Raw genomic sequence first — 55,759 nt, 5'->3', positions numbered from 1 at the left:
CGATCCGGTCGTCGACCAGGCGATATTCGACGCGCTGGAGCGAGGCGCGCGCCGCCGATCCGCCGTTGCTCCAGCCCCGCCGGACGAAGCCGAGCGCGACGGCGCCGGGGCCGCCGCCTTCGCCGGTGAAGGCGACCTGGCGGACGCCGCCCTCGTCCCGCACCATGCGCGGCGCCGCCTGCGCGAGATCGGACGTCATGATGGCACCCACGCGGCGGATCGCGGCAATCTCGCCCAGCCGCTCGCGCGATGCCTCCTGCGCCCGCACGCTGAAGCCCAGCAGCGCCACCCCGGCCGAGGCGAGCAGCCCGAAGATCAGCAGCGAGATCATCAGCTCGACAAGCGTGAAACCGTGTTCGGCGGAACGCCGCAGGGACGCGAAGCCGTGTTCGGTGGAGCGCCGCGGAGACGTGAAGCCGTGTTCGGCGGAACGCATCACGGGCCTGAAGCCGTGTCCCCCCCTGGGCGCCGGGCGGGTCATTGCAGCGCCCTGAACACGGTGAGCGAACCCGCCGGGCGGCCGGCATCGTCAGTGACGGCGATGTCGATCTGCTGAAGGTTGAGATCGGTGGCGCGGACGGAGCGGCGCGTCCACGTCCATTTGCGGCCGCCATTCTCCTCCCGCCCGCGCGCTTCGCCGAATGACGGCGCGACGGGATCGGTCAAAGCCTCCACCGCCAGGTTGCGGGCGACGATCTGGCCGATCGTGCGGTCCGCAAGCACCCCCGTGCTGGTGAGCGTCGCGCCCTCCAGCCGCAGCAGGGCAAGCGCCGCGATGCTGAACACCGCCAGCGCGACCATCAGCTCGATCAGCGTGAAGCCGTATTCGGCGGAACGCCGCGGGAACGTGAAGCCGTGTTCGGCGGAACGCCTAGAAGACGTGAAACCGTGTTCGGCAACGGCGTGGCGATCAGGAGCCGACATCGATCGTCCCGTCGGCGTCGATATGCACCGTCACCCGCGTGCCGTTGCGCACCAGCGCGAGATCGAGCGGCTCGGAAAGGCCGGTGGTGTCGAAGATCACGCGGGCGCGGCCGGCATCGCCGACGATGGCCTGCGCTCCTTCCCAATCGCGATCGTCGAACGGCCTTTCATCCAGCCGCCGCCAGCCGCGCCGTTCGCGCCGTTCGAAGCCATAGCCGTCGGCCGTCACCCACAGCGCCATCTCGTGCGCCTCGATCACGGCGGCATCCTGCGCGGCGCGGACACGGGCGGCGAACCGCTCCGCCTGATCGCGCAGGTCGCCACGCGGATCGGGCATGGCCAGCACCACCGCCCCGGTCAAAAGGCCGATGATCGCGATCACCACCATCAGCTCGACAAGCGTGAAGCCGTGTTCGGCAGAACGCCGCAGGGACCTGAACCCGTGTTCGGCGGAACGCCGCGGGGACGCGAAGCCGTGTTCGGCGAGGCGCTTGCGAGCGCCATGCTCAACGGCGCGGCTCACTTGAATGCTCTCCGGGCGCTGGCCTATTTCCAGTTGCCAATATCGGCATCGTCGCCCTCGCCGCCTTCGCGGCCGTCGGCGCCGTAGCTGAAGATGTCGAACGCGCCGTGCTGGCCGGGCGAGGCATATTGATAGGGATTGCCCCAAGGGTCTTCCGGCAGCTTCTTCACATAGCCGCCCCGGCGATAGCGTTCCGGCCGGGTGAGCGATGCCGGCGGCGCAACCAGCGCCTGCAGGCCATCGGCCGTGCCCGGATAGGTCAGATTATCGAGGCGATACATCTCCATCGCCTGTTCCAGCAGGGAGATATCGGCCTTCGCCTTTTCCACGCGGGCCTTGTCGCCGCTGGGCAGCACGTTGATCGCGACGATGGTGGTGAGCAGGCCGATGATGACGATCACCACCATCAGTTCCACAAGCGTGAAGCCGTGTTCGGCGGAACGCCTCGGAGAAGCGGAGCCGTGTTCCCGCCGGTCCCGGCGCCGGCGGCGCGTCTTGGCGGTCTGTTCGAGAATTTCCATGGATGTCCTCATGCGCCCGCAAGCGTATCGAGCTGAAGAATGGGAAGGAGAATGGACAGAACGATTATAGCGACGATTCCGCCCATCAGCACGATGATGGCCGGTTCCAGCAGCGAAAGCGCAGCGCTGGTAAAGGCATCGAATTCGCGTTCCAGATAGTCGGCCGCCCGTTCCAGCATGATATCGAGCTTGCCGGCGGCCTCGCCCGAGGCGGTCATGTAGACGAGCAGCGGCGGGAACACGCCCGCCCGGCGGAGCGCCACCGAAAGGCTGCCGCCGCCCCGGATCGCCTCGACGATATCGGCAGACGCGGCCCGCAGCGCGCGGTTGTGAATCGTGCCGGTCGTCAGCGCAAGCCCTTCCAGCAGGGGCAGCCGGCTCGATACCATAGTGGAAAGCGTGCGGGCCATGCGGGCGGCGTGGAGATCACGGACCAGCCGGCCGATCAGCGGGATGCGCAGGATCGAACGATCCACCGCCATGCGGATATGCGGCTCCCGGAGGCCGCGCCAGCCGAGAACGCCAAGGCCCGCGATAAGAAGGGCCAACGCCCACCACCAGTTGCGCAGGAAGTTGGAGATGCCGATGACGATGCGGGTGAGCAGCGGCAGATCCTGCCCGACGCTGTCGAACTGGGCAACGACCTGCGGCACCACGAACACCATGAGGGCGAACACCACGCCCACCGCCACCAGCGCGAGGATGGTGGGATAAGCCAGCGCCGTCATCACCTTGGCGCGCACCGCCGCCTGCCGCTCCAGGAGATCGGACAGGCGATCGAGGATGGTGGGCAGGCTGCCCGAGCTTTCGCCCGCCGCCACCATCGCGCGATAGAGCGGTGGAAAGCTCCTGGGCTCGCGCGCCATGGAATCGGAAAGGCGCCGGCCTTCCACCACCCCGGCATGGACATTCTCCAGCACGCGGCGGACATGCGGCTGCTCCGCCTGCCGGGCGATGGTGCGGAGCGCCTCCTCCAGCGGGGCGACCTGCGCCAGGGTGGCCACCTGGCGCGTGAAAAGGGTGAGTTGCTTGGCCGAGAGCCGGCGCTTCAGCGCGGGCGCGCCGGCCCGCGACAGGAGCGACGGCGCGGGCACGGTCTCCGATCCCTGCTCGATCCTGACGACATAGAGCTTGCGCGCCTCCAGCTTGGCGCGGCCCTCGTTCGGCGTATCGGCGCGCACGCTGCCCCGGCGTTCCCGCCCGCCGGTATCCAGCGCGACATAATCATAATTAGGCATCGATCGCCTCGCGCCGGGTGATGCGCACGGCTTCCTCGGCCGTGGTCCGCCCTTCCAGCACCAGCGCGCGGGCGGCCGCCGTCAATGTCGGCGCGTTGCGGAAGGCATGGGCGGAGATCGCCGTCTCGTCGCCACCCGCGTTGATGAGGCCGCGTATCGCATCGTCGATGCGCACCGCCTCATAGACGCCGATGCGCCCCTTATAGCCGGTATGGCTGCACGCATCGCAGCCCTTCGCCTCATGGATCACCGTGCCCGGCGCGATCCCCAGCAGCGCCGCGATCGAGGCCGGCGCCTCGACGGCATGACGGCAGACCGGGCAGAGCCGCCGCACCAGCCGCTGGGCGATCACGGCGCGCAGGGTGGAGGCGAGCAGGAAAGGCTCCACCTTCATGTCCCGCATGCGGGTGATCGCGCCGACCGCATCGTTGGTGTGGACGGTGGAAAGCACGAGATGGCCGGTGAGCGAGGCCTGGACGGCGATCTCTGCCGTCTCGCGATCGCGGATCTCGCCGATCATCACCACGTCCGGGTCCTGGCGCAGGATGGCGCGCAGGCCGGCGGCGAAGGTCAGGCCGACCTTGGCGTTGACCTGCGTCTGGCCGACGCCCTCGATCGCATATTCGACCGGGTCTTCCACCGTCAGGATGTTGCGGCTGCCGTCGTTCAGCAGGCGCAGGCCGGCATAGAGCGTCGTCGTCTTGCCCGATCCGGTCGGTCCGGTGACGAGGATGATGCCGTTGGGCTCGCCGATGGCATCCCGGAACGCCGCGAGGATGGCCGGCGGCATGCCCAGCACGTCCAGCTCGATCCCGGCATTCTCCTTGTCGAGGATACGTAGCACCACCCGCTCGCCCGCCCGGCTGGGCAAGGTGGAAACGCGCACGTCCAGCAGCTTGCCGCCCAGCGTAAGGCCGATGCGGCCATCCTGCGGCACGCGGCGTTCGGCGATGTCGAGGCGGGCCATCACCTTGATGCGGCTGACGACCACGGGCGCGACATGCGGCGGCATGCGCAGCGTCTCACGCAGCACGCCATCGATCCGCATGCGCACGATCAGGCCGGTTTCATATGGCTCGATATGGATGTCGGAGACGCCCTGCCGCGCGGCATCGGCGATGATGCCGTTGATGAGGCGGATGGCCGGCGCATCGTCCGCCGAATCGAGCAGGTCGTCGGCGGTCGGCAGGTCGGTGGCCAGCATCGCCAGTTCGTCGCCCAGCCCGAGCGATCCGGCGGCATCGGCGGCCGCCTGCCCGTCCATGGCATAGGCTTCGGAAAGGATGCGGTCGAACCGGTCGGCGGAGACCTTCTCCACGCCGAAAGGGCGGCCGAAGCTGCGCCGAAGCTCGATCAGCGCGCGCGGATCGCCGCCCTCGCGGAGCGCGACGGTCACTTCCTCGCCCGCCATCAGGGCCACGCCGAAACGGCGCGCGAAGGCATAGGGGATGGCGATGCCGGCGGCCGCGGGGCCAACGCCCCCCTCCGCCGGCTGATCGCCACGCGCGATCCTCATTGCTCGCCCTTCGACGGCGGCACCGGCACGGGCCGCACCACTTCGCGCGAGGAGCGGACGGACGGCGTTATGATCTCGGGCCGGGCCGGAACCGCACCCGGCGCAGGCGGCTCCGCCCCCATATAGCCGCGCACCATCTCGTCGATCGTCGGCTCGCGCTCGGGCCGCTGGGCGGCCTGCATGTCGCGGATATAGCCGTAGCGCTGCGCGGCAACGATGCGGGCATCCTCGGCGCTGCGCACGATGCGCGGGCGGATGAAGACCATCAGGTTGGTCTTGGTGCGCGAACGCGATCGGGATTTGAACAGCTCGCCGATGCCGGGAATGTCGCTCAGCAGCGGAATCCGCTCGATCGTCTTGCGCTCATTGTCGTCCAGCAGGCCGCCCAGCGCGATGATCTCGCCATCGTCGACGGTGACGGTGGTCTCGATCTCGCGCTTGTTGAGGATCAGCTCGCTATTGTCGTTGGAGACCGGCCCGGCGATCGAGCTCACCTCCTGCCGCAGGAACAGCTTGATCGCGCCGCCCGCGTTGATCTGGGGCTTCACCTCCAGCTGCACGCCGACATTCTGCCGCTGCACCGTGCGGAAGGCATTGTCGAAATTGTTGCTGAGCGCCTGGCCGGTGGTGACGGGGATTTCCTGGCCGACCAGCAGCTTCGCTTCCTGATTGTCCAGCGTCATCACCGACGGCGTCGACAGGATGTTCGATTCCGTATCCGAACGCACCGCATTGACGATCGCGCCGAAGATGGTGCCGTTGTCGGTCTTGCCGCCCAACCCGAAGAAGCCGCCGCCCGCCCCCAGGATCGAGGCGACGGCCGCCTGCGCGAGCTGATCGGCCACGCCGCCGCTGTTGGTGGTCGTGGTGGTCGTGCCGTTATCGGTGGTGGTCGTCGTGGTGTTCAGTTCCCGCGCGCCGATGGCGCCGGCAATGGTCAGCAGGTTGGGCGCGGTATTGGAATAATTGGTCGCGGCGAAGGGGATGGCGCTGCCCTCCAGCCCGCCCAGCAGGAACTGCACGCCCAGCTTGCGGGCGGCATTGTCCGAAATCTCGACGATGATCGCTTCGACCAGCACCTGCTCGCGCCGGGTATCGAGCTGGCGGATCACCTCGCCCAGCGTGCGCTGCATGTCGCTGGGCGCGGAAACCACGATCGCGTTCGCGCCTTCGAAGCGCGCGATGACCGGCTGGCCGCGTCCCACAGGCGCGGCGCTGGAAGTGGCGGGGGCCACCGCTTCCACCACTTCGGCAGGGGCGTTGTTGCCGCCGTTCCTGCCGCCGCCGGAACGGCCGCGCGACGGCGTGGTCGAGGAGGAAGCCGGCGTCACCGGCTGGCCGACAAGCTGCTGGAGAACCGGCAGGAGCTGCGCCGCATCGGCATGTTCCAGGAAGATCACGCGGATCTCGCTGCCCGTCGCCGCCCGCCGGTCCAGATCCTCGGCGATCTGCGCGAGGCGCGCCACCGTGCGCGGATCGCCGCGCAGCGCGATCGAGTTGGAGCTGTCGATCGCGACGACGGACACGCCCGGCCCGGCAGGCGCGGCGGCGGCGCCGTCCCCACCGCCACCGCCCGCGCGCGGTGCCTCGGCCAGGGCCTGCAGCGACTGGGCGATTTCCCGCGCGCCGGCATTGCGCAGCGCGATCACCTGGGTGGTGGCGGCATCGCGATCGATGCGGTCGATCAGTTCGCGGATGCGGCGGATATTGTCGGCGAAGTCGGCGACGACCACGGCGTTGCCGGTGCGATTGGCGGTAACCGATCCCTCGCGGCTGACGAGCGGGCGGATCGTTTCCATCGCCGATGCGGCATCGATCGTCTGGAGGCGGAAAACCTCGGTCACGAAGCTGTTGCTGGACGTGCCCCGCGTGCCGACCCGGCCCGGCTGGGCGGCGGCGGTATCGGCCGGCTGGACGCGGAACGCGCCCCCGGACGTCGGCACCGCGACCAGCCCGTTGGCGCGCAGCGTGGAGAGGAACACGTCGAGATATTCGGTGCGGGACAGGGGCCGGTCCGTCACCACCGATACCTTCCCCTGCACGCGGGGATCGATGATGAAGGTGCGGCCCGTGACGCGGGCGGCATCCTGGATGAAGGCGCGGATATCGGCATCGCGCAGGTTGAGCATCTGCTGGGCCGCCCCCGGCGAGGCCAGAGCGAGCGCGAGCGCCGAGACGAGAACCAGACGCTTCATTGACCAGCCTTCACCCGCAGGGAGACGATGCGCCCGCCCCGTTCAACTTCCACCGGAATATCACCTCCCTGCTGGAGGCGCGATTGCAGCCGCGTGGCACCGCCGGCATCGGAAACGGGCTGGCCATCCACCGACATCAGCACGTCGCCGGGCTGGAAACCCGCCGCGCGAAAGGCGTTGCCGCCGCCCTTGGGCTGCAGCACCACGCCATCGACCGCGCCGTTGCGCAGGCGCGGCGTGGCGGCGGTTTCGTCCATCAGCGGCAGGGGCGCGGGCGTCGGGCCCTTGGCGTCATAATTGTCGCCAGCGGCCACCACCGGGCTCGGGATGCCGGCCGCTCCCTCCGCCCCGGCCTGGGCCACGGCTTCCGCCGGGGTGGACTGGTCGAGATAGACCATCTCGTCCGTTCCTCCGCGCTGCACGGTGATATTGTCGAACCCGACCGCCTTCAGCGTGACGCCCGGCAATATCTCCTCGCCCACGGCGAAGCTCGCCTGGCTGCCGTCCGGCAGGCCGATGATCGCCGATCCGCGGCCGGACGCCTGATCGGCCCGCGTGCCGAACAATTTGATGTCCAGCGCCGTGACCGCCACCGGCCCCTGTGTATCGGCGAGGCGGAAAAAAGGATCGAATGCGCCGAGGATCGAAACGGGGGCCCCGACGGCGCGGTCCGCCGCGCGCCAGCCGCCGACCGGGCCGACCGGCGTCACCACCGCATAAAGCAGGCGCGCGCCCTGCACCGCCAGCAGGGCAAGCAGCAGGATTTCCGCGATATTATAGGCCGAGTAACGCGGCAATCGGCGCAGCAGGCGTTGGGCGCGCCGATCGAAAGACAATTGCATCAAATACCACCCCTGCGCCGCCCGCTAGCGCTGCATTATGACAGGTCCGTGACGTGCTGTTAACCACGGGCTTCACCCGTCCTAGCCGGGCATTGTTGAGGATTTGTCACCAGCCTCGTCAAGCCATGGCCGCGACGAGCCACAGCGGCCATGCGACGACTGCCATCAGGGCGCCCAACGGCACCTCCTGATCGGCCCGGATGCTGTCGCCGCGAAGCCGGCGGACGCCCAGCAGCGCGAGGCCGACCGATGCACCGCCCAGCAGCACCAGCGGCAGCGCCTGCCAGCCCAAGGTCAGGCCGATCGCCCCCAGCAATTTGGGATCGCCGCCCCCCATGCCGGTGCGGCCCCGCGTGACGCGATAGAGGATCGCGATCACCGCCAGCCCCGCGAACCCGGCCAGCCCGCCGATCAGCCGATCCGCCATCGGCGGGGCGATCCCCGCAAGGCCGGCGCCCACACCGACGACGGCCAGCGCCGCGACCAGCTCGTCCGGCAGCCAGAAATGATCGACATCCAGTGCGATGAGCGCGACCAGCAGCCAGCCGAACATGGCGCCGCACAGCCCCTCCAGCCCCGGCGCGGCCAGCAATGATACCAGGCCGATGCCCCCGCAGGCGAGTTCGATCAGCAGATGGCGGCGATCGATAGGCGCGCCGCAATAGGCGCAGCGCCCCCGCCGCAGGAGGTGGCCGAACACGGGCAGCAGATCGACGACGCCAAGCCGGTGGCCGCAGGCGTCGCAGGCCGATCGCCCCCGCATCACCGATTGGCCGCGCGGCCAGCGCAGCGCCAGGGCCGCGAGAAAGCTGCCGGCGACGAGGCCCAGAATCGCGCCCAGCGCCGGCAATATCCAGGACATGTCCCATCCCGCCCCGATCGGATCGGGCAGGATCATGGCAGGGGCGCAAAAAGCCGAATCATCGCGCCACGCCTATTACAGCGCGGCGCTGCAGCCCAACCGATTTCCGCGCTAAGGGGTCAGCGCGAAACGAAGCTCACCTGCGCCAGCGCCGCGCGGGCGACCTTGTCGGTCGTGGTGACGGTGCCGTCGCCCAGCGTGACCTCATAATGATGGCGCGAGCGCAGCGCCTGCCGCCAGCTTTCGGCGGCCAGCTCGGGCCGCCCCGTGGCCGCATAGACGCGGCCGAGGTTGATCAGCCGGGCAGGATCCTCGGCGGAAACGCCGCGCATCGCGCCAAGCTGTCGCTCGGCCACAGTCCAGTCGCCCCGGTCGATCGCCGCTAGGCCGAGCGCGCCGACTTCATAGCCCGTCTCCACACGCGGGGCCGGCTGGCTGTGGGCGGCGGCAGGAATGGCGATCAACGCCAGCGACATCAACCCAAGACCGCGCATCATCTCCTCCAAGCAAAACTGATCAATTATAGAGATGAATGTTACACGGATATGACACGGCCACAACCGGCCGCATCCGGCGATTTCGCTCTTTGCAAGCAGTCGTTTCGCAGCCGCACACCAATCGCGATGAGTTGCTGCGGGACATCTTGGATTCGCAGAAAATCTCGCCTATCGGCGCATGATGCACCGCCGCAAAGGCAGGTGAAACAATAACGTCATGCAACCGTCACTCGGGAGCCATGCAGATTTCTCCGGCGCGTCATGAGGGGAGGCCATTGGCACGCCATCCGCTAAAAAGGGGATATGAAGTGAAAAAGTTACTGCTGGGCTGCGCCGTTGCAGCTCTGGCGGCGCCCGCCGCTTACGCCCAGTCCACGGGCTCGATCGACTTCGAGAATCAGGAAATCGTCGTCACCGGCGTCGCCGGCCCCAAGGCCGTCGCCGGCGTGAACACGCCCGACACGCCCAAGGCCAAGGTCGTCCTCACCCAGGAGATCATCGCCCATCAGGTGCCCGGCCAGTCGGTGAATGACATCATCAATCTGGTTCCCGGCGTCAGCTTCCAGAACAACGATCCGTTCGGCTCGGCCGGCGGCAAGATGTCGATCCGCGGCTTCGACAACACGCGCATCTCGCAGACGTTCGACGGCCTGCCGCTGAACGACACGGGCGGCTATGCGCTCTATTCGAACCAGCAGATCGACCCCGAGCTGATCGATCAGGTGAACGTCAACCTTGGCACCACCGACGTGGACAGCCCCACCGCCGCCGCCTCGGGCAGCACGGTGAACCTGCGTTCGCGCAATCCTTCCCAGGATTTCGGCGTGAAGGTGGTCAGCTCGGTCGGCGAATATGATTTCTTCCGCGTGTTCGGCCTGGTCGACACCGGCGAATTCACCTCGTTCGGCACCCGCGCCTGGTTCTCCGCCAGCAGCGCGACCAACAATGCGATCTATGGCGGCTACGGCAAGGTCGACAAGCAGCAGTATAACTTCAAGATCTACCAGCCGGTCGGCGACAATGGCGATTTCGTGTCGCTCGCCGGCCACTGGAACCAGAACCGCAACAACTTCTTCGGTTCGGTTCCCCTGCGCACCGATGTCGCGGGCGGCCGGGTCGTCGGATCGGCTTCCAGCAACCGCTTCCCGATCACCAAGGACGAGCGCTTCTACGAAGTCGCCCGCTGCACCGTCACGCCGGCCACGCCGGGCGTGAAGGATACCGCCAACAGCTGCGGCTCGCTCTACGAATATCGGTTCAATCCGTCCGACACGGGCAATATCCGCCTGAGCTCGCGCTTCACGCTCAGCGACGGCCTCGTCCTGACCGTCGATCCCAGCTACCAATATACCAAGGCCAATGGCGGCGGCACGGTGGAAGCCATCGAGTCGGCATTCAAGATCGGCGACCAGTTCTTCCCCGGCTATTTCGGCGGCAAGCCCTATGTCGGCGCCGACCTGAACGGCGATGGCGATACGCTGGATACCGTCCGCATGCTGGCCCCCAGCCAGACCAAGACGGATCGCCTCGGCTTGATCGCCTCGCTGCGCTACGACATCGACGATCATAACACCGTCCGCCTTGCCTACAGCTACGATCGCGGCCGCCATCGCCAGACCGGCGAAGTCGGCTTCCTCGACGCCTACGGCAATGCGATCGACGTGTTCCCGGTCGACAATCCCGTGCTGGGATCGGACGGCAACCGCCTGCAGAAGCGCGATCGCCTGTCCTATGCGATCCTGCACCAGGTCTCGGGCGAATATCGCGGCGAGTTCTTCGATGAACGCCTGACCGTCAATGCCGGCCTGCGCGCGCCCTTCTTCAAGCGCAACCTGAACCAATATTGCTTCACCAGCAGCAACAGCGGCTTCGTGGATTGCATGCGCGGCAACGACGCGGCCGAAGATGCCTATGCGGCGGCCAACCCGAACTTCGCCCGCCCGCAGAAGCGCGTCTTCAATTATGACAAGCTGCTGCCGACCGCCGGCGTCGTGTTCAACGTGATGCCGAAATTCAGCGTCTTCGGTAATTATTCGAAGGGCGTTCAGGTTCCGGGCACGGACAACCTCTACCAGTCCTTCTGGTATGCGCCGGGCACCGACGCCGCCGATCCCTCGCCGGAAACGACGGACAATTTCGACCTCGGCGTCCGTTACACGTCGGGCAAGATCCAGGCCCAGCTCTCCGGCTGGTATACGAACTACAAGAACCGCCTGGCTTCGTCCTATGACTTCGAACAGAATGTCACGATCTACCGGAACCTCGGCAAGGTCGAGAAATACGGCGTCGACGGCAGCATCTCCTACCAGCCGATCCCGGAAGCCTCGTTCTACGTCTTCGGTTCCTATCTGAAGTCGAAGATCAAGGACGATGTCGTCATCGGCCGCAATGGCGCCGGCGATCCGATCTATGGCCAGACGGCCGGCAAGCGCGAATCGGGTGCGCCGACCTTCACCTTCGGCGGGCGCGCCCAGGGCACGCTCGGCCCGGTGCAGCTCGGCGTCCAGGCCAAGCGGACCGGCCCGCGTTATGTGAACGACCAGAATCTTCCGGTCTTCCAGAGCGGCGTGCAGGTCTATGGTGCCAAGGCGCCGGCTTATACGCTGGTCGATCTCGATGCCCGCCTCTCGCTGGAATGGGCTGGCCTGAACGACAAGACCTACTTCCAGCTCAACGTCACCAACCTGTTCGACAAGCTCTACGTGGGCGGCTTCGACGGGACGACGTCGAACACCACTGTCACGACGGCCCAGATCGGTGCGCCGCGCACCGTGATCGGTTCGATCATCATCGGCTTCTGATCCTTCAGGCCGATATAAATATGGCGGCCGTCCTTCGGGGCGGCCGCTTTTTTTGCGCCCGTGCCGGGTTTTTCAGTCGACCGCTTCGTCCTGCGCCACGCCCCACAGGCTGCGCGTCTCGATATAGCCGCGCCGGCCCTTCACGTCGAAGCGGCACCAGCCGCCGCCGCACTTGTCGACCTTTCCGATCACGCCGGGGGCCACCCGCCATTCCAGCCGCGAGCCGCCATCGGCCTTGGCGTGAAGCTCCCCCGTCTGGCCGACGACGATTGCGGTGCGCTGTTCGGACAATAATATGCCCTTCACCCAGCCGCGCTCGCCCTCCGGGTCTTCCACGCGGCGCCAATCCTCGTGCACCTGGATCACGCGCAGCGGCAGGCCGGGGCGGACATATTTCCACGTCGCCGGATAATTGGTGCCGGGGCCGGTGCGCATCAGCGCCTCGCGCGCGGCGATCGAAACCCAATAAGGCACCTGCCGGCGCTGGGCCTCCGCCGCGCTCGCGCCCAGCGCCGCCGCGACCATGAAGCCCGCAACCGCCGCCCGCATCCATTTCCGCATTCACCTACCCCCGTCAGCACGGACCCGATCACCCCGTTCTAGAGCCATTTCTCGCGGAGCGGAATCCTCAGGCCATGCAATGGCGGCAACATGCTGATGCTTGACGGCGGCGGCGCCCCATGCCTAGCGCATGTCATGGCCGAGCCCGTCCGCCCCGACCGCCCGAAGATCGCCGTCACCCGCCGGCTGCTGCCCGAGACGGAAGCGCGCATGGCCGAGCTCTACGACGCCAGCTTCAACGAGGGCGATCGCCCGATGGATCGCGCCGCCCTGATCGCGGCGATGGCCGATTGCGACGTGCTCGTCCCCACCGTCACCGATGCGATCGACGCCGCCCTGATCGATGCCGCCCCGCCCCGGCTGAAGCTGATCGCCAATTTCGGCAACGGCGTCGATCATATCGATCTCGCCGCCGCTCGCGCGCGCGGCATCATCGTGACGAACACCCCCGGCGTGCTGACCGAGGACAGCGCCGACATGACGATGGCGCTGATCCTTTCCGTGCCGCGCCGGCTGGCCGAGGGGGAGAAGCTGGTGCGATCCGGCCAGTGGACCGGCTGGAGCCCCACCGGCATGCTGGGCCATCGCATCGGCGGCAAGCGGCTTGGCATCATCGGCATGGGGCGGATCGGCCAGGCCATCGCCCGGCGCGCGCGCGGCTTCGGCCTGTCGATCCATTATCACAACCGCAACCGGCTGCCCTCGGTGATCGAGGAGGAGCTCGGCGCCAGCTTCCACGCCGATCTTGATGAGATGCTGGGCGCGGTGGATATCGTTTCCGTCAACTGCCCGCACACCGCCGCGACGCATCATCTGATCGACCGGCGGCGGCTGGGGCTGCTGGCGCGCCACGTCTATCTGATCAACCTCGCGCGCGGCGAGATCGTCGACGAGGCCGCCCTGATCGAGGCGCTGGAAAGCGGCCGGATCGCCGGCGCGGGCCTGGACGTGTTCGAACATGAGCCCGCCGTCGATCCTCGGCTGCTGGCGCTTTCCAACGTCGTGCTGCTGCCGCACATGGGCTCCGCCACCTTCGAAGGGCGCGCGGCGATGGGCGCCAAGGTGATCGCCAATATCCGCGCCTGGTGGGATGGGCATCGCCCGCCGGATCAGGTGCTGGAAGGCTGGGCCTGATAAGCTCCGGGAACGTTCATCCCCGCCACGGGTTGAAGAATCGAATGGCGAGGAGACGAAGAATGGCGAAATTCTCCCCTATGGCGACGGGTTTGCTGCTGGCATCCAGCCTCGCGCTCGCGACCACCGCCTGCGCCGGAGACGGCAAGCGGGTGGTGAAAGGCGCGGCGATCGGCGGTGCGGGTGGCGCGGTCGTCGGCGCGGTGGTTCCGGGCATATCGACCGGCGAAGGCGCGCTGATCGGCGCGGCCGGCGGTGCCGTGGTCGGCGCGCTAGGCAAGGACGACAAGGGCCGCGAATGGTATCGCGACAGCGACGGCCGCAAATATTACATCGATAAGAAAGGCCGCCGCCACTATAAGTGACGGATCGGGAAGGGCGCGCGCCCTTCCCCCGGGATCAGACCCGCCGATCGGCCGTCGAGAAGAAATCGAGCGACTGCACGCCAAGCCAGCCATAGACATAATTGGCGTAGAACAGGCCGAACAGCACGGCCGAGACGATCGTGGTCCAGAAACATGCCTTGGCGAAGCTGAAGCGCGGCGGCGCGCTGTCCGCCTGGCCGGCGATGCGCGGTTCGGGCGCGCCCGCCGTGCGGGGGCGAAAGGGCAGCACCAGAAAGAAGCTCATGGCCCAGAACAGCGAGTAGATCGCCAATATGGACGTGAATTTCACTGCCGCCCCTCCCTTCAGACGCGGATGATCGAAACGTCGACGATCGGCTTCTTGCCGGTCCATTGCGTTGCGCGGCGGCGCACCGCCAGGCGGATCGCCTCGCGCAGCTTGGCCTCGTCCTTCGGGCCGTCCGTCGCCGCCTCCGCCGCCGCGAGGCGCGCATCGGCCAGGAAATCCTCGCGATCCTCCTCCACCGGCACGCCCTGAATCGCGATCGCGGGCTCGCCCCGCACATTCCCCCTCGCATCCAGCACAACCGTGGCGGAAATGAAGCCATGCAGCGAAATCCGCCGCCGCTCGTTCAGCGTGGCGCCGTCGGCCGGCAGGATCACGTCGCCATCCAGCACGAGGCGGCCGGTGCGCTCATGCCCCACCAGCTCCGGCCCATCGGGCGCAAGCCGGATGACCTGGCCGTTCTGCTGGACGATGCCGCGCGGCACGCCGCAGGAGGCCGCGAACCGCGCCTGTTCCGCCATGTGCCGCATCTCGCCATGGACGGGCAGGATGATCTCCGGCCGAATCCACTTATACATCAGCTCCAGCTCGGGCCGACCCGGATGGCCCGAGACATGGACGTGCGCCTGCCGATCGGTGACCATCAATATCCCGCGCTCGGCCAGCCTGTTCTGGATGCGGCCGATCGCGATCTCGTTGCCGGGGATCTGCTTCGAGGAGAAGACGACCGTGTCGCCTTCCGAAAGCTTGATCGGGTGGCTGTCGAAGGCGATCCGCGCCAGCGCCGCGCGCGATTCCCCCTGCCCGCCGGTCGCGACGATCATCACCTCGGACGGCGGCAGCCGCATCGCGGTTTCGAAATCCACCGTATCGGGAAAATCGCCCAGATAGCCGCACGCCTTGGCGACCTTGATGATCCGATCCAGCGAGCGGCCGGCCACGCAGAGCTGGCGGCCGGTATCCCGCGCCACCTGCCCCAGCGTCTGCACCCGCGCCGCGTTGGAGGCGAAGGTGGTGACGAGCACGCGGCCCTTCGCCTCGGCGATCACCCCGTCCAGCCCCTCGCGCACGGCGGCTTCGGAGCCCGAGGCGTCCTCGTTGAAGACATTGGTGGAATCGCAGACCAGCGCCAGCACGCCCTCGTCGCCGATCGCCTCCAGCTCGGCGGCGGTGGATGGCGTGCCGAGCAGCGGCTCGTCGTCCAGCTTCCAGTCGCCGGTGTGGAAGATGCGGCCATAGGGCGTATCGATCAGCAGCGCATTGCCTTCGGGGATCGAATGGGCGAGCGGGATATAGCTGACGCCGAACGGGCCGACCCGGAAGCTGCCTTCCTGATCGATCACATGCAGCTTCACCTTGTCGCCCAGCCCCTCCTCGTCCAGCTTGCCGCGGATCAGGCCGGCGGTGAAGGGCGTGGCATAGAGCGGCACGCCCAGGTCCGCCGCCAGATAGGGGATGGCGCCGATATGATCCTCATGCCCGTGGGTGAGGACGATGCCGACGAGATCCTTGGCCCGCTGCTCGATGAACTCCAGATCCGGCAGGATCAGGTCGATGCCCGGATAAGCCGGATCGGCGAAGGTAAGGCCGAGATCGACCATCAGCCACTTGCCCTGCGTGCCGTAGAGATTGACGTTCATGCCAATCTCCCCGGAGCCGCCGAGGGCGAGGAAAAGCAATTCGTTACCGGGTGTCGTCACTTTCGGGGAAATCCAATCCATCTATCCGGTCCAGGCCGGGATTCGCTTGGCCGGTCGAGCCCTATATCAGGAAAACGTCGCCGGCGTGGAGCAGATGCACGCTGCCGTCGGCCAGACGAAGCTTCAGCGCGCCGCTTTCGTCGAGCCCTTCGAACAGGCCGTCCACCACCTGCCCATCCGGTCCGGTGGTGCGGAGCGGGGTTCCCGGCGGATGGGCGCGCGCCAGCCATTCGCGGCGGATGGCGGCCAGCCCCTCGTTGCGCCAGCGCCCCAGCCAGCGGGCGAAGGCGTCGGCCAGATCGACCAGAAAGGCATCGGGATCGGGCGCGCCCAGGCCCGCGGCGGCAAAGCTCGCCGTGGTGCGGTCGAGCCCCTCGGGGCGATGCGCGAGGTTGACGCCGAAGCCGATGACGATCGCGCCGTCGCAGGACTCGAGCAGGATACCCGAAAGCTTCGCGCCGTCGAGCAGCAGGTCGTTCGGCCATTTGAGGGCGGTGCGCCCTTCCCCGCCATAAGCGAGCGCCACCTGATGCAGCGCGAGCGCCGCGACCATCGCCAGCGTGGCGGGCGAAGGATCGCCGGGCGCCAGGCGGACGATGGTGCTCGCATAAAGATTGCCCGGCGGCGACTGCCAGGCCCGCCCGTGGCGCCCGCGCCCGCCCGTCTGGGTTTCGGCACGGAGCCAGAAACCCTCGGGCTGGCCGGCACGGGCGAGCGCGGCGACGTCGTCGTTGGTCGATCCCGTCGCCTTTATCGTGCGGATGTCGGCGATCAGAACAGCGCCCGCGCCGCCGCCATGCTCGCCGCCCCCAGCGCCGGAATGGCAAGGTAGCCGAGCGGCGAGACGAACAGCGCGGAGAGCGCGATCAGCCCGCCTTCCAGCTTGCTTTCCGCCGGCGCGAAGGCCGGGGCGGGATCATCGAAATAGATCGTCTTGACGATCTTCAGATAATAGAAGGCGCCGATCACCGAGGTGGCAATACCGATCATCGCCAGCGGCCACATGCCGACGCCGACCAGCGCATCGAACACCAGGAACTTCGGCCAGAAGCCGAAGAGCGGCGGGATGCCGGCCAGCGAGAACATGAAGATCGCGAACGCCGCCGCCAGCGCCGGCCGCGTGCGCGACAGGCCGGAAAGGCTGGCGATCGTCTCGACCGGCTGGCCGCTCTCGTCGCGCATCTGGAGGACGCAGAGGAAGCTGCCAACCGTCATCGCGACATAGACGGCGAGGTAGGTCATCACCGCGGCCACGCCGTCCTGCGTGCCGGCGGCGAGGCCGAACAGCACAAAGCCGACATTGTTGATCGAGGAATAAGCCAGCAGGCGCTTAATGTTGGTCTGGCCGATCGCGGCGACGCCGCCCAGGATCGTCGAGGCGAGCGCCGCGAAGATCACGATCTGGCGCCACGCATCGGTCGCGCCGCCCATCGCCTCGATGGTGACGCGGGTGAGCAGCGCCATCGCCGCCACCTTTGGCGCCGTCGCGAAGAAGGCGGTCACCGGGGTCGGCGCGCCTTCATACACGTCCGGCGTCCACATGTGGAACGGCACGGCCGAAATCTTGAAGGCGAGGCCCGCGAGCACGAAGACCAGCCCGAACATCTCGCCCATGCCCAGCCCGTCGCCGAATGCGGCCGCGACGCCTTCAAACGCCGTGGTGCCGGTGAAGCCGTAGAGCAGCGAGATGCCGTAGAGCAGGATGCCCGAGGCGAGCGCGCCGAGGACGAAATATTTGAGGCCCGCTTCGGCCGACCGCGTATCGCGCCGCATGAAGCTCGCCAGCACATAGGCGGCAAGGCTCTGCAGCTCGAGGCCGACATAGAGCGTCAGCAGGTCGGTCGCCGAAACCATCATGCCCATGCCCACGCCCGAAAGCAGGATCAGGATCGGATATTCGGCGCGGACATTGCCGTTCCGCTCGAAGAAGTTGGGTGCCACGATCAGCGTTATCGCGGCCGCGATATAGATCAGCAGCTTGGCGAAGGAGGAGAAGCTGTCCGCCTGATAGAGGCCGTCGAAGGCGGAGCCGCCATGGCCCGCCGGGCCGAGCAGCGCCAGGGCGGCGGCCGCGAACAGCGCGACGGCGCCCCAGCTGATCGCCTTCGTCGCCTTGTCGCCGGCAAAGGCCGCGACCATCAGCAGCACGAGCGAGCCGAGGGAAAGGATAAGCTCAGGCAGAGTGAGCGCGAGGGACTGGGTAACAGGCATCAGTGGTGCGCCCCTTCATGCGCGGCGGCAGCGGGAATAACGGGCTTGCCGGCGGTGACATGTGCGTCGCCGGTGAAACCGGTCTTTTCCATGCGGGCGACGACGACGCCGATGTCGCGGCGGATCGGCTTCAGGAAGCTTTCCGGATAGACGCCCATCCAGAGCACGGCGAGGCCGATCGGCAGCAGCAGGGCGATCTCGCGCGCCGAAAGATCGGGCATCGCGGCGACATCCGCCTTGTCGAGCTTGCCGTAGCAGACCCGCGCATAGAGATAGAGCATGTAGCAGGCGCCGAGAATGACGCCCGTCGTCGCGACGAAGGCCACCCAGCTGCTCGCCTGATAGGCGCCCACCAGGCTCAGGAACTCGCCGACGAAGCCGGACGTGCCCGGCAGGCCGACCGAAGCCATGGTGAACAGCATGAAGAACAGCGCATATTTCGGCATGTTATCGGCCAGGCCGCCGTAACGCTCGATCTCCCGCGTGTGGAGGCGATCGTAGATCACGCCCACGCAGAGGAAGAGCGCGCCCGAAACCAGGCCGTGGCTCAGCATCACCAGCATCGCGCCTTCCAGGCCCTGCCGGCTGAACGCGAACAGGCCGATGGTGACGAACGCCATGTGCGCGACCGAGGAATAAGCGATCAGCTTCTTCATGTCGGTCTGTACCAGCGCGACGAGCGAGGTGTAGACGACAGCCACCATGCTGAGGCCCATCACCAGCCAGAACATCTGGACGGAGGCTTCCGGGAACATCGGCAGCGAGAAGCGGATAAAGCCGTAACCGCCCATCTTCAGCAGCACGCCGGCCAGAATCACCGAACCCGCCGTCGGCGCCTGCACGTGCGCGTCGGGCAGCCAGGTGTGGACCGGCCACATCGGCATCTTCACCGCGAAGGAGGCGAAGAAGGCCAGGAACAGCCAGGTCTGCGCCTCGACGGGGAAGTCATAGGCCATCAGCGTCGGGATGTCGGTGGTGCCGGCTTCCTGCGCCATCCACAGCATCGCCACCAGCATCAGCACCGAGCCGAGCAGCGTGTAGAGGAAGAATTTGTAGCTGGCGTAGATCCGGTCCGCGCCGCCCCAGATACCGATGATGAGATACATCGGGATCAGGCCGGCTTCGAAGAAGATGTAGAACAGGAACAGGTCCTGCGCCGCGAAGACGCCGATCATCAGCGCCTCCATCAGCAGGAAGGCGGCCATATATTCCGGCACGCGCTTCTCGATCGCCTCCCACGACGCGCCGATGCAGATCGGCATCAGGAAGACGGAGAGCACGATCAGCATCAGCGCGATGCCGTCGATGCCCAGCGCCCAGGAGAAGCGGCCGAACAGGTCGACATGCTCCACGAACTGCCACTGCGCGCCCGCCGGATCGAAGTTGATCCAGAGGATGATGCCCAGCGCCAGCTCGACGAAGGTCGTCAGCAATGCCGTCCAGCGCGCGCCCTGCGCATTCTGGAACAGGCAGGCCAGCGCCGCCAGCACCGGCAGCGCGATCATCAGGGTAAGGATGGGAAAGCCCGTCATATTCTTATCAGCCCGCCATCGCCCAGGTCGCCGCGGCCGCGAGGCCGAGCAGCATCACCAGCGCATAGGTATAGACATAGCCGGATTGGAGCCGGCGGGTGAGCGCGCCGCCGCCGACGATGACGTGCGCGACGCCATCGGGGCCGAAGCGGTCGATCGTCCCCTGGTCACCCCGCTTCCAGAAGAAGCGGCCGAGCGCGAAGGCCGGACGGACGAAGAGGAAATCGTAAAGCTCGTCGAAATACCATTTGTGCAGAAGGAAGTCGTAGAGGACGCGGAACGTCGCCGTGAAGCGCGCCGGGATCGTCGTGTCGATCAGATAGGCCCAGATCGCGATCAGCAGGCCCGTGATCATCACCACCGTCGCCGAAAGCTTCACCCACAGCGGCACGCCGTGCATCGCATGCATCAGGTGGCTGTCGAACGCGAGGCTGCCCTTCCAGAACTCCGCGCCATGCTCGGCATCGAGGAACGGCAGGTGGAAGATGAAGCCCGCAAGCACCGCGCCCAGCGTCAGCACCACCAGCGGCAGCAGCATCGGCCACGGGCTTTCATGCGGGTGATAGCCGGCGGTGCCGTGCTTCACCTGATCGATGCCGGCGTCATGCGCATGGGCATCGTGGCCGGCATCTTCCTCGGACGGCGCGTCATGATGGTCATGGCCGTGGCCATGCGCATCGTGAACGGCGTGCTGGATATGCTCCGACCCCGCCCAGCGCGGCTTGCCGAAAAAGGTGAGGAACATCAGGCGCCACGAATAGAAGCTGGTGAGCAGCGCCGCGAACACGCCGACGAAGAAGGCCAGGCCGCCCGCGGTCGATCCGCTGGCGAAGGCCGCCTCGATGATCGCATCCTTCGAATAGAAGCCCGCGAAGCCGAACAGGCCGGCCACGCCCACGCCGGTGATCGCCAGCGTGCCGGCCATCATCGCCCAGAAAGTGAGCGGGATATGCTTCCGCAGGCCGCCATAGAAGCGCATGTCCTGTTCATGGTGCATGGCATGGATCACCGAGCCCGCGCCCAGGAACAGCAGCGCCTTGAAGAAGGCGTGCGTGAACAGGTGGAACATCGCCGCGCCATAGGCGCCCACGCCCGCCGCGAAGAACATGTAGCCGAGCTGCGAGCAGGTCGAATAAGCGATCACGCGCTTGATGTCGGTCTGCGTCGTGCCCACCGTCGCCGCGAAGAAGGCGGTGGCGGCGCCGACATAGGTGACGACGTTCAGCGCGACCTGGCTGGTCTCGAACATCGGCGACAGGCGGCACACCATGAACACGCCGGCCGTGACCATCGTCGCCGCGTGGATCAGCGCCGACACCGGGGTCGGGCCTTCCATCGCGTCCGGCAACCAGGTGTGAAGGCCGAGCTGGGCGGACTTGCCCATCGCGCCCACGAACAGCAGCAGGCAGATCAGCGTCATCGTGTCGACACGGTGGCCCAGGAAGCCGATGGTCGAACCGGCCATGCCGGGCGCCGCTTCCAGGATCGCCGGGATCGAAACCGTGCCGAACACCAGGAAGGTGGCGAAAATGCCCAGCGAGAAGCCGAAATCGCCGACGCGGTTGACCACGAACGCCTTGATCGCGGCCGCCTTGGCGCTCGGCTTGTGATACCAGAAGCCGATCAGCAGGTAGGAAGCCAGGCCCACGCCTTCCCAGCCGAAGAACATCTGCACCAGGCTGTCGGCCGTCACCAGCATCAGCATGGCGAAGGTGAAGAGCGACAGATAGGCGAAGAAGCGCGGCTGGCTGTCGTCCTCCGCCATATAGCCCCAGCTATACAGGTGGACGAGGCTGGAAACGGTGGTGACCACCACCAGCATCACCGCCGTCAGCGTATCGACGCGCAGCGACCAGTCGACCGAAAGGCCGCCGGAACGGATGAAGGTCAGCACCGGCTCGACATAGGCTTCGGCGCTGCCGCCGAGGAAGCCCAGGAAGATCGGCCAGGAAAGCGCGCAGGAAACGAACAGCGCACCGGTCGTCACCGCCTTGGCGGCGACGTTGCCGATCATGCGATTGCCGAGGCCGGCGATGATCGCCGCGAGCAGCGGCAGGAAAACGATGAGCTTGATCACCGTCCGCCCTCCCGCAGGCGGGAGGGGAGCTCTACGCGAAGATCCACCATCATCCCTTCATCCGGTTGATGTCGTCGACAGCGATCGTGCCGCGGCCGCGGAAATAGATTACGAGAATGGCAAGGCCGATCGCCGCCTCGCCGGCGGCCACCGTCAGCACGAACATGGCGAACACCTGGCCGACGAGATCACCGAGGAAGGCGGAGAAGGCCACCAGGTTGATGTTCACGCTGAGCAGGATCAGCTCGATCGCCATCAGGATGATGATCACGTTCTTCCGGTTGAGGAAGATGCCGAACACCCCCGTCACGAACAGGATCGCCGAAACGACCAGATAATGCTGGATGCCGATCACAGCTCCACTCCCTGCCCGATAGGCTGGTTGACGTTGCGCACCGCATCCTCGGGACGACGCTTGACCTGATCGGCCACGTTCTGCGGGCGGGTGCCGCCGCGGGCGCGATGGGTCAGCACGATCGCGCCGATCATCGCCACGAGCAGCACGAGGCCGGCAGCCTCGAAGATGTAGAGGTAGCGCGTGTAGATCACGGTGCCGAGCGCCTCGATGTTCGGCACTTCGGCCGGGATCGGGGCGGCGGCGCGCGCCATGTCGATCGCGCCCGCGTTCCAGGCGGCGGTGGCGAACACGATCTCGGCCAGCAGCACCAGGCCCAGCAGCACGCCCAGGGGCGCGTAGCGGGCGACACCGGCGCGCAGTTCCGCGAAATCGATGTTCAGCATCATGACCACGAACAGGAACAGCACCGCGACCGCGCCGACATAGACGATGACGAGCAGCATCGCGATGAATTCAGCGCCGACGAGAACCATCAGCCCCGCCGCGTTGAAGAAGGCGAGGATGAGCCAGAGCACCGAGTGCACCGGGTTCCGCGCGGTCACGGTGAGCACCCCGGATGCGATCACCATGATGGCGAAAAGATAGAAGGCGATCGTCTGAATCACTTTACGATACCACTTCCCCGTTCGTGCCCGTCGAAATCGAGACACGTTGCACTGCGGTCACATCCCGCGGCTTCGCCCGGAAAGAGCGGGTGCCCGGAAGGCGAGGTTGGAATGCGCTGGTCATTACCGATACGGCGCATCGGCGGCAATGTTCGCGGCGATGGCGCTTTCCCAGCGATCCCCGTTCGAAAGCAGCTTCGCCTTGTCGTAGATCAGCTCCTCGCGCGTCTCCGTGGCATATTCGAAATTCGGCCCCTCGACGATGGCGTCCACCGGGCAGGCTTCCTGGCAGAAACCGCAATAGATGCACTTCGTCATGTCGATGTCGTAGCGCGTGGTGCGGCGGCTGCCGTCGTCGCGCGGCTCGGCCTCGATCGTGATCGCCTGCGCCGGGCAGATCGCCTCGCACAGCTTGCACGCGATGCAGCGCTCCTCGCCATTGGGGTAACGGCGCAGCGCATGCTCGCCACGGAACCGGGGCGAAAGCGGGTTCTTCTCGAACGGGTAGTTGATCGTCGCCTTGGGCTTGAAGAAATACTTCAAGGTCAGCCAGTGCGCCTTCACGAACTCCCAGAGGGTGAAGGTCTTTACATAATGCGCGAGGCTCATGACAGCACGCCCGAATAGCGGGTGAGCATCAGCCACCCGGAAACGATGAACACCCACAGCAGCGACAGCGGCAGGAAGATCTTCCAGCCCAGCCGCATCAGCTGGTCGTAGCGGTAGCGCGGGACCGTGGCCTTCACCCAGGAGAAGACGAAGAAGAAGAACAGGATCTTCGCGAGCATCCAGAAGATGCCGGGGATGGCGTAGAGCGGCGCCCAGTCGATCGGGGGCAGCCAGCCGCCCCAGAACAGCACGGCGTTCAGCGCGCACATCAGCAGCACGTTGCCATATTCGCCCAGCCAGAACAGCGCGAAGGCCATGGACGAATATTCGGTCTGGTAGCCGGCGACGATCTCGCTTTCCGCCTCGGTCAGGTCGAACGGCGCGCGCGCGGTTTCGGCCATGGCGGAAATCAGGAACACCACCGCCATCGGGAACAGCAACGGGTTGAAGCCGAAGCCGTTGATGAAGCCGAAGACATGCGCCCGCTGCGCATCGATGATGCCGGATAGGTTGAACGTGCCGGCCCATAGCACCACCGAGATCAGCACGAAGCCGATCGACACTTCATAGCTCACCATCTGCGCGGCGGCACGGATGGCGGAATAGAAGGGATATTTGGAGTTCGAGGCCCAACCCGCGAGAATCACGCCATAAACGCCAAGCGAGGATGCCGCGAGGATGTAGAGCAGGCCGACATTGATGTTGGCCAGCACCATATCCGGCCCGAACGGGATCACCGCCCAGCCGATAAGCGCGATGGTGAAGGTGATGATCGGCGCCAGCAGGAAGAGCCCGCGATTGGCGGCGGACGGGATGATGGTTTCCTGCAGGAAGACCTTGAGGCCGTCGGCGAAGGACTGGAGCAGGCCGAACGGCCCGACGACGTTGGGGCCGCGGCGCAGCGCCATCGCCGCCCAGATCTTGCGGTCGGCATAGATGATCATCGCCACCGCCAGCATCAGCGGCAGCGCGATCATCAGGATCAGGATCAGCGTCGCGACGAACCAGCCGAGGCCGTAGCCGAGAACGCCCTGGAACCAAGCGGTCATTCCGCGGCCTCCGCGAAGCTATGCCCATGGATCAGCTCGGCCGAGCAGCGCTCCATCGTGGCGCTCGCCCGCGCGATCGGGTTGGTGAGGTAGAAGTCGGCGATCGGATAGCCGATCGTGCCGGACGCGGCGGCATCGAGCGCCGGCGGCGCCCAGTCATAGGCCGCAAGCCCCTGCTCGCCCAGCGCCGGCACCGCCGCCGCCATCGCCACGCGGAGCGCGTCCAGCGTATCGAACGGCAGGGTGTGGCCCAGCACGTCGGAAAGGGCGCGGAAGATCGCCCAGTCCTCGCGCGCGTCGCCCGGCGGGAACACCGCCCGGTCGCCGCGCTGCACCCGGCCTTCCAGGTTCACATAGGTGCCGCTCTTCTCGGTATAGGCGGCGGCCGGCAGGATCACGTCGGCCTGGGCCGCGCCGCGATCGCCATGGTGGCCGACATAGACCTTGAAGCTGCCGGCGAAGCGATCGTCGGAAACCTCGTCCGCGCCCAGCAGGAAGACGAGCTTCGGCGCCTTGGCCGCGACGGCCGCGATGCCGCCCGGCTGCGCATAGCCCAGCATCAGCCCGCCCATGCGCGAAGCCGCCATGTGGAGGACGTTATAGCCGTTCCAGCCTTCGCGGATCAGGCCCAGCGGGCCGACCAGCGCCAGCGTTGCGCCCTGCGCGCCGGCCTTCAGACCGCCGCCGCCCAGGATCAGCGCGGGGCGCTGCGCCTTGGCGAAGGTATCCTTCACCTCCTGCGGCAGATTGCCCAGCAGCGACAGATCGTTGCCCAGCCAGGTCACCGGATAGGTGAGGTCGACCTCGGGGCCGATCGCGAACACCTTGGCGCCCTTCTTCACCGCCTTGCGGATGCGGGTGTTGACCAGCGGCGCTTCCCAGCGGACGTTCGATCCGACGATCAACAGCGCGTCTGCCGTCTCGATGCCGGCGATGGTGGAGTTGAAATTGACCGCCGCCAGATTGGTGCAGTCATAATCCAGCCCGGTCTGCCGGCCTTCCAGCAGGTCCGATCCCATGCCGCCGACCAGCGCCCTGGCCGCGAACATCGTCTCGCAATCGACGAGATCGCCGGCGATGGCGGCCACGCTCGCGCCCGCCTTCACGTCCGCGATCATCTGGAACGCCTCGCCCCAGGTCGCCTCCATGAGGCGGCCGTCGCGGCGCACATAGGGCTTGTCCAGCCGGCGCCGGACCAGGCCGTCCACCGCGTGGCGCGTCTTGTCCGACGCCCATTCCTCGTTCACGTCGTCATTGATGCGCGGCAGCGCGCGCAGCACCTGCCGGCCCCGGCTGTCCAGGCGGACATTGGTGCCGACCGCGTCCATCACGTCGATCGAAGGGGTCTTCTTCAGCTCCCACGGCCGCGCCTCGAAGGCATAGGGCTTCGACGTCAGCGCGCCCACGGGGCAGAGGTCCACGACATTGCCCGAAAGCTCGGACGTCACCGCCCTTTCCAGATAGGAGGTGATCTGCATGTTCTCGCCGCGATAGATCGCGCCGATCTCCTCCACGCCGGCCACTTCCTCGGCGAAGCGCACGCACCGCGTGCACTGGATGCAGCGGGTCATGACCGTCTTGACGATCGGACCCATATATTTCTCGGTCACCGCCCGCTTGTTCTCGGCGAAGCGGGAATTGCCGCGGCCATAGGCGATCGACTGGTCCTGCAGGTCGCATTCGCCACCCTGGTCGCAGATCGGGCAGTCGAGCGGGTGGTTGATGAGGAGGAACTCCATCACCCCTTCCCGCGCCTTCTTCACCATCTCGCTGTCGGTGCGGATTTCCTGGTTGTCGGCGGCCGGCAGCGCGCACGAAGCCTGCGGCTTGGGCGGCCCCGGCTTCACCTCGACCAGGCACATCCGGCAGTTGCCGGCGATCGACAGCCGCTCATGATAGCAGAAACGCGGGATTTCCTTGCCGGCAGCCTCGCACGCCTGGAGCACCGTGGCGCCAGCGGGGACTTCGACCTCGATCCCATCGACGGTTAGTTTGGGCATTCGAATTACTCCGCCGCCACCGGAAGGGCGACGCCCTTTGCTTCATAGATGCGCCGCTCGATTTCCGGGCGGAAATGGCGGATCAGGCCCTGGATCGGCCAGGCCGCCGCGTCGCCGAGCGCGCAGATGGTGTGGCCTTCGACCTGCTTGGTCACTTCCTGCAGCATGTCGATCTCGTGCAGTTCGGCATTGCCTTCGCGCAGCCGTTCCATCACGCGCCACATCCAGCCGGTGCCCTCGCGGCACGGCGTGCACTGGCCGCAACTCTCATGCTTGTAGAAATAGCTGATCCGGCTGATCGCGCGGACGATGTCGGTGGACTTGTCCATCACGATCACCGCCGCCGTGCCGAGGCCGGAGCCGAGGCCGCGCAGGCCATCGAAATCCATCGGCGCGTCCATGATCTGGGCGGCCGGCACCAGCGGGACCGAGGAACCGCCGGGAATCACCGCCAGCAGATTGTCCCACCCGCCGCGAATGCCGCCGGCATGGCGCTCGATCAGCTCGCGGAAGCTGATGCCCATGCTTTCCTCGACCACGCACGGCTTGTTCACATGGCCGCTGATCTGGAAGAGCTTGGTGCCCTTGTTGTTCTCCCGCCCGAAGGAGGAGAACCAGGAGGCGCCGCGCCGGAGGATGGTGGGCGTGACCGCGATCGATTCTACATTGTTCACGGTGGTCGGGCAGCCATAGAGGCCGACGCCCGCCGGGAAGGGCGGCTTCAGGCGCGGCTGGCCCTTCTTGCCCTCGAGGCTCTCGATCTGGGCGGTTTCCTCGCCGCAGATATAGGCCCCCGCCCCGCGATGGACGAAGACGTCGAAGTCATAGCCCGAACCGCAGGCATTCTTACCCAGGAAGCCCTTGGCATAGGCTTCGGCCACGGCCGCGAACAGCGTCTCCGCCTCGCGGATGAACTCGCCGCGAATGTAGATATAGGCCGCGCGCGCGCGCATCGCATAGCCCGCGACCAGCGCGCCCTCGATCAGCTTGTGCGGATCATGGCGGATGATCTCGCGGTCCTTGCAGGAACCGGGCTCGGATTCGTCGGCGTTGATGACGAGGAAGCTCGGGCGGCCGTCCTTGCTCTCCTTGGGCATGAAGCTCCACTTCATGCCGGTCGGGAAGCCCGCGCCGCCACGGCCGCGCAGGCCGGAGGCCTTGATCTCCTCGATGATCGCATCCTGGCCGCGGGCCAGCAGCGCCTTGGTGTCGTCCCAGTCGCCGCGCTTCATCGCCGCGTCGATGTTCCACGGCTGGAAGCCGTAGACGTTGGTGAAGATGCGGTCCTTGTCCGCCAGGGGCGCGATGGCGTCGCTCATGCCCATTCCCCGCGATAATCGTGGTTTTCCGCAACCATTTCCTTCAGCGTCGAAGGCCCGCCTTCCGGGCAGCTCGTCTGCCGGTCGATCTGCGGGCCGGCCTTGGGCGTCTCGCCCCGGGCCAGCGCTTCGAGCACGGCGGTCGTCGTCTCGAAGGTCAGGTCCTCGTAATTGTCGTCGTTGATCTGCACCATCGGCGCGTTGGCGCACGCGCCCAGGCATTCCACCTCGGTCAGGGTGAACAGGCCGTCGGGCGTGGTGTGGCCCTTCTTCAGCCCCTTCTTGTAGCAGGCGGAAAGCACGTCGTCCGATCCGCGCAGCATGCACGGCGTCGTGCCGCAGACCTGCACATGATACCGGCCGACCGGCGCCAGATTATACATGGTGTAGAAGGTCGCGACCTCGAACGCCCGGATATAGGGCATGTCGATCTGCTTGGCGACGAACTCGATCACCGGCACCGGCAGCCAGCCCTGCGTGTTCGTCTCGGCGCCGACCTGGCGCTGGGCGAGATCGAGCAGCGGCATGATCGCCGAATGCTGGCGGCCCGGCGGATAGCGGCCGATAATCTCCTTCGCGCGGGCCTCGTTGACCTCGGACCACGCGAAATCGCCCCAGCGGGCGCGGGTTTCGGCTTCGTCGGGGATATGGGCTGCGTCAGCCATTACCGGATGAACTCCACGCGCGACACCTTGTCGCCCTCAAACGAATAGATGGACATGACCTCGAACTTGTCCCCGTCCGGCGCGCGCGCGACCTTCTCGTGCAGCACCACCGTCTCCCCCAGGCACCAGCCCGCGAGGATATCGGCCCGGTTCTGCGGGAATTGCGCGAACATCGCCTTTAGGCCGGAACGCACGCCTTCCCTGCCCTCGCGCAGCACGGCGCCGCGATAGCCCGCCTCGCAGGCGTCGTCGGTCATGAACGCCACATAGGTGTCGGCATCCTGCGCGTTGTAGACCTCGATCATCCGGGTCGCGATCGCGATCCGCTCGTCCGCGGAAAGGAGAGTGGCGACGTCGCTCACCGGTCGCACTCCCCGAACACGATATCCATCGAGCCCAGAATGGCGGTGATGTCGGCCAGCATGTGCCCCTTGGCCATGAAGTCCATCGCCTGCAGGTGGCTGAACGCGGTCGGCCGGATCTTGCAGCGATAGGGCTTGTTGGTGCCGTCGGCGACCAGATAGACGCCGAACTCGCCCTTGGGGCTTTCCGTTGCGACGTAAACCTCGCCCGCCGGCACGTGGAAGCCCTCGGTATAGAGCTTGAAGTGATGGATCAGCGCTTCCATCGACTGCTTCATCTCGCCGCGCTTGGGCGGCACCACCTTGCGGTCGAGCGACGCGATCGGGCCTTCCGGCATCTGCTGGAGGCACTGCTTCATGATCCGGGCGGACTGGCGGACCTCCTCCACGCGCACCATGAAGCGATCATAGCAGTCGCCCTTCGTGCCGACCGGCACGTCGAACTCCACCTTGTCATAGGCATCGTAAGGCTGGCTCTTGCGGATATCCCAGGGGATGCCCGAGCCACGGATCATCGGGCCGGAGAAACCCCATTTCAGGGCATCTTCCTTGGAAACCACGGCGATGTCGACGTTGCGCTGCTTGAAGATGCGGTTGTCCGCGACCAGGCTGATCGCGTCCTCCAGCAGCCTCGGCAGGCGGGTGTCCAGCCAGTCGCCGATGTCGGTCAGCAGCTTCAGCGGCACGTCCTGATGGACGCCGCCGGGGCGGAACCAGGCGGCGTGCATGCGGGCGCCGGATGCGCGCTCGAAGAAGCCCAGGCAATCCTCGCGTAGCTCGAACAGCCACAGGTTCGGCGTCATCGCGCCCACGTCCATCACATGGCTGCCCAGGTTCAGCATGTGGTTGCAGATGCGGGTCAGCTCCGCGAACAGCACGCGCAGATATTGCGCGCGTTCCGGCACCTCGAGGCCCAGCAGCTTCTCGATCGCCAGCACATAGCTGTGCTCCATGCCGAGCGGGGAGCAATAGTCCAGCCGGTCGAAATAGGGCAGCGCCTGCAGATAGGTCTTATATTCGATCAGCTTCTCGGTGCCGCGATGGAGCAGGCCGACATGCGGATCGGCGCGCTCGACGATCTCGCCGTCCATCTCCAGCACCAGGCGCAGCACGCCGTGCGCGGCCGGGTGCTGCGGGCCGAAGTTGATCGTATAATTCTGGATCTCCAGATCGCCCGCCGTCTGGGCGGTGTCCGGGGTCAGGGTGTCGTAATCGGTCGCCATCACTTCTTGACCTCATCGGCCTTCAGCGGCGTCGGCGCGCCTTTCGCCTCCGGCTCGGCCTTCTCGTCGCCGGGCAGCACATATTCCGCGCCTTCCCAGGGGCTCATGAAGTCGAAGCTGCGGAAATCCTGCGCCAGCTTCACCGGCTCATAGACGACGCGCTTATGCTCTTCGGAATAGCGCAGCTCGACGAAGCCCGTCAGCGGGAAATCCTTGCGCTGCGGATGCCCCTTGAAGCCATAATCGGTCAGGATGCGGCGCAGGTCGGCATTGCCGGCGAACAGCACGCCATACATGTCGTAAACCTCGCGCTCCAGCCAGCCGGCCACCGGCCAGATGGAGGTCACGCTCGGCACCGGGGTCACGTCGTCGGCCGCCACATGCACGCGCAGGCGGTGGTTCCGCGTCACGCTGAGCAGGCAATAGACCACCTCGAAGCGCGGATCGCGATCCGGCCAGTCGACGCCGGCAATTTCCATCAGCTGCTGATAGGCCAGGCCATCGCGCAGGATGGTCATCGCCTCCACCAGCGCTTCCGGGCGGATGTGGAGCGCGATCTCGCCCACCTCCTCGCGCGCGCGGACCAGCCGATCGCCCAGCAGGGCGGCCGCCTGGTCGATCACGCCCTCGTTGGAGGCATATTTCGGATAAGGCGCGCTCACCGTTCGATCGTCCCTTCGCGGCGGATCTTCCGCTGCAGCTGCATCACGCCGTAAAGCAGCGCCTCGGCGGTCGGCGGACAGCCGGGGACGTAGATGTCCACGGGCACGATCCGGTCGCAGCCGCGCACCACGGAATAGCTGTAATGATAATAGCCGCCGCCATTGGCGCACGAGCCCATCGAGATGACATATTTGGGCTCCGACATCTGGTCATAGACCTTGCGGAGCGCGGGCGCCATCTTGTTGCAGAGCGTGCCGGCGACGATCATCACGTCCGACTGGCGCGGGGAGGCGCGCGGCGCGGCGCCGAACCGCTCCATGTCGTAACGCGGCATGTTGACGTGGATCATCTCCACCGCGCAGCAGGCGAGACCGAAGGTCATCCACCAGAGCGATCCGGTGCGCGCCCACTGGAACAGCTCCTCGGTCGACGTGACGAGGAAGCCCTTGTCGTTCACCTCGGACTGGAGGTCGAGGAAGAAGCCCTGGTCCGGCGGCGTGTTCTCGGTGGGCACGCGGACGCCGGGCTGCGCCGAAAGTTCTACTCCCATTCCAGCGCTCCCTTCTTCCACGCATAGATGAAGCCGAGCGTCAGCTCGGCCAGGAAGATCATCATGGCCAGCCAGCCGGCGAAGCCGATGGCGCCCAGCGATACCGCCCACGGATAGAGAAAGGCCGCCTCGAGATCGAAGATGATGAACAGGATCGCGACGAGGTAGAAACGCACGTCGAACTGGGCCCGGCTGTCCTCGAACGCGGGGAAGCCGCACTCATATTCGGCAAGCTTTTCCGGGTTGGGCTTGTCTGCCCCGGTGAACTTGGCCGCGACGATCGGCAGCACCACGAAGGCGGCCGAAAGCACGATCGCTACGCCCAGGAAGAGCAGGATCGGCAGATATCCGGCGGCAACCGACGCCATGATTCATCTCCGCTTGAGCGACATCCGAGTCGGGCCGGCGCCCCGGCGGCTCGAACAATCGCGGAAACCAACAAAACCGGCCTTATTCGGCCTTTCGGCCCGGCTTCTAGGCATGCGGCACCCGCGAAGCAAGGTCCGAAGCCATGAGAATGATTCGCAAAAGTCCGGCGGCGCTTTCGGGGTCAGTTCGCAAGCGGCAGCGCGCGTATCGCGGTCGCGCGCGGCGGCTCCCGGCCGATGGCCGCGCCGCGCGCCGAAAAGCGTTCCCACTGGCCGTCCGCCACGAAAATCAGCCGCTTGTCCGCGATCGCACCCAGCGTCGGTTCGCCCCAATCGGGATTGGCCCGTTCCAGCACGTCCACCGCGCGCACTTCCCGCCCCTTGCGGTCGAGCCGGAGGCGGATGATCCGTCGCGGGATCGATCCGTTCTGGATGGCGATCAGGGCATCCCTGTAGGCGACCAGTCCGTCTATCCCGTCCAGCATCGCCGGAGTCGCGGCGCCGAGGCGGGTTAGCGCGCCGCTCGCCAGATCGAGCAGCGCGATCCCATAGCCATAATCGGCGATATAAAGCCGCTTGCCGTCGCGGGATAATGCCAGCCCCTGCGGATTGCGGAAGCGCCCCGCCGGCAGCAGATCGACAAGCGCCGTGCATCCGGGCCGGCAGACGTGGATCGCCCCGGTCTCGCCATTGCTCACATAGACGCTGCCGTCCGCCCCTATGGCGAGGTCGCCGGGGGACCCCGCCCCGGCAAGCGGAACCCGCCGCACCACCGCCAGCCTGTCGAGATCGACGGCGATCAGCCCCCGGAAGGCGCGCTGCGGCTCGGCCACCTGCTCGGCCAGACCCGACGTCAGCCACAATATCCGGCGCGGACCATCCACCGCCATGCCGAACAGGCCGCCGACCGGGCCGTCCAGCGGCACTGTCCGCCAGCTCCGCCCTTCCCGCACAAGCAGCCGGCCGTCGATCACCGTTCCCGCGAACAGCCGCCTCGTCGCCGCATCCCAGGCGATGCCCTCGACGATGCGATGCTCGGCCGGCACCTCCGTCTCCAGCACGCTGCGGGCGATGATATCGGCATTGTCGTCGAATTTTTCGGAAAGCGCCTCCTCCTCGCCAGGGGCGAGGAAGGGCGCGATGCGGGCGCGGCTGGCGAGGCTCAGGGTGCCGCCCATCGCGGCAAGCCTTTCCACGCCGGCGACCACCGCATCGCCGTCATCGCGCTCGATCGCCTCGCCGATCGCGGCGCGCAGCACCATCGCGCTTTCGGGGAAATGCGCGGGGTCCGCCGTCGCGGCCGGGGATGCCGGCCACGGCGCGGGAACGGGCGGCGCGGCGGCGAGGCACGCGATGCCCGACAGAAGCAGCGCAGGCCGGATCAGCCTGCGCATGCTATCAGCGTGGCGCCTTCAGCGCGCCCGCGACCAGCTTGTGCAGCTTGGAATGGAGCCCGTCGCTGGCCGCCAGGAACTCGCTCCGCTCCACGGCCCGGTCGCCGCCGCGGAAATCGGTGACGAAGCCGCCCGCCTCGCGGACCATCAGCATGCCCGCCGCGACGTCCCAGGGCTGGAGGTCGCTTTCCCAAAAAGCGTCGAAGCGGCCGGCGGCCACCCAGGCGAGGTCCAGCGACGCCGCGCCGAAGCGGCGGATGCCGGCCACTTCCGGGGCGACGGCGGCGAAGATCGCGCTCCACTGCTTGAAATCGCCATGCCCGGCGAAGGGAATGCCGGTCGCCACCAGCGATTCCAGCAGGTCGCGCCGCGCCGAAACGCGCAGGCGGCGATCCTGCAGCCAGGCCCCCCGGCCCTTTTCCGCCCAGAAGCTCTCGTCCGTCAGCGGCTGATAGACGAGGCCGTGGGTGATCTCGGGCCGCCCGCCCGGTCCGCGCGGGTCCTCCACCGCGATGGAGATCGCGAAGTGCGGGATGCCGTGGAGGAAGTTGGATGTGCCGTCGAGCGGATCGACGATCCAGCGGGGCTTGTCCGGATCGCCGGCGATCTCGCCCCGCTCCTCCATCACGAAGCCCCAGTCCGGCCGCGCCTTCTTCAGCTCCTCATAGAGCGTCTGCTCGGCGCGTTTGTCGGCCATGGACACGAAGTCCGCCGGCCCCTTGCGGCTCACCTGGAGCTGCTGGACCTCGTTGAAATCGCGGCGCAGGCGCGGGCCGGCCTTGCGGGCGGCGCGCTCCATGACGGTGATGAGGCCGGAATGGGCAACCATAAATTACTCCCCCCTTCAGGGTTCGGAAGGGGCTGGGGGTGGGAAGATACCCCCTTCCGAACAAACAGGAAGGGGGCGGCAGGATCAATCCGCGCGGCGGACATATTCCTGGCTGTAGACGTCGACGACGATGCGGGTGCCGCTGGAGATGTGCGGCGGCACCATCACGCGCACGCCATTGTCGAGCACGGCCGGCTTGTAGGAGGAAGACGCCGTCTGCCCCTTCACCACGGCATCGGCCTCGACGATGGTCGCCTCGACGGTGTCGGGCAGCTGCACGGAAATGGGCTTTTCGTCATAAAGCTCCATCACCACGTCCATGCCGTCCTGCAGGAAGGCGGCCGCATCGCCCAGCAGGTCGCGCGGCAGGGTGATCTGGTCGTAATTGTCCTTGTCCATGAAGGTCAGCGTGTCGCCGTCCGCGAACAGGAACTGGAAATCCTTGGTATCGAGGCGCACGCGCTCGACCGTCTCGGCCGAACGGAAACGGACGTTGTTCTTGCGGCCGTCGATCAGGTTCTTCATCTCGACCTGCATGTAGGCGCCGCCCTTGCCGGGCTGGGTGTGCTGGATCTTCACAGCGCGCCAGATGCCGCCTTCATATTCGATGATATTGCCGGGACGAATATCCACGCCGCTGATCTTCATGGGTCAGGTCTCATGTTCGGGATTTGAAAGAGCAGCCGCGGCCTTTAGCGTCGCGGGGCTCTTCCGGCAAGCGGCGCTTCGCCGCACCCGAAAAAGCATCGGCCGGAACCCCAGGGGCTCCGGCCGAGCATTTGCCTGATCGCAAGGCGATCAGGGACAGAGGCGAGGATCAGTAAGCGCGGGAGAGATAATCCTGCACCGCCCGGCGCTTCGGCGTCTCCGCTAGCGACTGCCCGGTATATTCGCGCAGGCCCCAGGCGCCATATTGATCGAACGATCCCGTCGCGGCGTAGAGCGTCATCAGGTCGCCGATCTGGCTGTTCCAGGCCGTCAGATATTTGCGATACATGTCATACATGCGCGGATCGCGGTTGATGGCCGCCACCAGCGTCGGGTTGCCGCGGTTCACCACATGCTGCCCGCCCTCATAGCCGATATAGCGCTTGCCGTAACGCTGGGCGACCACCTTGGCCTTCAGGGCCTTGCTGATGGCCAGGTCCACATCCTCGCTGAGGAAGGCGAAGATGTTCGCGCTGTCGGTGATCGTCGCCCGGGTGCCGGCGAAGGTCGCGCCGCCGAAATAGGGCGCCGTCGACACCGCATCGACATATTGCGCCGTATCGCGGAAGCCGAGGATCATCTCCACCGCCGCCGGATTGTTGTTCTGCGTCGCGACGATGCGAACCAGCCGGCTGGGATCGGCCTTGAACACGTCGGTCCAGATCTTGTTCATCCACGTCGCCTTTTCGGCATAGCGCATGAACATCGCATAACCCGCCGTGGGCGAAAGCCCCTCGGCCACGCCCTCGGCCTGGGCCTGGTTCGTCACCGGGAAGTTGTAGTTCCACACCTCGTTGGACATCTCGACATAGACCTTCCGGCCCGGCGCGAGATGATCGCGGACATATTCGGCGAAGCGGCGGACATATTCCTCATCCGCGTTCCAGTGCATGTGGAACCAGGGATCGATCCCCGCCTCGTTGGCCAGCGCGACCATGATCTCCACCGCGGGGCCCTGATCGGTATTCTGGACGGTGCTTTCCGCGGTCGTCCGCCTCGCCCAGCTTACCGGGGCGTTGGTGTTCACCTTCTGCCAGTCGAGGAAGCGGATGACGCTGAAACCCTTCAGCGATTCCAGCATCTTGGAGGAGAACATCGCGGTCGGCGACGCATCCTTCTCGCGGCAATCCACCTTGCGCAGCGGATCGGTGGTGTCGATCTTGCTGATCGTCACCCAGGCGGACTTGGGGGTCACGCCGTTGGCGGCCGCCCAGTCGAATTCGAAGCTGTCGGTCGATTTGGCGAGGTTCGTCACCGCCGATCCGCCCGGCGCCAGCGTGCCCTTGCCCTTCCAGGTGCAGCGGATGCGCGTCGCCGTCGGCCCATAGGCGCCCTCCGGCGGGGTCAGCGCCTTGTTCGCCAGCTCGCTCGTCAACAGCGCCTTCATGTCGCCATTGGCGTCCATCCGCGAAGGATCCATCTCGACCCAGCCGGAAACGCCGGGGCGCTGGCTCTTCCACGGGCTGTTGAGCGCGAGGTTCATCAGCGTCCGCTCACCGCCCCAGGTGCTGAGGCCGGCCAGATTGATGCCCACCGCCGCGCGGGGCGGCAGCGTCACCGGCGGCTTAACCGGGGGGGGCGCGGTTGGAAGTTTGGTGACCGGCGACACCACGGGCTTAGTTGCTTTTTCAAGAACAACCGGCGCGGGAAGAGATATGAGAGAACTTGCCGCATATGCCGCCCCAACAAAGGCTAGCAATGAAGCAGAAACAATTACCGTGCGTCGTGAAATATTCAGACGCGAGGTTGCGACACCATTCATTTTCTATAAAACCTTCATCCAAGCAGCGCCCCACTCGCCAGGAGCTGCTGGACTACCGGCCACGTCATAAAGACTGGTTAAAGGCGAGCCCGATCGCCTCAATTCATCGGATTTTAACGACGAATCCCGACGAATCGAGGCCGCTAGACGGCGAATTGGAAAATCCGGCAAGAAATGGCGCCCGCAAAGATAAGCGCCTCCATTACCTTTCTTGCGGCCGGGAAATCGTCTCGATTGAAGGACCTGCCGCGATTCGCCCGCGATTGCGAATCGGCGCCAGGATTCGCGTGGATTCGCGCCCTCCCCCGTTTCCGCTTGGAGGGCGCGCGATTTTCTCTAAAAGCAGATGGACTTAGCGCATTTCGGAGCTTTTCTCCCATGATCCGTCCGGCCCGGCCTCGCATCCTCGCCTTCGTCACCTGCTTCTTGGCCGCAACTGCCTCCGTATCGGCGGTGGCAGCCGAAACATCTTCGATTTCGCAAGCATCGGCACCGCAATCTTCCGCCGATGCCCGGCTCAAGGCGATCTATGATGCGGAATGGGCGTGGCGGATGGACCAGTTCGCCATGGTCAGGGACGAGGACGGATGGGATGCGAATGCGGACCGCCTCCCCCGCGTCGATCCGGCGAGCCAGGCCGCCCGCCTCGCTTACTGGACGGACGTGCTCAAGCGGCTGGATGCCATCGCGCCCGATGCGCTCTCGGCCGAGGAACGGATCAACTATGCCGTCTTCCGCACCAGCGTCGAGGCGCTGGCCGCCGACATCCGCTTCAAGGGCTATGAAATGCCCTTCAACAGCGATTCCAGCTTCTGGGCGCATCTTGCCCCCAGCCGGGGTTTCCGCACGGCGGACGATTATCGCCGCTACATTGCCCGCATGCGGGATGTGCCGCGTTATTTCGACGAGAATATCGCCAATATGCGCGCCGGGCTGAAGCGCGGGTTCAGCGTTCCCCGCGCCACGCTCACCGGCCGGGATGCCTCGATCGAGCCCTTCGCCAGCGCCGATGCGGCCGGCAACCCCTTCATGGTCCCCTTCGCCCAGATGCCGGACAATATCCCCGCCGCCACGCGCGAGGAGCTGCGCCGGCAGGGCGAGGCCGCGCTTAGGGATGCGGTGGTGCCGGCCTATGCCAGGCTGCTCGCCTTCATGCGCACCGAATATATGCTCAGGGCGCGCACGACGCTGGCGGCCGAGGCGCTGCCGGACGGCAAGGCCTATTATGCCGCGCAGATCCGCGAATATACCACGCTCGACCTGACGGCCGCCCAGATCCATGAGATCGGCCTCAAGGAAGTCGCCCGCATCGACGCGGAAATGCACAAGGTGATGGCAAAGAGCGGCTTCACCGGCACTTTCCCGGAATTTCTCAAATTCCTGCGCACCGATCCGCAGTTCACCGCGAAAACCCCGCGCGAGCTGCTGAGCTATTCCGCTTATGTCGCCAAGAAGATGGACGGCAAGCTGAAGGACGCCTTCGGCCTCCTGCCGCGCTACCGCTTCACCATCCGCCCGGTGCCCGATGCGATCGCGCCGTTCTGGACGGCCGGGCGCGGCGGGCTAGAGGCGTGCTGGATGAACACCTATGACCTGCCGTCGCGCCCGCTCTACAATATCCCCGCGCTCACCCTCCACGAATGCTCGCCCGGCCACAGCTTCCAGGCGGCCCTCGCGCTCGAGGCGCCCGCCCGCCCCGATTTCCGGCGCGAAACCTATTTCTCCGGCTATGGCGAAGGCTGGGGCCTTTATACCGAGTGGCTGGGCGGCAAGCTCGGCATCTATGAAACCCCCTATGAGGAATTCGGCCAGCTTTCCTACGAGATGTGGCGCGCCGCCCGGCTGGTGATCGACACGGGTGTCCATTCCAAGGGCTGGAGCCGGGACCAGGCGATCGCCTATCTGCGCGATCACACCGCCCTTTCGGAACATGAGGTGGAAACCGAGGTCGATCGCTACATCAGCTGGCCCGGCCAGGCGCTCGCCTACAAGCTGGGCGAGATGACGATCCGCCGGCTGCGCGCCGAGGCCGAGGCCAGGCTGGGCGAGAAGTTCGACCAGCGCCCCTTCCACGATGCCATATTGGCGCTGGGCGGCGTGCCGCTGCCGGTGCTGGAACAGCGCATCCACGAATTCATCGCCAACGGCGGCAAGTAGAGGGCGGCGGACGGACGTCAGATCTCCTCCGCCCCCAGCTTCGCCGACCAGTGCGCGCGCCGCTCCTTGAGGACGCGGTCGCGCACATTGGCGACATCCTCCTCCACCGCTTCCAGCGCCTCGAAGCGGAAGGAGTCCGCGCCATGGGCCGTCCAGGCCCGCTGCAACCCGGCATGGCGGTGCCCGCCCGCCCGCAGCATGAACCAGAGGCGGTTTTGGATCGTCGAAAGGTCGGGCGCGAACCCCACCCAGCTTTGCCCGGCGGGTCCGCAATGCAGGGCATAGATGCCCGTCGCCACCTTCCGTTCCTTATAAGCGGCCACCGCCGCCTTCCTCGCATCGATCCGCATTTCACTCTCTTGCTTGCAACATCGTCCGCCCGATTATCACCCGGATAATATTGACCTGTCAATTATACCCGGATATATATCTGGAATGATGAACCTGCCCTCGCTGCCATGCACGGCCTTCGCCGGCCCCGATCGCATCGCCCAAGGCCCGCTCGCCGAAGTCGCCCTCGCGGTGAAAGCGTTCGAGGCGGCAAATCCCGGCCGCCCCACCCTCACCTTCGATGATGCGACCGGCGCCGTCATCGATCTCGATCTGCGCGGCACGGATGAGGAGGTGCTTGGCCGCCTCGCCGATCGGGCGCGGCAGGCATCGCCGCCCGAGCCGCAGGCCGGGGAAGGAGCGCGCGGCCGGGGGCGCCCCAGGCTTGGCGTGGTGGCCCGCGAAGTCACCCTCCTGCCCCGCCACTGGGACTGGCTCGGCAGCCAGCCCGGCGGAGCATCCGCGACGATCCGGCGCCTGATCGACGAGGCGCGCCGCGCCGATGACGGAGCGGGCCGGACCCGCGCCGCGCGCGAGGCCGCCTATCGCTTCATGTCGGCCATGGCCGGCGACCTGCCGCATTTCGAGGAAGCGTCTCGCGCCCTGTTCGCCGGGGATGCCGGAACCTTCGCCGCACGCATTGCGGGCTGGCCGGCGGACATTCGCGACCACGTCGTCCGCCTCGCCTTCCCCCATGCCGCATCCGCCGATCCTGCCTGAAGCCGCTGTCCTACAGCCGGGCGAAAGGCTTAGAAAAGCCGCATGATCCCGAGGCACGCCACCACCGGAGCGCAGGATGTGGCGCCCTTTTCCGGGTCGCGACGGCGGCGATGGCAATCCTCAACTTCCTCAACTTCGCCTGGCGGCCGGGCACTCGCCGTGCGCTCGCTTATTGCCTCCCCGCCTGCTCTCGCCCAATAGGCACGCGGAAAGATCGGGAGACGGGCACATGGCGAAGATCGGCATCATCGGGGCGGGCGGACGGATGGGACGCGCGATCGCCGCCGCCGCCGCGGATGCCGGCGCGAAGGTCTCGGGCGGGATCGACCGGCCCGGCACCCGGCCCGATGCGCTGGGCGATGTCCCGCTGCTCGCCGATGCCGCCTCGCTTGCGGCCGTCAGCGACGTCATGGTCGATTTCTCGTCGCCGGCCGCGCTGGCCGCCCATCTCGACGCCGCCATCGCCGCCGGCACGCCGATCGTGATCGGCACCACCGGCCTCGAGCCCGCCCATCATGCCCTGATCGATGAAGCGGCGAAGTCCGTCGCCGTCCTCCAGGCCTTCAACACCTCGCTCGGCGTCAACCTGCTCGCCCATCTCGTCCGCGAAACCGCCGCCCGGCTGGGCACGGACTGGGATATCGAGATCGTCGAGATGCACCACCGCCACAAGGTGGATGCGCCCTCGGGCACCGGCATCCTCCTGGGCCAGGCCGCCGCCACCGGGCGCGAAGTGGCGCTGGCCGATGTCGCGGTGCGCGGCCGCGACGGCATCACCGGCGCGCGGCCGGAAGGCGCGATCGGCTTCGCGGTGCTGCGCGGCGGCTCGGTCGCGGGCGATCATCAGGTGGTGTTTGCCGGCGAAGGGGAACGGCTGGAACTCGGCCATCGCGCCGAAAGCCGCGCCATCTTCGCGCGCGGCGCGGTGAAGGCCGCCCTGTGGCTCGCCGGCCGCGCCCCCGGCCGCTACACCATGAACGACGTGCTCGGGCTCTGACCCTCGCAATGAAGCGCGACGCCATCTTCGAATTCTACCGGCGGCTGGCGGAGGCCAATCCGGCGCCCGAAACCGAGCTTCAATATACCAATCCCTATACGCTGCTGGTCGCGGTCGCCCTTTCCGCGCAGGCGACCGACGTCGGCGTCAACAAGGCGACGCGCCGGCTGTTCGCCGAAGTCTCGACCCCCCAGCAGATGCTGGACCTGGGCGAGGAAGGCCTGCGCGATCACATCAAGACGATCGGCCTGTTCAACACCAAGGCGAAGAACGTCATCGCCGCCGCCCGCATCCTCGTCGATCGCCATGGCGGCGAGGTGCCACGGGACCGCGCCGCGCTGGAGGAACTACCCGGCGTCGGCCGCAAGACCGCCAATGTGGTGATGAACGTCGCCTTCGGCGCAGATACGATCGCGGTCGATACCCACATCTTCCGCGTGGCCAACCGCACCGGCCTTGCGCCCGGCAAGACTCCCCTCGCCGTCGAGCTCAAGCTGGAAAAGGTCACGCCCGCGCCCTTTCGCACCCATGCTCACCACTGGTTAATCCTGCATGGCCGCTATATCTGCAAGGCGCGCAGGCCGGAATGCTGGCGCTGCCCGGTTGCCGATCTGTGCGCGTTCAAGCCGAAGACGCCGCCGCCGGCCGAGGCCAAGGGCTGAAGCTTGCGGCTCCGTCGCAACCATGTCGGCACAGGCATGTCGGGACAGGAGATTTGGACATGAAGATGAAGGCCCTCATCACCGCGTTTCTGATCGGCGGCGCCATGCTCCCGGCATTGGCGATGGCGAAGCCCAAGCCGGATAACCTCACCCCCAAGGCCGACGCGAAGCCGCTCGATTGCGTCAATCTCCGCCAGATCCGCGAAACCCGCGTCCGCGACGACAGCACGATCGATTTCTACATGAACGGCGGCAAGATCTACCGGAACACCCTGCCCAACAGTTGCCCGCAGCTCGGCTTCGAGGAACGGTTCGCCTACAAGACCTCGCTCAGCCAGCTCTGCTCGACGGACATCATCACCGTCCTCACCAGCGCCGGCCCCGGCGGCGTCTCGCGCGGGGCAAGCTGCGGCCTCGGCTCGTTCCAGGAAATGCAGGCCCCCGCGAAGAAGAAGTAAGGGAAGCACGGGCAATGGCGGCATCCGCGCCGTTCTTGCCCGCCCTCCCCAGAAATTTGCGCCTCGCGAAGATTTAGGCTGGCTCCCCCCGCCACCCTTTGCTAATCGCGCTTCCCACGCACCCGTAGCTCAGCTGGATAGAGCGCTGCCCTCCGAAGGCAGAGGCCAGAGGTTCGAATCCTCTCGGGTGCGCCATTCCCGGACAAAACAGAGAAGTACGGCCGATAGGTGTCGTATTCTGCCCGCCTGGCCGCTGGATTCAAATCACTTATCCGCGAGGGGAGGATTATGATCCCTTCCAGCGGAGCGCATCGACCAGCGCCCGCAGCGCCGGCGTGACTTGGCGGTTCGGATAATAAAGGTGGCATCCCGGAAAGCTCGGGCACCATTCGTCGAGCACCTGGACGAGCCTGCCGTCCGCTATCTCTTCCGCCACTTCATGTTCCATCAAGATGCCAAGCCCCGCACCTGCGCGGACGGCGGCGGCGGCAAGCACGCCATCGTTGACGATCAGTTGGCCCTTGGCGCGGATGTTCACCTCGCGCCCGTCGCGCTCGAACTCCCATGGAAGCAGCCCGCCGCCGCCGACGAGACGGTAGTTGATGCAGATATGCCCTTCCAGATCCCGGGGTGTGTCCGGCCTCCCATGCCGCTCGAAATATTCAGGCGTGCCGACCACGAAGGCTCGGAGGTCCGGCTCGAGGCGAACCGCCACCATGTCGCTGTCCACCGTCTCGCCGAGACGGATGCCGGCATCGAAACCGTCGGCGACGATATCCACAAGCCGGTCATCGACGATCACCTCGACCGATACGTCCGGGTGCCCCAACAGAAAGGCAGGCAATCTGGGAGCGAGGATCGTGCGCGCTGCGTAGTGGAAGGTCGTAATACGGAGGGCACCGGATGGCGCGCCGCGCCAATCCGCGAGCGCCGCAAGCCCTTCCGCAACCTCGGCAAGCGCGGGAGCGAGCGAGCGTAACAGCCGCTTTCCAGCGGCTGTCGGGGCGACCGATCGCGTCGTTCGGGCGAGCAAAACGACCCCGAGCCGCTTTTCCAGGCTGCGGATCGCGTGACTGAGCGCGGACGGGGAAAGGTCCATCTCGGCCGCTGCGCGGGTGAAACTGCGGGTTTTGGCAACGGTGGCGAATGCGGCGAGATCGTCCAGATCACCGCGCCTCATTACTGCAATCCATTCACAAGGCCTTACGGAGATACGGGGCTAATTCTCATAGTCTATCACCTTATATCCGGTTCCATCAGGACGATTTTCTCGGGAGATGCGGCAATCATGGATCTGACCAGCTATCGCACGCTTGGCCGCTCGGGCCTTGCCGTCAGCCCGTTGGCGCTCGGCACCATGACATTCGGTGCGGGCCGCTGGGGCGCCGATGAGGCCGGCTCTCGCGCCATCTTCGATGCTTATGTCGACGCGGGCGGCAACTTTGCGGACACGGCCGATGTCTATTCGGGCGGAGAAAGCGAAACGATGCTGGGTCGTTTCCTCGCCGAGAAGGGCAATCGCGACAGGATGGTGATCGCGACCAAGTCCGGCTTTCCACGACGCCCGGATACGCCCCTCGCCGGCGGGAATTCGGCCCGGAACATTCGGGACGGGATTGAAGGATCGCTCAAGCGGCTTGGAACCGGATATATCGACCTCTACTGGACCCATGTCTGGGATCAGACCACTCCGCCCGAAGAGGTGCTGCGGGCTTTGACGGACGCTGTGCAGCGCGGCGACATCCTCTACTACGGCTTCTCCAACGCGCCTTCATGGTATGCAGCGCAGATCGCGACCTTGGCGCGGGCGCATGGCTTGCCTCAGCCCATCGGGCTGCAATACGCCTACTCGCTCATCGATCGCGGCGTCGAACTGGATATTCTGCCGGCCGGCAACGCCCTCGGCCTGGGCCTCGTCGCCTGGGGTCCACTCGGAGCGGGCCTGCTGACGGGTAAATATGGCCGGGACAAGATCACCGAAGCCGGGCCGGCCGGAAGCCTTCCCAACCGCTCGGGGGAATCCAATACCGGCGGAAGCGATGGACGCCTCAACGGCGACAACCCCTATGGCGGCATGCTCTTTACGGAGACGAACTTCCGCATTGTCGATACGCTTCGCAGTATCGCCGGGGAGGTCGGCAGACCGATGGCGCAAGTGGCGCTTGCCTGGGTCGCAAGCCGGCCCGGCGTGTCATCGGTTCTCATCGGCGCGAGCCGGGCGGAGCAGCTACGGGAGAATGTCGCCGCGCTCGACATTGAGTTGTCGGCCGAACAGACGTCGCGCCTGGAGGCTGTGGGAGCACCGCCCTTGCTCAATCCCTATTTCATCTTCGGCCTGCCCCCCAGTCGTATCTTCGGCGGGCATTCGGTCGAGCCCTGGGCGCGGCGCGGAACGAACTGACGATCCCGAGGGGCGCTTGGACTATCGCTCGCGCATCGTTTCCAGCGGGATGTCGTAACGCTCGACATAGGGACGGAAGCGTTCGGCGATGGCTTCGGCATCTAGGCCGAATTCTGCCGGATCGTAGCCATGCCGACCGAAGCGTCCTTTGGGATGGGAGGCGACGTGGGCTTCCATCGCGCTCAATGCCGGGCCATCGAGATCGCTGTCGAACGCGGCATAGATCCGCCGCATCGTGGCGATCGGATCGATGGCGAGATCGGCATAACGGACGTCGACGATCCGGCACTGCGGATTGGCATCCCGAAACGCATCGATCGCCGCGACCGACCGGGCGAGCATGTCGGTCCAGTGATCGGCGATGTAGCGGCGGTGATCGGCATCCGAGAATGTTCCGGTCAGCGTCGTGATCAGGCTGCAGACCGAGGCGCAGAGAACGACCGGATCGCGATGCATGATCAGCAGGCGGGCATCGGGATAGACGGCGGTGAGCGCGTCCAGATGCAGCGCATGGGATGGCGACTTGAGCGACCAGCGCCCCCGCACGCCGCCGCTTTGCAGCGTCTGCAAGGTGCGCTTGTGATAATCATAGGCGGATTGATGATCGGTCGCCGCCAGCCATTCGCCATAGGCCGGGACGTTCGCCATCGCCTCCCACAGGAGGCTTTTGAAATCCTGGTTCATGACCGCGATGCACTCGGTCGGCCCGTCCGGCTCCTCGCTTTGCACGACGCGGATGCGCGGATTGATCTGGTCTACCATCGCCGACGCGGCGCGCGCTGCATCGATGCGGGGATCTGCATGCAGGGTCGCCGGCGTGGGCGGCGGCACGCTGGCACCGGCTTCCCAGCCGAGCAGCGGGCGGTGGCGCGGGTCCTTTTCCAGCAAATAGGTCAGGAAAGTCGTGCCGGCACGGAACAGGCCGGCTACGACGATCGGCGCTTCGATCCGCTCATCGGACACGTCCGGATGCCGTTTCGCCCAGTCGACGATCTGCAGGCGGTTGGACAGGGCGGAATGGATGGCACCGGGAAGGGCCATCTGTCCGAACGGGTTGAGCTGCGCTTCGGACGACAGGGATTGGCAAAGGATCTCAAGCCCTTCGCGAAAGCCGTCGCCGCCGAAATCGTCAAGGCCGGTCTGCTCGCAGGCGGCGGCGATCAGCGCATCGGGATGGAATGGCATCAGCGAGGCTCCCTCACGATCCCGCGACATCGACGACGGTTCGGCCGGATGTCCTGCGCCCTTCATGGTCCGCGAGCGCCGCGCCCACCTGATCCATGCGGATACGCCGCCCGATGGCGGGCCTGATCCTGCCGCCCGCGACGAGATCGCGCAGCGCGGCATGAACCTGCTGCCCGATCTCCGGCGGATTCGGGTTCATCCCCATGCGGCGCATCGGGCCGATCGGCGTGCCATAAGCCAGCATCACGCCCAGCACCGAGAAATTGCCCATCGCTATCTTGCGCAGCGGCCTGCCGCCCAGGCCGCCCTGCGTATCGCCGTTGAAGCCGATGGGCAGGTAGCGCCCCTCGCGCGCCATGCAGGCCCAGATCTGCTCGGTAAGGTCGCCGCCGACGAGATCGAATGCAACCTCCGCGCCGCGCCCGCCGGTCAGGTCCATCACCTGATCGAAGACGTCATCCTGCCGGTAATCGATCGTCGCCGCGGCGCCGAGGCTTTCACAAAAGCGCCCCTTCTCGGCGCCACCCGCAAGCGCGATGACCTTTGCGCCGGCCGCGGCGCCAAGCTGCACGGCCGCCGTGCCGACGCCGCTGGCCGCACCGGTCACGAGAAGGGCTTCGCCGGGCTGCAGCTTCGCGCGCATGTGCAGCGCCAGATAGCCGGTGTGGAACGGGAGCAGGAATGCAGCGGCCTCGGCATCGTCCAGCTCGGGCGGCGCATCGAACAGGCTCGTCACCGGGACGATCGCCTGTTCGGCGATGCCGCCGAACGCCATCTTCGTCATCCCAACGACGCGGCGGCCCAGCCAGGCCTCGCCCCCCGCCCCCGCCGACTCGACGATACCGCACACGTCCATGCCGAGCGTGAACGGGGGTTGCGCCATTACCGTCGCCACGCCGCCCCGCGCTCGCGCGATATCACCGAAGTTGAGCGACGCCGCAGATACGGAAACACGAACCTCGCCCGGCCCGACATCCGGCGCGGCGATATCGGCGACGGCGACGACATCGGCCGGATCGCCGTGCCGAAGCACCTGAACTGCCTTCATTTTCCATCCCCATCCTGAGAGTGCTGTTTCAAAGCTCGAAGCGATACTTCGCCGACACTCCATACATCCGCGGCTCGCCGGCCAGGATCGCGTCCGTGCCCAGATCGGTCGCGACCGAATAGCCGCCGACAAGATAGTCCTTGTTGGTCAGGTTGGTGCCGAACAGGGCCAGGTCTATGCCTCTCGCGATCGCATCGTGCCATTCGATCCGCGCATCGAACGTGCCGTAACCTGGGAAGCTATCCTTCAGGCCGACCGCGCTTGCGTTGGAATCGGAGGTGTTGACCTTGCCGGTGAAGGAATAGCTCGCGAACAGGGTGACGTCGGTCTCGCCCGGCAATGGCAGCCGATATTGGCCGTTGATCGAATATTTCCAATGCGGCTGATAGGCGATCTGCCGGCCCAGGCGGCATGCCGCGCCCGCATTGACCTGGCATTTGGCATCGAGATACGAAACGAAGCCCGACAAGGAGAAGCCCTGGAACGGGACGATCGTGCCTTCGAACTCGAAGCCCTTGTTGATCGCGCGTCCAGCATTCTGCACGGCCGAAACGAACGTGCCGCCGCTGATAACGCCCTGCGCAATCTGGATATCCTTATATTTATCCCGGAATAGCGAGATATTGGTGCGCAGCGGGATGCCGATATCCCAGTCGGCCTTCACCCCCAGCTCGATATCGTCGACCGTTTCCGGCGCGAAGGTCCGCGTGTCCGCCGTCGGGGCCGGCAGATTGAAGCCGCCGCTCTTATAACCGTGGCGATAGGCGGCATAAGCGAGGATCCGCTGCGTGATATTATACTGGATGGTCGCATCGCCCGTGGCCGCGCTGAAATGCGCCCTTGCCGATTGGGGGCAGACATTCGGCGCCATGCCGGTGGCGGGATCGAACTGGCTCGGATCGGGCTGATTGCACGTCCCGTCATCCAGAAGCTTCGAAGAGGAGGCAAAGCGGCTATCCCACGTATAGCGCACGCCGCCGCTGAACTGCAGGCCCTCGGCGATATCGAACTCGATATGGCCGAACACCGCATCGCTCTTGTCGTCATAGTCCTGGATCGTGCTGACGACCGAGCCGAAGCTGTAGGACCGATATGCCTGCCGGATGCCGGGCTTGGCCTGCTCATGATAATAACCCAGGATATAGCTGAGCCCGATGTCGGGCGCCTTGCCCTGGATCTGGAATTCCTCGGTATATTGCTCGAATCCGCGGACATAGGGTTTCGTCCCGGCCGGATAGAAGCTGTAAAGATAAGATAGCGGCCCCGACAGCTCCAGCGTTTCCGCCGTCTTCTCCTTACGGAAGGAGAAGATGTTCTTCAGCGTGATGTCGTCGGAGAGTTGCCAGGTCGTCTTGTTGGTGACGCCGAGATCGCGCGTGCGCCGATATTGATAACGCGGGTTGGCGATGCGGCGGATGCCCAGCGCCTCCTGCTGCGCCTGTGCGGCCGCGAACTGCTCCGGCGTCAGCCCGGACAGGCCCAGGCCGCCATTCACCACCGCGGCCTGAAGCGCGGCGACGGCATTGCCGAACGGCCCCGTCGCGCAACCGGGCAAGGCGACCTGAAGGCAGGCGATATAGCTGGAGGAAGGGCTGCCGGCCGTCAGGTTGAAGCTTGGCGGAAGCCCAAGAAACTCGCTGAGGCCGATCGTTTCCGGCGTGGCCGTCGGGCCGAAGAGCAGCGGGTTCGGCAATATGCCCAGGTTCGCGGCCGGATAGACCTGACGCAGAAGCTGTCCCGAGCCGCTATTGTCGCGATAATTGCTGTCGACGATCGTAACATTCTCAATGTCCGGCGTCGGGGTCAGCAGGACGGAGATGCGGTAGGAATCGTTGTTGCGGCTGTCGAGGCGCTGGCCGGTCAGCACGTTCCGGGTGAAGCCGTGGCGGCGCCCGTAATCGCCCGCCAGCCGTATCGCGAGCAGATCCTCCACGATCGGCAGGTTCAGCACGCCCTCCAACTCGTGATAATCATAATTGCCGTAGCTGCCTTTCACATAGCCGCCCAGATCGAAGGTCGGCTTGGTCGGCTCGAACAGCACCGCCCCGCCCGTCGTGTTGCGGCCGAACAGCGTCCCCTGCGGCCCTTTCAGGACCTGGACGTTGGCAAGGTCATAGAACATGCCCGATCCGGCGATCGGTGTCGGCACCTCGGCGAAATAGGTGGCGACGCTGGTGAAATTGCGCTGGCCGCCGCCGAGGACGCCCGGCCCCTGGCCGCGGATGTAGAATGTCGCATCGCCGCGATCCTGGCCAGAGACGTTCAGCGCCGGGGCGAAGTTGCGCAACTGATCGACCGATACGACGCTCCGCTCCGCCAGCGCATCGCCTGACAGCGCGGTGATCGCGACCGGGACCTCCTGAAGCACTTCCTCATGGCGGCGCGCGGTGACGACGATATCGCCTATCTCGGCCTCGCCGACGCCGCGCCGCGTGTCGGCCGTATCGGCCGGGCCTGTCTGCGCCATCACCGGAATGGCCGCGCCCATGAACGAGATCACGCTTGCCGAAAGGCAAAGCCCGGAAGCCAATTTCCCCATACTTTCCTCCCCGGAATATTATTTTGTTTTGGATTTGTTGTATTTTATACTTACGCAAACATCCGGAATGCGGCGGATTCAACTGCAGATGATAACCGCATTGCGTAATTCGTAACTTGTCACCAACCGGTTCCAGGCGAGGTCCGGCGCGCGCTCCAGCTTCAGCCCCGGCACCCGCAGCAGCCGGTCCAGGAACAGGCAGCTTTCGTGCAGCGCGACCTGCGCTCCGGGGCAGCGATGCTCGCCATCCCCGAACGACATGCCGGCATTGCCATATTTGGCGCTGACCTTGCGGCCGGCCATGATCTCGCGCGGACAGGTTCCGAAGGCGGTCTCGTCGGTATTGGCGGCACGCACGTCCACGGCCACCGCGTTGCCGGCACGCACGTCCGCCGCCGGCAGATCGGTTCGCATCCGGCGGAAAATATAGCCCACGACCGGCTCAAGGCGCAGTATCTCCTCGAGAATGGCGATCTTGCCGGCTTCATCCGCCTGCTGGAATGCCGCCCGAAGCTCGTCCCGCTCCAGCATGTGCCAGGCCGCCATCACGATGAACTCGCGCGTCGTCGCCATGCCGGCGGCACCGTAGAGGAGGCATTCGGTCAGAATCTCCCGGTCGGTATATCCCTCGTCGATCAGATGGGAGATGACGTCGTCCTGCCGCTTCTTCTTTCGCTCCCTGATCGCCGGCACCACGTCGCGATAATGAAAGGACAGCACCCGATATTGGGACCGCAGGAACTTCACCAACGCCCGGAACCGGCCGCGGGGCGGATCGAAATTGCCGGTGAAGAAGATGTCGAGCCGCCTTGCCAGCCCGTTGGGATTGCTTGCCGTGAGGCCGACGATATCGCCCGCCACGGCGACCGCGAGTTCCAGGCTGAGATCGTCGAGCCTGGCCCGCTTCTGCTGCCGGAAACGCTCCACCAGCTCGTCGCTCAGGCGGATCATCAGTTCCCGGTAGCGGGTGGCAACGATCCTGGGCGTGAAGAAGCGCGCGGTCGCGCCGCGCCGCACGCGATGCGCCTCGCCTTCCAGGAACAGGATCGGCTGCCGCGTGGCCCTGCCGATCTTGCCGACCTGCTCCGCCAGGAAACCGGCCTGCTTCGCGCCGTCGCTGCGTAGGATGGCGCGCGCGCGATCCAACGTGTCCGTCCATATATCCGCGTCGATGATGCCGCCGCCTGCCGATGCACGTGCGGACTTGCGGTGATCGTCCCCGCTGTGGAATGGGCAGTCCGCCTCAGAATGGGCTTGAGCGTTCACGAGCATCATCCCACATATGATATACGATGGATCATAAGTTATCCTTTACTGAGCAGCCGTCAAGCGCGGTCGACGTGCGCATCCTGAAATCGCGCGCGGCGCTTCGCGATGCGCTGATCGCCCTGGCCGGCGAAAAGCCGTTCGTGGACCTGACGGTTGCGGAGATCGCCCGGCGGGCATCGGTGGGCTACGCCACCTTTTTCCGCCACTTCCCCAGCAAGGAGGCGTTGCTGGCGGATATCGCCGAGGCGTTGATCCGCGATATGCTGGGCCTGATGGGTCCGCTGATGCAGCAGACCGAAACCCGCGCGGCATCGCTGGAGCTGGCGCGCTTCGTCGATGCGCGACGGCCGATCTGCCACGCATTGCTGGTCGGCGCGGGCGATACGCTGCGCCGCGAGATCACGGTGCGGGCGATCCAGCTCGCCGCGGAGAATCGCGTCGAGATCGCGGACGGGCTGCCGACCGAATTGCTGAGCGTCCATTCGGTCGGCGCCACGCTCAACATCATCGCCTGGTGGCTGGAGCGCGGCGGTGAAATCGGGCCGGAGGCGATGGCCGCCATCCTCGACTGGCTCGTGTTCAAGCCGCTTTCGGCCCGACCGGAGCAATAGGCGGCCCGCGCTCCGCGATCCCACGCCGGATTTGCGGCCATGATTTTCCCGCTGCCACTGGCGGCGGCCGGCGCCGTGCGGCACTTGTCGTTCCCGATTGCTCGATTCCGAAGCCCAAGGGGAATGCGATGACCGCCTATGTCGTGCTGATCAAGGAACGGATCCGGGATGCCGAGGCGCTCGCCGTCTATGCCGGGAAGGCCACGGCGGCGCGGGCCGGGCATGCGCTGACGCCGCTCGCCCTTTATGGCCGATATGAGCAGCTTGAGGGCGAAGCGGCCGAAGGCGCCGTCATCATCTCCTTCCCGACGATGGCCGAGGCGCGCGCCTGGTATGACAGCCCTGCCTATCAGGAGGCGCTGGCCCACCGGCAGGCGGGCGGAGACTATCGGGTGTTCCTCATCGAAGGCGTGGATGCGGCCGCCGCCTGACGCCGAACCGGAGGGACCCGACATGCAGGATTTCCTGGCCGCGATCGAAATCGACGCGACCATAGCCTTCTCCAGGACGGTGACGGAGAGCGACATATCCCTGTTCGCGGGGATCAGCGGCGATTTCGCGCGCAACCATATCGACGAAGCCTATATGCGCGGCACGCCCTTCGGCGGGCGCATCGCCCACGGGCTACTGCTGCTCGGCTATACGTCGCGCGCCTCGACGCTGATGTGCGAGGCGTGCCTGAAGGGATCGGACGCCTTCGTGCCGCTGGCGCTGGGTTTCGACAGGGTGCGCTTCCTCCGGCCCGTGCGGATCGGCGAGACGATCACCATCCGCTACGCGATCGAAGGCGTGGATGTCGCGCGCGGGCGGGTGACGAGCGCGGTGACGATTGAGAATGAGGCGGCCGAGCCCGTGCTCGCGGCGACGCACATCGTGAAGTGGGTGCCGGCATAAGGCCGGAACGGCGCCCGCTTCACTACCTCTTTCCATCGCCCGATCGGGGCCGTCGGCCGATCTCCAGCTCCGCGATGCGGCCATTGCCGAGGCGGAAGCGGAAAGTGAGCGTAATCGGGCTGTCCGCCAACGCGCCGGCCACGACCGCGGCGACACGATGGACGTCGCCTTCCAATGCGCCGCCTGCGGCGTGGTCCGGCGTATCGCTTATCATGAAGTGCCGCCAAGGGTGGAATATCGGCTTAACGACCGGGGTCAGGCGCTGCGCCCGGCGCTCAATGCGCTGCTGGCCGGGGCCGAGGACGCGCCCATCGAAACGCGGGCGCGGTTGCTGGACGAAGGAAGCCCGCCGTCCGCCGAGGCCTGAAGGGCCGGCCCGTCAGCCCCGGCTCACTTCAATTGTCCGCGCCCGGCGGACGGACCGGGAATGGCAGCGGGGCCACCGCGACGCCTTCGTCGATCAACGCCTTGGCTTCTTCCACGCTGGCCTGGCCATGGATCGCGCGGTGATCGGATTCGCCCAGATGCATGGCGCGGGCCTCGTCGGCAAAGCGTTCGCCGACATAATCGGAACCTTCCAGCGCCTTTGCCTGCGCTTCGGCCAGGGCCTGCATCATCCGCCGCAACGCCTCCGGCGCTTCGTTGGCAACCGGCACCGGCGTCGCCTCGCCCCGCTGGTTGCCCTTGGCGCCCACACGCGGCGCCATCACGGCCTTGGCCACGTCGGTCGATCCGCACATCGGGCAGGATATCCAGCCCCGTGCGCGCTGCGTCTCATAATCCCCGGTCGAGCCGAACCAGCCTTCGAAGACGTGTCCGCCCTCCGCGCAGGCAAGATCGAAAACGATCATCGCGCCGCCCGTTCCATCGAAAACCAACTCCAGCTTGCCATCGTCACGCCTTCGCAACCGATATGGGGCCGGCCGGGTGGGAATCCCACTGCCGCACCCATGCCAGCACATCGGCGGCCAGCCGCGCGCGATCGCCGGCCGATTTCATGATCGTGCCGGCCAGCAGCGTCCGCACCCCCGCGATCGCCTCCATATCGCCCGCATCCGCCATGTCCAGCACCAGCCCGTCGACGAAGCCGCGATAGTGCGCGGCGATCCCGGCGGAGGAGACGGGGATGCCAAGCTCCGCCATGATCTTCGCCGCCGGCCCCTTCACCGCCTTGCCGCCGACGATGGGCGATATGGCGACGATTGGCACGCCCCGCGCGCGCAGCCGATCGCGCACGCCGGCCAGCGCCAGGATCGGATCGATGCTGAGCCACGGGTTGGACGGGCAGATGATGACCGCCTCGATCGCCGGATCGTCGATCAGCGCATCGAAGGCGGCGCTCGGCCGCACATTGGCGGCAAGCTCCAGCCGCTCCACCCTGGGCCGGCACTGCCGCCGTACGAAATAATCCTGGAAGGCCAGCCGCCCCTCGTCGCTATGGACGATCGTGGGGGCCGGATCGTCCGCCATCGGCACGATGCGGTGAGCGATGCCGTGCGCGCGAGCCAGCGCCTCGGTCACGACCGTCAGCCTCTCGCCGCCGCGCAGCCGCCGGGTGCGCTCGACATGGGTGGCGAGATCGCGGTCGCCCAGCCGGAACCAGCTTTCCCCGCCCAGCTTCGCCACCTGTTCCATGAAAGCCCAGCTTTCGCCGGCAATGCCCCACCCCAGCTCGGGATTGGCAATGCCCGCCAGCGTGTAGGTGACGGTATCGATGTCGGGGCAGATGTTGAGGCCCAGATGCTCGAAATCGTCGCCGGTGTTGACGACGATGGCCAGTTCCTCGGGCGGCAGGATCGCCGCCAGCCCGGCCGCCAGCTTCGCGCCGCCCACGCCGCCCGCAAGCGCCAGGATCACCGGAAAAGGTCCATATGCCGGGGCCGCACGAGATCGCGCGCCGTGCCCGCCGGCGCTTCTTCCGTCGCGACACCGCGCACCAGCACCACCGGGCATCCCTCGTTCGCCTGCCCCATCAGCAGCGATGCCGCAGACGCCACCTCGTCGGCAAATCCCAGCTCGCTGGTCTGGAGCGCGCGGCCGAACAGGTCGGGCCGGCCGCGCAGGTCGAGCAAGGCGGGCAGGCCATGCACGCCGATCGCCTGGCCGATCGTCCCCATCCGCCAGGCCCGGCCCAGGCTGTCCGCCACGATCACGGCTGGCTGCACGCCCGTGAGCCGCCCCAGCCCTTCCGCCAGCGCCCGCGCGCTCGCATCGGGATCGGCGGGCAGCAGCAGCGCGGCCTCGCCGCCATCATGGGCGACATTGGACTGGTCGATCCCGGCATTGGCCAGCACCAGCCCGCGCCGGTCCCGCACGATCAGCGCCCCCGGCCGCTTGCGGACCACCTCGTCGGTTTCGGACAGGATCAGCTCGACGAGGCGGGGGTCCTTCTCCACCTCGGCCGCCAGCGCGACGGCTTCGGGCGAAGGCGTCACATCGGCCAGCGGCACCAGCCGCCCCTCGGCCTTGGAAACGATCTTCTGCGCCGCCACCAGCACGTCGCCCGTGGCGATGCGCATCCCGGCGGCGGTTAGCGCCCCAGCGATGATCGCCGCCAGATCGTCGCCCGCGGCCACCATCGGCAAGCCGGGAACGGCCCGGATCGATATCTCGCGCGCGGCTTGCGCCATCAGCCGGGAAGGCCGGTGATGCGGATGCCGGCGGACGGCACCTTGTATCGCTGGTTGATGGAAATCAGCACCGACGTCAGCGCCTCGGCCACCACCGAATTGCATAAGGGGCCGGCGTGGAAACCGCGCAGCTTCGCGGCCTCGGCCAGCGCGATCACCGCCTCGCGCGCGGCGATGTCGTCGCCCGCCACCAGCACGTCGCAATCCAGCTCATGATCCAGATCGTGCAGATGGTGGGCGGAGATGTTCTGGAAGGCGGAAACCACGCGCACGCCCTCGCCCAGCGCCGCCTGCAACGCCATCGCCGCCGATCCGCCCTGGGGCAGTTGCACGCGGTTCACCTTGGGCGGCACCAGCGGCACCGTCACGTCCACCAATATCTTGCCGGCCAGCGCGTCCTTCACCGCCAGCGCCGTCGCCTGCTGCGCGGCATAAGGCACGGTCAGCACCACGATCTCGCCGGCCGCCGCCGCCGCCGCATTGTCGGCGCCCCGGACGTTCGCGCCGGGGATCGCCGCCGCCAGCTCGGCCGCCGCCGCCTCGGCCTTCCCCGCATCGCGGCCGCCGATCATCACTTCATAGCCGGCGGCCGCCCAGCGCGCGGCGAGGCCGCTGCCTTCCTTGCCCGTGCCGCCCAGCACCGCGAGCGTCGGTTTCCCGTCAGCCATGATCTCTCCTGTGATTGCCGGCCTGTAACCCGTCCGGCTCTGTCAGGCGAGCGTCGCCGGGGCAATCGGCCGCCGGTGCTGAAGCGCCGGAATGCGCGATCGCACGTCCGCCACGCGCTTCGCGTCCATTTCGGCAAAGCCGATGCCGTTATCGCCCCCCATGTCCAGCAGCACATCCCCCCAGGGATCGATCACCAGCGAATGGCCGTAGGTCGCGCGCCCGTCCTCATGCGCGCCCGCTTGGGCGGCGGCGACCACGAAGGCCCCCGCCTCGATCGCGCGGGCGCGCAGCAGGACGTGCCAGTGCGCGCGGCCCGTGGGCACGGTGAAGGCGGCCGGCACGGAAAGGATGGTCGCGCCCGCATCGCTCAGGCTGCGGAACAGATCGGGGAAGCGCAGATCGTAACAGATGGCCAGCCCCATCCGCCCCCACGGCGTATCGACCACCACCGCCTGCGATCCCGGCGCATAAGCGGCCGATTCCCGCCAGCTTTCGCCGGTCGGCAGATCGACGTCGAACAGGTGGATCTTGTCATATCGCGCGCGGATGGCGCCGGCATCGTCGATCAGGAAGCCACGGTTGACGAGCCGGCCGTCGCGCCGCTCGCCGGCCAGCGCCAGCGAACCGACATGCACCCACAGCCCCGCCTTCGCCGCGGCGTCGCGCACGGCGGCCAGCACCCTGTCATGCGCCTCATCGGCCAGATGATCGGCCGCCCGCGTCCTGTCGCGGTCCAACAGGCCGCTCATCTCAGGCGTGAAGAGCATGTCGGCCCCGCCCACCTTGGCCTCCTCGATCGCCGCGACCAGCGCGGCGGCGTTGGCGGCGGGATCGATGCCGGTGCGGCTCTGGAACAGCGCGGCGCGCATCAGGCGGCCAGCAGCGGGTCCAGCTTGCCGGCGCGGTCCAGCGCGGCCAGATCGTCCGATCCGCCGACATGATGGCCGTTGATGAAGATCTG

At 66.6% G+C, this 55,759-nt stretch carries 59 protein-coding genes and 1 tRNA gene (2 of these 60 only partly in view); 15 read left to right on the top strand and 45 right to left on the bottom strand.

Annotated elements, in window-relative coordinates; translation table 11 throughout:
* The 10 genes from gspJ to CV103_RS19660 form a co-directional block, all read right to left on the bottom strand.
* Positions 1–436, bottom strand: partial view of a type II secretion system minor pseudopilin GspJ gene (gene gspJ / locus CV103_RS19705; RefSeq protein WP_107395877.1) — the 5' portion only. The gene continues 230 nt to the left of window position 1, outside the view; only the first 436 of its 666 coding nucleotides appear in the window; its start codon is at positions 434–436; the stop codon falls past the left edge of the window.
* 41 nt (positions 437–477) lie between these two features.
* Complete coding sequence (gene gspI, locus CV103_RS19700) at positions 478–924, bottom strand: type II secretion system minor pseudopilin GspI (protein ID WP_107395876.1); 447 nt, start codon at positions 922–924, stop codon at positions 478–480.
* Complete coding sequence (locus CV103_RS19695) at positions 911–1,447, bottom strand: GspH/FimT family pseudopilin (RefSeq protein WP_107395875.1); 537 nt, start codon at positions 1,445–1,447, stop codon at positions 911–913. Before CV103_RS19695 ends, gspI begins: the two co-directional genes overlap by 14 nt.
* Positions 1,448–1,470: 23 nt before the next feature.
* Complete coding sequence (gene gspG / locus CV103_RS19690) at positions 1,471–1,968, bottom strand: type II secretion system major pseudopilin GspG (protein ID WP_015456812.1); 498 nt, start codon at positions 1,966–1,968, stop codon at positions 1,471–1,473.
* An 8-nt stretch (positions 1,969–1,976) separates the two neighbouring features.
* A complete protein-coding gene (gene gspF, locus CV103_RS19685) occupies positions 1,977–3,206 on the bottom strand; it encodes a type II secretion system inner membrane protein GspF (RefSeq protein ID WP_107395873.1) in 1,230 nt (409 codons plus the stop codon).
* A complete protein-coding gene (gene gspE, locus CV103_RS19680) occupies positions 3,199–4,722 on the bottom strand; it encodes a type II secretion system ATPase GspE (RefSeq protein ID WP_107395872.1) in 1,524 nt (507 codons plus the stop codon). The genes gspF and gspE overlap by 8 nt, the downstream gene beginning before the upstream one ends.
* Complete coding sequence (gene gspD, locus CV103_RS19675; RefSeq protein ID WP_107395871.1) at positions 4,719–6,917, bottom strand: type II secretion system secretin GspD; 2,199 nt, start codon at positions 6,915–6,917, stop codon at positions 4,719–4,721. The genes gspE and gspD overlap by 4 nt, the downstream gene beginning before the upstream one ends.
* Positions 6,914–7,759 (bottom strand): type II secretion system protein N, encoded by an 846-nt coding sequence (locus CV103_RS19670; RefSeq protein ID WP_107395870.1) that lies wholly within the window; start codon positions 7,757–7,759, stop codon positions 6,914–6,916. The genes gspD and CV103_RS19670 overlap by 4 nt, the downstream gene beginning before the upstream one ends.
* Before the next feature lie 118 nt (positions 7,760–7,877).
* Entirely contained in the window at positions 7,878–8,657 is a 780-nt protein-coding gene (locus CV103_RS19665) for a prepilin peptidase (RefSeq protein ID WP_211314427.1), read from the bottom strand.
* A gap of 83 nt (positions 8,658–8,740) precedes the next feature.
* The gene (locus CV103_RS19660; protein WP_146163455.1) at positions 8,741–9,118 is read right to left on the bottom strand and encodes a tetratricopeptide repeat protein; all 378 of its coding nucleotides are present in this window, start codon (positions 9,116–9,118) and stop codon (positions 8,741–8,743) included.
* Between the two features lie 308 nt (positions 9,119–9,426).
* Between CV103_RS19660 and CV103_RS19655 the strand changes: the two genes are divergently transcribed.
* Positions 9,427–11,919 (top strand): TonB-dependent receptor, encoded by a 2,493-nt coding sequence (locus CV103_RS19655; RefSeq protein ID WP_107395868.1) that lies wholly within the window; start codon positions 9,427–9,429, stop codon positions 11,917–11,919.
* Positions 11,920–11,991: 72 nt separating this feature from the next.
* On the opposite strand, the gene CV103_RS19650 is transcribed toward CV103_RS19655, so the two are convergent.
* A complete protein-coding gene (locus CV103_RS19650; RefSeq protein WP_041864739.1) occupies positions 11,992–12,480 on the bottom strand; it encodes an SH3 domain-containing protein in 489 nt (162 codons plus the stop codon).
* Between the two features lie 135 nt (positions 12,481–12,615).
* Between CV103_RS19650 and CV103_RS19645 the strand changes: the two genes are divergently transcribed.
* Entirely contained in the window at positions 12,616–13,614 is a 999-nt protein-coding gene (locus tag CV103_RS19645; RefSeq protein ID WP_107395917.1) for a 2-hydroxyacid dehydrogenase, read from the top strand.
* Between the two features lie 62 nt (positions 13,615–13,676).
* Positions 13,677–13,979 (top strand): YMGG-like glycine zipper-containing protein, encoded by a 303-nt coding sequence (locus tag CV103_RS19640; protein ID WP_015456801.1) that lies wholly within the window; start codon positions 13,677–13,679, stop codon positions 13,977–13,979.
* A gap of 34 nt (positions 13,980–14,013) precedes the next feature.
* Here the strand turns inward: CV103_RS19640 and CV103_RS19635 are convergent, their stop codons facing one another.
* From CV103_RS19635 to CV103_RS19530, 22 genes are all read right to left on the bottom strand, one after another.
* Entirely contained in the window at positions 14,014–14,289 is a 276-nt protein-coding gene (locus tag CV103_RS19635; protein ID WP_015456800.1) for a DUF1467 family protein, read from the bottom strand.
* Between the two features lie 14 nt (positions 14,290–14,303).
* A complete protein-coding gene (locus CV103_RS19630; RefSeq protein ID WP_245896954.1) occupies positions 14,304–15,884 on the bottom strand; it encodes a ribonuclease J in 1,581 nt (526 codons plus the stop codon).
* Between the two features lie 121 nt (positions 15,885–16,005).
* On the bottom strand, positions 16,006–16,719 hold the full coding sequence (locus CV103_RS19625; RefSeq protein WP_425443916.1) for a biotin--[acetyl-CoA-carboxylase] ligase: 714 nt from the start codon (positions 16,717–16,719) through the stop codon (positions 16,006–16,008).
* Entirely contained in the window at positions 16,716–18,155 is a 1,440-nt protein-coding gene (gene nuoN / locus CV103_RS19620; protein ID WP_015456797.1) for an NADH-quinone oxidoreductase subunit NuoN, read from the bottom strand. Before nuoN ends, CV103_RS19625 begins: the two co-directional genes overlap by 4 nt.
* Entirely contained in the window at positions 18,155–19,687 is a 1,533-nt protein-coding gene (locus tag CV103_RS19615) for an NADH-quinone oxidoreductase subunit M (RefSeq protein ID WP_015456796.1), read from the bottom strand. The genes nuoN and CV103_RS19615 overlap by 1 nt, the downstream gene beginning before the upstream one ends.
* A gap of 7 nt (positions 19,688–19,694) precedes the next feature.
* On the bottom strand, positions 19,695–21,764 hold the full coding sequence (nuoL, locus tag CV103_RS19610; protein WP_015456795.1) for an NADH-quinone oxidoreductase subunit L: 2,070 nt from the start codon (positions 21,762–21,764) through the stop codon (positions 19,695–19,697).
* A 49-nt stretch (positions 21,765–21,813) separates the two neighbouring features.
* Positions 21,814–22,119, bottom strand: a complete 306-nt coding sequence (gene nuoK, locus CV103_RS19605; RefSeq protein ID WP_015456794.1) for an NADH-quinone oxidoreductase subunit NuoK — start codon at positions 22,117–22,119, stop codon at positions 21,814–21,816.
* Positions 22,116–22,727: an NADH-quinone oxidoreductase subunit J gene (locus tag CV103_RS19600; protein WP_015456793.1), complete on the bottom strand. Its 612-nt coding sequence runs from the start codon at positions 22,725–22,727 to the stop codon at positions 22,116–22,118. Before CV103_RS19600 ends, nuoK begins: the two co-directional genes overlap by 4 nt.
* Positions 22,728–22,850: 123 nt before the next feature.
* Entirely contained in the window at positions 22,851–23,336 is a 486-nt protein-coding gene (nuoI, locus tag CV103_RS19595; RefSeq protein ID WP_015456792.1) for an NADH-quinone oxidoreductase subunit NuoI, read from the bottom strand.
* A complete protein-coding gene (gene nuoH / locus CV103_RS19590) occupies positions 23,333–24,385 on the bottom strand; it encodes an NADH-quinone oxidoreductase subunit NuoH (protein WP_015456791.1) in 1,053 nt (350 codons plus the stop codon). Before nuoH ends, nuoI begins: the two co-directional genes overlap by 4 nt.
* Positions 24,382–26,385 (bottom strand): NADH-quinone oxidoreductase subunit NuoG, encoded by a 2,004-nt coding sequence (nuoG, locus tag CV103_RS19585; RefSeq protein ID WP_107395866.1) that lies wholly within the window; start codon positions 26,383–26,385, stop codon positions 24,382–24,384. Before nuoG ends, nuoH begins: the two co-directional genes overlap by 4 nt.
* A 5-nt stretch (positions 26,386–26,390) precedes the next feature.
* Complete coding sequence (gene nuoF, locus CV103_RS19580) at positions 26,391–27,704, bottom strand: NADH-quinone oxidoreductase subunit NuoF (RefSeq protein WP_041865013.1); 1,314 nt, start codon at positions 27,702–27,704, stop codon at positions 26,391–26,393.
* Positions 27,701–28,369, bottom strand: a complete 669-nt coding sequence (locus tag CV103_RS19575; protein WP_107395865.1) for a complex I 24 kDa subunit family protein — start codon at positions 28,367–28,369, stop codon at positions 27,701–27,703. The genes nuoF and CV103_RS19575 overlap by 4 nt, the downstream gene beginning before the upstream one ends.
* Positions 28,369–28,674, bottom strand: a complete 306-nt coding sequence (locus CV103_RS19570; RefSeq protein ID WP_107395916.1) for a nuclear transport factor 2 family protein — start codon at positions 28,672–28,674, stop codon at positions 28,369–28,371. Before CV103_RS19570 ends, CV103_RS19575 begins: the two co-directional genes overlap by 1 nt.
* Positions 28,675–28,727: 53 nt before the next feature.
* Positions 28,728–29,954: an NADH-quinone oxidoreductase subunit D gene (locus CV103_RS19565; RefSeq protein WP_107395864.1), complete on the bottom strand. Its 1,227-nt coding sequence runs from the start codon at positions 29,952–29,954 to the stop codon at positions 28,728–28,730.
* Positions 29,954–30,616: an NADH-quinone oxidoreductase subunit C gene (locus tag CV103_RS19560; protein WP_107395863.1), complete on the bottom strand. Its 663-nt coding sequence runs from the start codon at positions 30,614–30,616 to the stop codon at positions 29,954–29,956. The genes CV103_RS19565 and CV103_RS19560 overlap by 1 nt, the downstream gene beginning before the upstream one ends.
* Positions 30,613–31,167, bottom strand: coding sequence for a NuoB/complex I 20 kDa subunit family protein (locus CV103_RS19555; RefSeq protein ID WP_015456784.1), 555 nt, complete (start codon positions 31,165–31,167; stop codon positions 30,613–30,615). Before CV103_RS19555 ends, CV103_RS19560 begins: the two co-directional genes overlap by 4 nt.
* A complete protein-coding gene (gene ndhC, locus CV103_RS19550; RefSeq protein ID WP_015456783.1) occupies positions 31,158–31,535 on the bottom strand; it encodes an NADH-quinone oxidoreductase subunit A in 378 nt (125 codons plus the stop codon). The genes CV103_RS19555 and ndhC overlap by 10 nt, the downstream gene beginning before the upstream one ends.
* A gap of 182 nt (positions 31,536–31,717) precedes the next feature.
* The gene (locus CV103_RS19545) at positions 31,718–32,929 is read right to left on the bottom strand and encodes an SMP-30/gluconolactonase/LRE family protein (RefSeq protein WP_107395862.1); all 1,212 of its coding nucleotides are present in this window, start codon (positions 32,927–32,929) and stop codon (positions 31,718–31,720) included.
* A 4-nt stretch (positions 32,930–32,933) separates the two neighbouring features.
* Positions 32,934–33,758 carry an inositol monophosphatase family protein gene (locus CV103_RS19540; RefSeq protein WP_015456781.1) on the bottom strand — a complete coding sequence of 275 codons (825 nt, stop codon included), beginning with the start codon at positions 33,756–33,758 and terminating at the stop codon, positions 32,934–32,936.
* Between the two features lie 84 nt (positions 33,759–33,842).
* Positions 33,843–34,406, bottom strand: coding sequence for an elongation factor P (gene efp, locus CV103_RS19535; RefSeq protein WP_015456780.1), 564 nt, complete (start codon positions 34,404–34,406; stop codon positions 33,843–33,845).
* Positions 34,407–34,575: 169 nt separating this feature from the next.
* Complete coding sequence (locus CV103_RS19530) at positions 34,576–36,024, bottom strand: hypothetical protein (protein WP_236626822.1); 1,449 nt, start codon at positions 36,022–36,024, stop codon at positions 34,576–34,578.
* 37 nt (positions 36,025–36,061) lie between these two features.
* Here CV103_RS19530 and CV103_RS22220 point away from each other — a divergent pair, with 37 nt between their 5' ends.
* Positions 36,062–36,298 (top strand): hypothetical protein, encoded by a 237-nt coding sequence (locus CV103_RS22220; protein WP_139181704.1) that lies wholly within the window; start codon positions 36,062–36,064, stop codon positions 36,296–36,298.
* Positions 36,299–36,606: 308 nt separating this feature from the next.
* Positions 36,607–38,385, top strand: coding sequence for a DUF885 domain-containing protein (locus CV103_RS19525; RefSeq protein WP_107395861.1), 1,779 nt, complete (start codon positions 36,607–36,609; stop codon positions 38,383–38,385).
* Between the two features lie 17 nt (positions 38,386–38,402).
* Here the strand turns inward: CV103_RS19525 and CV103_RS19520 are convergent, their stop codons facing one another.
* Positions 38,403–38,735: a GIY-YIG nuclease family protein gene (locus tag CV103_RS19520; RefSeq protein WP_107395860.1), complete on the bottom strand. Its 333-nt coding sequence runs from the start codon at positions 38,733–38,735 to the stop codon at positions 38,403–38,405.
* Positions 38,736–38,820: 85 nt separating this feature from the next.
* Here CV103_RS19520 and CV103_RS19515 point away from each other — a divergent pair, with 85 nt between their 5' ends.
* The 5 genes from CV103_RS19515 to CV103_RS19495 all read left to right on the top strand — a co-directional run bounded on the left by CV103_RS19515 (position 38,821) and on the right by CV103_RS19495 (position 41,747).
* Positions 38,821–39,435 carry a DUF2239 family protein gene (locus tag CV103_RS19515; protein ID WP_107395859.1) on the top strand — a complete coding sequence of 205 codons (615 nt, stop codon included), beginning with the start codon at positions 38,821–38,823 and terminating at the stop codon, positions 39,433–39,435.
* A 229-nt stretch (positions 39,436–39,664) separates the two neighbouring features.
* Positions 39,665–40,432 carry a 4-hydroxy-tetrahydrodipicolinate reductase gene (gene dapB, locus CV103_RS19510; protein WP_107395858.1) on the top strand — a complete coding sequence of 256 codons (768 nt, stop codon included), beginning with the start codon at positions 39,665–39,667 and terminating at the stop codon, positions 40,430–40,432.
* 8 nt (positions 40,433–40,440) lie between these two features.
* Positions 40,441–41,094 (top strand): endonuclease III, encoded by a 654-nt coding sequence (gene nth / locus CV103_RS19505; protein WP_015456774.1) that lies wholly within the window; start codon positions 40,441–40,443, stop codon positions 41,092–41,094.
* Positions 41,095–41,153: 59 nt separating this feature from the next.
* Positions 41,154–41,552: a hypothetical protein gene (locus CV103_RS19500; protein WP_107395857.1), complete on the top strand. Its 399-nt coding sequence runs from the start codon at positions 41,154–41,156 to the stop codon at positions 41,550–41,552.
* A 118-nt stretch (positions 41,553–41,670) separates the two neighbouring features.
* A tRNA-Arg gene (locus CV103_RS19495) sits at positions 41,671–41,747 on the top strand.
* Positions 41,748–41,838: 91 nt separating this feature from the next.
* Here the strand turns inward: CV103_RS19495 and CV103_RS19490 are convergent.
* Entirely contained in the window at positions 41,839–42,732 is an 894-nt protein-coding gene (locus CV103_RS19490; RefSeq protein ID WP_107395856.1) for a LysR family transcriptional regulator, read from the bottom strand.
* A 108-nt stretch (positions 42,733–42,840) separates the two neighbouring features.
* Here CV103_RS19490 and CV103_RS19485 point away from each other — a divergent pair, with 108 nt between their 5' ends.
* Positions 42,841–43,953: an aldo/keto reductase gene (locus CV103_RS19485; RefSeq protein ID WP_107395855.1), complete on the top strand. Its 1,113-nt coding sequence runs from the start codon at positions 42,841–42,843 to the stop codon at positions 43,951–43,953.
* Between the two features lie 21 nt (positions 43,954–43,974).
* Here the strand turns inward: CV103_RS19485 and CV103_RS19480 are convergent, their stop codons facing one another.
* The 4 genes from CV103_RS19480 to CV103_RS19465 form a co-directional block, all read right to left on the bottom strand.
* Entirely contained in the window at positions 43,975–45,138 is a 1,164-nt protein-coding gene (locus tag CV103_RS19480; protein ID WP_107395854.1) for a sulfotransferase family protein, read from the bottom strand.
* Positions 45,139–45,151: 13 nt separating this feature from the next.
* Entirely contained in the window at positions 45,152–46,186 is a 1,035-nt protein-coding gene (locus tag CV103_RS19475) for an NADPH:quinone oxidoreductase family protein (RefSeq protein ID WP_107395853.1), read from the bottom strand.
* A gap of 28 nt (positions 46,187–46,214) precedes the next feature.
* Positions 46,215–48,725, bottom strand: coding sequence for a TonB-dependent receptor (locus tag CV103_RS22565; protein ID WP_170112673.1), 2,511 nt, complete (start codon positions 48,723–48,725; stop codon positions 46,215–46,217).
* A gap of 78 nt (positions 48,726–48,803) precedes the next feature.
* Complete coding sequence (locus CV103_RS19465; RefSeq protein ID WP_245896952.1) at positions 48,804–49,871, bottom strand: cytochrome P450; 1,068 nt, start codon at positions 49,869–49,871, stop codon at positions 48,804–48,806.
* Positions 49,872–50,017: 146 nt separating this feature from the next.
* Here CV103_RS19465 and CV103_RS19460 point away from each other — a divergent pair, with 146 nt between their 5' ends.
* From CV103_RS19460 to CV103_RS19445, 4 genes are all read left to right on the top strand, one after another.
* Complete coding sequence (locus CV103_RS19460) at positions 50,018–50,605, top strand: TetR/AcrR family transcriptional regulator (protein ID WP_070935712.1); 588 nt, start codon at positions 50,018–50,020, stop codon at positions 50,603–50,605.
* Between the two features lie 128 nt (positions 50,606–50,733).
* Positions 50,734–51,036 carry a DUF1330 domain-containing protein gene (locus CV103_RS19455; RefSeq protein WP_107395851.1) on the top strand — a complete coding sequence of 101 codons (303 nt, stop codon included), beginning with the start codon at positions 50,734–50,736 and terminating at the stop codon, positions 51,034–51,036.
* 22 nt (positions 51,037–51,058) lie between these two features.
* Positions 51,059–51,499, top strand: a complete 441-nt coding sequence (locus tag CV103_RS19450; RefSeq protein WP_245896950.1) for a MaoC family dehydratase — start codon at positions 51,059–51,061, stop codon at positions 51,497–51,499.
* 157 nt (positions 51,500–51,656) lie between these two features.
* Positions 51,657–51,866: a winged helix-turn-helix transcriptional regulator gene (locus CV103_RS19445; RefSeq protein ID WP_107395849.1), complete on the top strand. Its 210-nt coding sequence runs from the start codon at positions 51,657–51,659 to the stop codon at positions 51,864–51,866.
* Between the two features lie 28 nt (positions 51,867–51,894).
* Here CV103_RS19445 and CV103_RS19440 read toward each other — a convergent pair whose 3' ends face one another.
* The 6 genes in view from CV103_RS19440 to grxC are tightly spaced (at most 43 nt apart) and all read right to left on the bottom strand, a layout consistent with a single transcriptional unit that may run on beyond the window.
* On the bottom strand, positions 51,895–52,350 hold the full coding sequence (locus CV103_RS19440) for a DUF1178 family protein (protein WP_107395914.1): 456 nt from the start codon (positions 52,348–52,350) through the stop codon (positions 51,895–51,897).
* 43 nt (positions 52,351–52,393) lie between these two features.
* On the bottom strand, positions 52,394–53,356 hold the full coding sequence (gene cofD / locus CV103_RS19435) for a 2-phospho-L-lactate transferase (protein WP_107395848.1): 963 nt from the start codon (positions 53,354–53,356) through the stop codon (positions 52,394–52,396).
* The gene (cofE, locus tag CV103_RS19430) at positions 53,353–54,129 is read right to left on the bottom strand and encodes a coenzyme F420-0:L-glutamate ligase (RefSeq protein ID WP_211314425.1); all 777 of its coding nucleotides are present in this window, start codon (positions 54,127–54,129) and stop codon (positions 53,353–53,355) included. Before cofE ends, cofD begins: the two co-directional genes overlap by 4 nt.
* Positions 54,129–54,797: an NADPH-dependent F420 reductase gene (gene npdG / locus CV103_RS19425; protein ID WP_107395847.1), complete on the bottom strand. Its 669-nt coding sequence runs from the start codon at positions 54,795–54,797 to the stop codon at positions 54,129–54,131. Before npdG ends, cofE begins: the two co-directional genes overlap by 1 nt.
* Positions 54,798–54,839: 42 nt before the next feature.
* Positions 54,840–55,667 (bottom strand): carbon-nitrogen hydrolase family protein, encoded by an 828-nt coding sequence (locus tag CV103_RS19420; RefSeq protein WP_107395846.1) that lies wholly within the window; start codon positions 55,665–55,667, stop codon positions 54,840–54,842.
* Positions 55,667–55,759, bottom strand: the 3' end of a protein-coding gene (gene grxC, locus CV103_RS19415) for a glutaredoxin 3 (RefSeq protein WP_107395845.1). 165 nt of this gene lie beyond the right edge of the window; 93 of the gene's 258 nt are visible here — the last part of the coding sequence; its start codon lies beyond the right edge, outside the window — the gene reads right to left on this strand; the stop codon is at positions 55,667–55,669. Before grxC ends, CV103_RS19420 begins: the two co-directional genes overlap by 1 nt.

The sequence above is a fragment of the Edaphosphingomonas fennica genome (assembly GCF_003034225.1).
Lineage (GTDB): Bacteria > Pseudomonadota > Alphaproteobacteria > Sphingomonadales > Sphingomonadaceae > Sphingomonas_E > Sphingomonas_E fennica.
This window is presented reverse-complemented; position numbering and strand designations above follow the sequence as displayed.

Bases quoted from the DNA above. Each gene is read 5' to 3' on its own strand.
- gspI (WP_107395876.1), bottom strand. From the start codon at position 924: ATGTCGGCTCCTGATCGCCACGCCGTTGCCGAACACGGTTTCACGTCT.
- gspG (WP_015456812.1), bottom strand. From the start codon at position 1,968: ATGGAAATTCTCGAACAGACCGCCAAGACGCGCCGCCGGCGCCGGGAC.
- gspF (WP_107395873.1), bottom strand. From the start codon at position 3,206: ATGCCTAATTATGATTATGTCGCGCTGGATACCGGCGGGCGGGAACGC.
- gspE (WP_107395872.1), bottom strand. From the start codon at position 4,722: ATGAGGATCGCGCGTGGCGATCAGCCGGCGGAGGGGGGCGTTGGCCCC.
- gspD (WP_107395871.1), bottom strand. From the start codon at position 6,917: ATGAAGCGTCTGGTTCTCGTCTCGGCGCTCGCGCTCGCTCTGGCCTCG.
- CV103_RS19670 (WP_107395870.1), bottom strand. From the start codon at position 7,759: ATGCAATTGTCTTTCGATCGGCGCGCCCAACGCCTGCTGCGCCGATTG.
- CV103_RS19665 (WP_211314427.1), bottom strand. From the start codon at position 8,657: ATGATCCTGCCCGATCCGATCGGGGCGGGATGGGACATGTCCTGGATA.
- CV103_RS19660 (WP_146163455.1), bottom strand. From the start codon at position 9,118: ATGATGCGCGGTCTTGGGTTGATGTCGCTGGCGTTGATCGCCATTCCT.
- CV103_RS19650 (WP_041864739.1), bottom strand. From the start codon at position 12,480: ATGCGGAAATGGATGCGGGCGGCGGTTGCGGGCTTCATGGTCGCGGCG.
- CV103_RS19645 (WP_107395917.1), top strand. From the start codon at position 12,616: ATGGCCGAGCCCGTCCGCCCCGACCGCCCGAAGATCGCCGTCACCCGC.
- CV103_RS19640 (WP_015456801.1), top strand. From the start codon at position 13,677: ATGGCGAAATTCTCCCCTATGGCGACGGGTTTGCTGCTGGCATCCAGC.
- CV103_RS19630 (WP_245896954.1), bottom strand. From the start codon at position 15,884: ATGAACGTCAATCTCTACGGCACGCAGGGCAAGTGGCTGATGGTCGAT.
- nuoN (WP_015456797.1), bottom strand. From the start codon at position 18,155: ATGCCTGTTACCCAGTCCCTCGCGCTCACTCTGCCTGAGCTTATCCTT.
- CV103_RS19615 (WP_015456796.1), bottom strand. From the start codon at position 19,687: ATGACGGGCTTTCCCATCCTTACCCTGATGATCGCGCTGCCGGTGCTG.
- nuoI (WP_015456792.1), bottom strand. From the start codon at position 23,336: ATGAGCCTCGCGCATTATGTAAAGACCTTCACCCTCTGGGAGTTCGTG.
- nuoH (WP_015456791.1), bottom strand. From the start codon at position 24,385: ATGACCGCTTGGTTCCAGGGCGTTCTCGGCTACGGCCTCGGCTGGTTC.
- nuoG (WP_107395866.1), bottom strand. From the start codon at position 26,385: ATGCCCAAACTAACCGTCGATGGGATCGAGGTCGAAGTCCCCGCTGGC.
- nuoF (WP_041865013.1), bottom strand. From the start codon at position 27,704: ATGAGCGACGCCATCGCGCCCCTGGCGGACAAGGACCGCATCTTCACC.
- CV103_RS19575 (WP_107395865.1), bottom strand. From the start codon at position 28,369: ATGGCTGACGCAGCCCATATCCCCGACGAAGCCGAAACCCGCGCCCGC.
- CV103_RS19570 (WP_107395916.1), bottom strand. From the start codon at position 28,674: ATGATCGAGGTCTACAACGCGCAGGATGCCGACACCTATGTGGCGTTC.
- CV103_RS19565 (WP_107395864.1), bottom strand. From the start codon at position 29,954: ATGGCGACCGATTACGACACCCTGACCCCGGACACCGCCCAGACGGCG.
- CV103_RS19555 (WP_015456784.1), bottom strand. From the start codon at position 31,167: ATGGGAGTAGAACTTTCGGCGCAGCCCGGCGTCCGCGTGCCCACCGAG.
- ndhC (WP_015456783.1), bottom strand. From the start codon at position 31,535: ATGGCGTCGGTTGCCGCCGGATATCTGCCGATCCTGCTCTTCCTGGGC.
- CV103_RS19545 (WP_107395862.1), bottom strand. From the start codon at position 32,929: ATGCGCAGGCTGATCCGGCCTGCGCTGCTTCTGTCGGGCATCGCGTGC.
- CV103_RS19540 (WP_015456781.1), bottom strand. From the start codon at position 33,758: ATGGTTGCCCATTCCGGCCTCATCACCGTCATGGAGCGCGCCGCCCGC.
- efp (WP_015456780.1), bottom strand. From the start codon at position 34,406: ATGAAGATCAGCGGCGTGGATATTCGTCCCGGCAATATCATCGAATAT.
- CV103_RS19525 (WP_107395861.1), top strand. From the start codon at position 36,607: ATGATCCGTCCGGCCCGGCCTCGCATCCTCGCCTTCGTCACCTGCTTC.
- CV103_RS19520 (WP_107395860.1), bottom strand. From the start codon at position 38,735: ATGCGGATCGATGCGAGGAAGGCGGCGGTGGCCGCTTATAAGGAACGG.
- CV103_RS19515 (WP_107395859.1), top strand. From the start codon at position 38,821: ATGATGAACCTGCCCTCGCTGCCATGCACGGCCTTCGCCGGCCCCGAT.
- dapB (WP_107395858.1), top strand. From the start codon at position 39,665: ATGGCGAAGATCGGCATCATCGGGGCGGGCGGACGGATGGGACGCGCG.
- nth (WP_015456774.1), top strand. From the start codon at position 40,441: ATGAAGCGCGACGCCATCTTCGAATTCTACCGGCGGCTGGCGGAGGCC.
- CV103_RS19500 (WP_107395857.1), top strand. From the start codon at position 41,154: ATGAAGATGAAGGCCCTCATCACCGCGTTTCTGATCGGCGGCGCCATG.
- CV103_RS19490 (WP_107395856.1), bottom strand. From the start codon at position 42,732: ATGAGGCGCGGTGATCTGGACGATCTCGCCGCATTCGCCACCGTTGCC.
- CV103_RS19485 (WP_107395855.1), top strand. From the start codon at position 42,841: ATGGATCTGACCAGCTATCGCACGCTTGGCCGCTCGGGCCTTGCCGTC.
- CV103_RS19480 (WP_107395854.1), bottom strand. From the start codon at position 45,138: ATGCCATTCCATCCCGATGCGCTGATCGCCGCCGCCTGCGAGCAGACC.
- CV103_RS19475 (WP_107395853.1), bottom strand. From the start codon at position 46,186: ATGAAGGCAGTTCAGGTGCTTCGGCACGGCGATCCGGCCGATGTCGTC.
- CV103_RS22565 (WP_170112673.1), bottom strand. From the start codon at position 48,725: ATGGGGAAATTGGCTTCCGGGCTTTGCCTTTCGGCAAGCGTGATCTCG.
- CV103_RS19460 (WP_070935712.1), top strand. From the start codon at position 50,018: ATGGATCATAAGTTATCCTTTACTGAGCAGCCGTCAAGCGCGGTCGAC.
- CV103_RS19455 (WP_107395851.1), top strand. From the start codon at position 50,734: ATGACCGCCTATGTCGTGCTGATCAAGGAACGGATCCGGGATGCCGAG.
- CV103_RS19450 (WP_245896950.1), top strand. From the start codon at position 51,059: ATGCAGGATTTCCTGGCCGCGATCGAAATCGACGCGACCATAGCCTTC.
- CV103_RS19445 (WP_107395849.1), top strand. From the start codon at position 51,657: ATGGACGTCGCCTTCCAATGCGCCGCCTGCGGCGTGGTCCGGCGTATC.
- CV103_RS19440 (WP_107395914.1), bottom strand. From the start codon at position 52,350: ATGATCGTTTTCGATCTTGCCTGCGCGGAGGGCGGACACGTCTTCGAA.
- cofE (WP_211314425.1), bottom strand. From the start codon at position 54,129: ATGGCGCAAGCCGCGCGCGAGATATCGATCCGGGCCGTTCCCGGCTTG.
- npdG (WP_107395847.1), bottom strand. From the start codon at position 54,797: ATGGCTGACGGGAAACCGACGCTCGCGGTGCTGGGCGGCACGGGCAAG.
- CV103_RS19420 (WP_107395846.1), bottom strand. From the start codon at position 55,667: ATGCGCGCCGCGCTGTTCCAGAGCCGCACCGGCATCGATCCCGCCGCC.